Genomic DNA, 57,671 nt, shown 5'->3' with positions numbered 1-57,671 from the left:
ACCGTGGCAAATCAGAAAATAATCTGAGATGAGGGAAATCCCTTTCATATTCAATACCACAATATCTTCTGCTCGTTTATCATCGGCTGCTTTTACAGCCATATCTAATAAGGCGCGTTCACTCATTTAATCAGTCTCCTTTTTCATTACAAGATCATTATACGACAGAAAAGTCAGCGGAAACACCGGCTGATTCTTCTTCATTAAAAACGTGATAGTATTCTGCATTGCTTTTATTAAGGCTGAATCAAGATCTGTTTCAGCCAGTTTCCGGACTTCATCCACACCCGGAAAATGCCGGCCGGGTTCAATATAGTCGGCGAGATAAATGATTTTATCAAGTAAGGGCATTCGCGGCCTTCCTGACGTATGATACCGGATCGCATCCAGGATTTCAGGATCGGTCACCCCTGCCTCTGTTTCAGCAAGGTAGGCACCAGCAGGGGCATGCCAAAGCTCGCTGTTGTACATAAGGAGCTCCTCAGGCATTTTTTGCTCCATGATAATCCTCTTCATTTCATCCTTCGGGCGGAACTTGGCATAATCATGGAGAATAGCTGCCGTTTCAGCCTTCTGGATATCAGCCCCAAAGGTGCGGGCAAGGCCGATTGCCGTTTCCATCACACCGATTGTATGCTGGTAGCGGTGTTCTGTTAACTGTTTCTTTACTATTTTTAGATAAAATTCACGATCCATACAAACGATTCTCCTCAATATACTTCCTGACGCTTTCCGGAATTAGATAGCGCACGGTATCTCCCTGGCTGAGCCTTTCCCTGATCATGCTCGATGAAACATCCATCTGCGGCACATCAACCGGGACAACCGGATAGTCAGTACGGCTGCTATAGGAAGGCCTGCCGACGCCGGCAAAGACGGCAAGCTCAAGGAGGTCATTTATTTTATACCATTTCGGCAGATACTCAATCATATCAGCCCCGATGATAAAATAGAATTCGGTATCCTTATTCTGCTCTTTAAGCAGCTTCATTGTATCATAAGTGTAGGATGGCCCCCCGCGTTCCATTTCAATCGTCTGGATTTCAAAGCGCGGGTGCCCCTCAATTGCAAGCTCCAGCATTTCTACCCTTGCTTGATCAGATGCAGCTGAAGACTTCTTTTTATGCGGGGGATCCTGGTTTGGCATAAACCAGACCTTGTCCAATGAAAGGGAATGGAGCACCTCATTTGCAATCAGCAGATGGCCATGATGGGGAGGATTGAATGTACCTCCAAGAATGCCGATCCTCTTCACCTGCAGTCCTCCTTTTGCCGCCTCTTGGCTGCAAACATGCCTTCATTATGGCAGCTGGATTTGTTTGTTTTCTTTTGATTCTTTATAAAGGACGATCATATTGCCGATGATCTGCACCAGCTCTGCTTTAGTCCCTTTAACGAGCTTCTCAGCCACTTCGTCTCTATCTTCATCACAGTTCTGCAGGATGCTTACCTTCAGCAATTCCCTTGCCTCGAGCGCTTCCCCGATCTGTGATATCATATTTTCGTTCACCCCGCCTTTTCCAACCTGAAAAATCGGGTTCAAGTGATGTGCTTTTGAGCGCAATAATCTTTTTTGTTTTCCTGTTAACATGTTTGTCCTCCCAGTTGTGTAATAACGCCTGCTTCCATCCTGTCTGTATCCGGAAAGGTTCCAGTCCACCTTTCAAAGGCCAATGCCCCCTGGCAGACAAACATTTTCAGGCCATTCTGGATGGATGCACCTTTGTTTTTAGCTTCCCGCAAAAATTTGGTTTCAAGCGGGTTATATATTATATCGCTGACAAAAGCACCGGCCTTCAGATTATAAAGTCCAAAGGGCAATGCATTTACGTCGGGCAGCATGCCGATCGGTGTTGTCTGGATGATGATATCATACTCAGCCAGTTTTTCTTCTGCCTGCTGAAAGCCTAAAGCATCCGTTCTGACAGGAAAGGGGCATTTATCCGCAAGAGCCTCCGCCTTTGCCGCTGTCCGATTGCAGATATCTATTGCCTGAACGCCTTTTTGTGCGAGCGTATAATAGATTGCCTTTGCCGCTCCGCCTGCTCCGGCAATCAGGATTTTTTTCCGGCTGAAATCAGGCACCTCAGAAGCGAGGCCTCTTACATAGCCCTCCCCATCCGTGTTGTACCCAATCAATTTCCCATCTTTATTAAGGACAGTATTCACCGCCCCGATTGCCTCTGCCAGCTGATCGATTTCATCCAGGAATGGCATGATTTCTGTTTTATGGGGTACAGTGACATTAAACCCTGCAACCCCGATTGCCCGGAGCCCCTTCACTGCGTCCCCTAAATCTTCCCGTCTGACTTTTAGCGGAACATAGCAGGCATCCAGTCCATATATACCAAACAGATCATTATGCATCGCCGGCGACATTGAGTGGCCAATCGGATCGCCGATTACAGCAAAGAGCTTTTTCAAGTCCCTCTCCCCTTTCTGTTAAATCAGGGATTTCCTTACCATCGCCTGCACTCCTTTTGGTACATAAGCGGCAACCTTCGTTCCCGGCTCACTCACTGTAACCCAGCCCAAACCAGAAATCACAATATCGGTTTTCCCTTCCTTGACAGTGAATTCATGCCTGACAAGCTCAGGAAATTCATCCATCTGTTCAGGGCGGGGCGGCGTCAGCATTTCCCCTGCGTGCTTCTCATACAGTTCATCTGCATTCTCAAGCTTTGTGCGATGGATATTGATTTCGTTGGATACGTGGCAAATGAATGCCTGTCTGCTTCCGCTGATAAAATCAAAGCGCGCCAGGCCGCCAAAAAATAAGGTCTGCCCTTCATTAAGCTGATATACCTTTGGCTTGATTTCCTTCTTAGGCATAATCACCTTAAAGTCACGCTTATCGACAAAGTGGGCCATCTGATGATGGTTGATGATGCCCGGTGTATCAACAAGAGCTTTGCCGTCCTCTAAAGGTATCTCGATAATATCCAAAGTTGTCCCTGGAAAATGAGAAGTGGTGATGATATCCCCTTCTCCTGTTACCTCCTTAAGGATCCGGTTGATGAAGGTTGATTTGCCGACATTTGTACAGCCGACTACATACACGTCCTTGCCTTCCCTGTACTCATCTATCGCAGAAGCCACCTCCTGGATCGACTGCCCTTTCGCAGCACTGACAAGGAACACATCTTCCGGCCGGAGCCCCAGATTTTTCGACTCCTGCTTCATCCAGTTGATCAGTTTATTCCGCTTCACTGATTTTGGAAGCAGATCTGCTTTATTGCCGACCAAAAGAACCTTGTTGTTCCCTGTAAAACGATGCAGCCCCGGAAGCCAGCTTCCATTGAAATCAAAGATATCGACAATCTTGACGATCAGAGCATCGCTTCTTCCGATTTCATTCAGTATTTTAAGAAAATCATCATCAGTTAAGTTGACATCCTGGACCTCATTATAATGCTTGAGGCGGAAACAGCGCTGGCAGACAATCGCCTCTTTCTCTAAAGCTGATTTTGGCGCGTAGCCGAGCTCCTCGGGATTTTCTGTCTGGACCTTCACTCCGCAGCCTATACATACATATTGTTCACTCACGCATTAATCCTCCCATTGAATCTTGCCTTTTTTTCTGAACCAATTTAGAATCCGCCTTTCGACTTTGCGGTTAAATCTTGTTACAAATCCGTCCGTCTGGGCAACCGGGACGACAAGGATCGTATGGAACCCGCTCCTGTTGCCGCCTAGAACATCAGTCAGCAGCTGGTCACCTATGACAACAGTTTCTTCTTTTTTCAGGCCCATTTCACCCAAGGCCCTGTTAAATGCCCTTGTCATCGGCTTGCGCGCCTGGAAGATGAACGGAATGCCCAGGGGCTCAGAAAAGGCCTTTACACGGTTTTCTTTATTATTCGAAACAATTGTCACCTTAATATTCTGATGCTTCATTTCCTCAAACCATTTGATAAGCTTCGGGGTAGCAAGAGGCCTGTCCCACTCAACAAGCGTATTGTCCAGGTCAGTGATGATCCCCTTTACTCCCTTTGCCTTAAGGCTTTCGGGTGTTATTTCAAATATATTCTTAACATGCTGATCAGGCAAAAAATGCTTTAACATTGAAAACACCTCATTATTTTCATCCATTTTTGCAATGTATCCATCATACCCAATTTTAACCGCCAGTTCAAAATAAATCTTGCAAAGAGTGATCCATTTCTAAAAAGATGCCTAACAGGCTGCAAATAGATGCTCGTCTTTATTCCAAAGGTTATCTTAAACATTGTTGTTGATTTTGGGCTCATTTGAGCCGGATATTCAGCTGTGCTGAAATTCGTGTGAAACAGAGTTTCACAGGAATGAGGCCAAAATCAGCATGAAGCAATGACAAGGCCATTCCAAAAAACAACTAAATATTTTTCGACAAAATTCAAAGCGCTTCCAGCATGTGGATAACTTTATTCACAAAACCCACTATGTTTTATATAATATTTTCCCCTTTATAAACAAAATAATCACAGGTTATCCACCGGTCTATGTGGATAATCAGAACGGTTGTTCCTGCCGTTTATTTCTGATAGAGTAAGGGTACAACAAAACATCTTACATTATATGTATATAAATATGCTTTTTAGAACCGTTATTTTACCGGACAGGAGGTACGGATTTAAATGCGCAAGCTGTCGGACGAACTGCTGATTGAATCTTATTTTAAAGCCAGGGAGCTGAACCTCAGCCCGGACTTCATCCGCCTGATTGAAACAGAAATCCACAGGCGTTCATTGACACATAAGATAAGGGTTTCCTCTTAAACAACAATGATACATACACATTCCAGACAGCATGAAAGAACAGAGGGTGAGCCCAGGGCTCACCCTTTTGCTTTGCTCTATATATCAGGAATCACTGCTGCACAAATTCCCCTATTGCTTCCCCGACCTTGATATGCGCTGGAAGCTGAAGATTGTCCGCAGGCTTGAAGGTGCCTGCTTCAAATAGAAGGACCACGGTCGACCCAAAGGAGAAATAAGCCATTTCTTTTCCTTTTTCAAGCTGTTCTCCTCTATGTGTCGCTTCAATAGTATTGACAAACATCGCGCCAACCTTAACAATGGCCAGATGGCCAAAAGCGTGTGCTACCTCGGTAACAGTACGATAATTTTTGGATAGGGGAGCTTTACCATATTTCAGTCCATGCTTATTGACTGGATAGGATTTGCCGCCCAGGGTCCATTGCCCTTCTACAGTCCCTGTCACCGGGCTGTGAATGCGGTGATAATGGCTCGGGCTTAAGTAAAAAATCATATAATGACCATTCCTGTATTTCCCCAGGGCATCCTGATTGCCAAGCATTTCTTCAATGGAATAGACCTTTCCTTTTACGGTGATCATGTGGTCATCCTGAATGATCCCAATATCTTCGATCACTGCATCAACCGGGCTGCTTGCAGCAGCCGGACTTGCGTCCGCCGGGCGCAGCCCTCCCTTCAGCTGCCGGATGAAGAAGTCGTGAAGTGTAGGATATTCGTCGATGGACTTGTCCATTTCTTCCATATTAATATTATAGGCATTTGAAAATGGCCGAATCATGATGCGGCTCTTTTTCGAGCGTGCAAACCTGCGCAGAAGTGCAGAGGTTCCTTTGCCGTTAGTAAGTTCAATGAACATTCGATATATTGGACGAATCAAGGTTTCAGCCTCCAGTGTTTGAGAATGCTCTTTACGTACATGCATAAAAGACTTAAAATAAAATATTATTATATAACAAATCGAAAATAAGTTGTATCCTTTCCGGCTTATAAGGAGTGAAGAGATTGTTCTTATTGGAGGTTTTTGACAGCACGGTCAAAAAATTAAAGACCCAGACAGCGAATGCTTTAACACTTCTCAATCTTTCGCTCGGCGGGTTTGCCATCATTTACAGCCTTAAGGGCAGCCTGAATCTCAGCCTTTTGCTCATTTTTATCGCTGCGCTTGCCGACCGCTTTGACGGCATGGTGGCCAGAAAGCTGAATATTGAATCAGAGCTTGGCAAACAGCTGGATTCCATGAGTGATATTATATCATTTGGCGTGGCACCGGCGTTACTCATTTATCAATCTGTTCTGTTTGATTTCGGGGCTCCCGGCTCCTTTTTCACCGTCTTTTATATAGCATGCGGTGCTTTCAGGCTGGCCCGCTTCAATATTTCAGAGAATACCGGCTATTTTACCGGGCTGCCAATTACCGCGGCAGGCTGCCTGGCCACACTCAGTTTTCTTGCTGTCCCATACTTTCCGCAGCATTTTTATTTATACCTCATGATGCTCCTTTCCCTTCTGATGATCAGCCCATTCAGGCTGAGGAAAATGTAAAAGCTAAATTGTATTTAAAAAACCGCACAGAATATGTGCGGTTTTCTTTGTTATCACTTTTCAGTCAGATTCAGGAATTCTTCTACATCGTCCATACACAGCTTTACAGCTTTTTCCCAGAAATCAGGCTTAGTCAAATCTGCATTCAAATGCTTCATCGCCAGATCCTCGACTGTCATGGAAGCTGTATCTTTAAGCAGGCTGATATATTTTTCTTCATACCCTTTGCCTTCTTCCAGTGCATTAGCATAAATGCCAAGGGAGAAAAGATATCCGAATGTATAAGGGAAATTATAAAACGGAACCCCGGTAATATAGAAGTGAAGCTTAGATGACCAGAATGACGGATGATACTCATCCAGAGCATTGGCGTAGGCTTCTTTTTGGGCATTGAGCATCAGTTCATTAAGGCGCCTGCCGCTTACCATGCCATTTTTGCGCTCATTGTAAAAGCTTGTTTCGAAAAGGAAACGGGCATGGATATTCATCAGGAGTGCCACAGAACGCTGAATTTTGTCCTCCAGCAGGGCCAGCTTTTCCTCTTCTGTTGCCGCATTTTTAACCGCTGCGTCAGCCACGATCATTTCAGCAAAGGTAGAAGCCGTCTCCGCGACATTCATGCTGTAATTCCTGTTAAGCGGATGCAGATCTTTCATGGCATAAGTATGGAAGCCGTGGCCCAGTTCATGCGCAAGCGTGGACACGTTTGAAGGAGTCCCGGAATAGGTCATGAAAATTCTGGACTGGCTGCTTTCAGGGAAGAAAGTATGGAAACCTCCTGGACGCTTGCCGGGACGGTCCTCAGCCTCGATCCACTTATTTTCGAATGCCATTTTTGAGAATGAGGTCATTTCCCCGCCAAATTTAGAGAAATGATCCAGAATGAATTCCGCTCCCTCCTGATAAGGCACCTTAGTCTCTGTAGAACCAAGCGGAGCATCAAGATCATACCAGCTGAGTTTTTCAAGCCCAAGCAGGCTTGCCTTGCGGTTCAGGAATTTTACCAGCGGCTGTTTGTTTTTGGAGATAACTCCCCACATTGCATCCAGTGTTTCTTTTTTCATCCTGTTGATTTCAAGCGGCTCTTTCAGAACATCGTCCCAGCCGCGCATTTTGTAAACATTCAGCCTGAAGCCGGCAAGATGATTTAGTGTCTTTGCCAGATAATCCTGTTCTTTGTCCCAGGCATTTTCCCATTCTTTAAATACATTCTTCCGGACACTTCTTTCCGGGCTTGAAAATTTATTGGCTGCCTGGCCGACAGACAAAAGCTGTTCCTGCCCTTTATCACTGAAAGGAATCCTGATTTTTCCGACGATTACATCATACATCTGCCCCCAGCTGTGATACCCGTCGATACCGAGTGCATTGATGAGGGATTCCTCCTGCTTGGACAGCTTTTCGGCTGCCCTTTCCCGGCGCTCTGTCAGGACGAACTCGAGCTCTGACAATCCATCCGCCTGCAGGAGCTGCTTCCAGTCCTCGTCAGAAAAACCGGCCAGCTTCTCGTCAAAATCAGTCAGCGCATTTTGAAATCCTGCACTTAGTACTGTGACTGCAGCACGGAGCTCATTGGCTTTGCTGTCAGCCATATTCTGTGCTTCAAGGCAGCTTACAAAGGCTCCTGCCTGGCGCAGTTTCTTGGTGGTGCCTTCAAATTTCCCGATCAGATTCAGCAGCGTCTGCTGATCCTGCTCTGCCGATGATGGCTGCCAGCCTTCTGTCAATGCGATAAATTCATCGATCAGCTGTTTTGTCTGATCTATATGTACGGCAAAATCCCCGGAGGAGCTTCCCCCTTCGAAAAAAACATCCAAATCCCAAACTTCTGAATATAAAGCTGTTGCCATTGCAAGTCCCCCCTTATGTATTCTAGTCTATTATAGGTTTATTTTTCCGAAATTTCTATCAATATGCATGATTATAAGGGAAGGCCGGTCCACCTTCCCCATCGCTGCTAGCAGTTGCCATAATAGGTCCATCCCCCGAACACGATCAGCAGGATCAGGAGTACGACAATCAGCGCATACCATGCGCCACCTGCCCTGTAATAAGGCACTGGCGGAGGCGGCGGATAGTACGGATATGGATAATACACTGCTCCCTTACCTCCCTTCAGACTAAGCTTCCAGATGAAAATATTCAGACTTTCTGATGTATTTTATGCTGTACAAATGCCCCTGTTTGGGCAAACATGCCGGTTTCCGCTAAAAAGAGCACAAATTTGTAGCAATTCATGGCCGGGTGAATACCCTGCATTATAGCTCACTGGAACGGGGGGTATTCCATGAAGATCATTTCCATCTGCCGGAGATGCAAAGGAACAGGCCGGTCTTCAGCTTGCAGGCTGTTCAAGAAAACCTGCTCTCTTTGCGGAGGATGCGGAAAAATAAAAATCACCATCTCAGATCGGCAAAAAAGCACTGGGCACTCATAAAGTTTTTCCTTCCTATAGAAGTACAGATTTTCAAATGGACAAGCATATGGCATCTTTAGGCTCTTTTATGTCTTTTCTGATATAATATTGTCAGCGCACAGGCTTATTGGGAAGCCTGTGCGCTGACTATACATAGCTGGAGTGGATACAATGAAGCTGAGAATAGCATTAATTCTCCTGTTTTCCTTCACCATTCTCATCATGCTGACTGGATGCACCCCTGAAAAAGAGGAGCAAAACAGCAGCCAGGAGAAGGAGCAGGAAGTGACAGAGGAAGCTTATGACATTAAAAAGGCAGAAAAACAGCAAATCAGCAATATTTATGGCCTTGGCTATCCTGGTAATGATGACGCGCTTTATACAGCAGAAGAAGATGGCCTGAAGTTCTATAAAGACGGACAATGGTTTGAGCAAAATAAAAACAAGCATATGTATACGGGCTTCCAGGCAGTCGATAACGGATTTATCTCAAGCGGAAAGCCTGCAGAAGGAGCTGGACTAAGAAGCCCGCTCGGCATTATCAAGAGCGATGATAAAGGAGCTACCCTGTCACAAATCAAGTTTTACGGCAAAGACCAGTTTTACTTCGTGGCCGCAGGCTTCAGCGGAGAGACCCTGTATATCATAAGCCAGGAGCCTGAATCAGAGCTTGGTGCCGGTGTTTTCCGTTCCACTGATAAAGGAGAGAACTGGGAGCCGGTGGAATTGGAAGGAATGGAGTCTGATACTCTAGGAATGATAGCTGTCCACCCTTCAAAGGAAGGCATGATGGCCATGTCTACCCGCTCAGGGATCTTCCTGTCCAATGATTTCGGAAAGACGGTCCAAAGAGTCTCAGATCCTGTCATGACAACTGCACTGGCATTTACGGAGGACCGTCTGATCTATTCTTCAGTAGAAAATGAAAAAATCCTTTTAAAAAGCCTTGACCTTGCCAGTTTGGAAACTGAGGGGCTTGATATCCCTTTTCTGAGTTATGACAACCCGATTACTTATATTGCTGCCAATTATAAGAAAGCCGGCACCATCTCGTTTTCCACCTATTTATATGATATATACGAATCTGCTGATTCCGGAGAACATTGGAACCAGCTGCTGAAGAACGGAAGAATTAAATAAAGAAGAGCACTATCTCCAGTGCCCTTCCTGTTAAGCAGGGATTATTTATCCCCGCTTTTTCTTTTCTCTTTTTCTGCCCGGTAAAATTCGTGGAACATTTTCATGAGCGCCCGCTTCTCAATCCTGGATACATAGCTCCTCGATATCCCGAGCTCCTTGGCAATTTCCCTCTGGGTCTTTTCTTTCTTTAAATCAAGCCCGAATCTGCCGATGATGACTTCTTTCTCCCGGTCATCCAGCACATCAATATACTCCTTAACCTTCTCCAGTTCCATATTCAGCTGAATCGTGTTAATAACATCCTCGGACTCAGACTTCAGCACATCAATCAGGGAGATTTCATTTCCTTCTTTATCCTGGCCGATCGGATCATGGAGAGAAACATCCTTCTTAGTTTTCTTAAGGGCCCTGAGATGCATGAGGATTTCATTTTCGATACAGCGTGCGGCATAGGTTGCAAGCTTTGTGCCTTTCCCTTCCGAATAGCTTTCGATCGCCTTGATCAGACCGATGGTGCCTATAGAAATGAGATCTTCTGAATCCTCTCCCGTGTTTTCAAATTTTTTCACAATATGCGCCACAAGCCGCAGATTATGTTCAATCAGCATATTGCGTGCATGGGCATCGCCTTCCGCCATGAGCCGCAGATACTTCCTCTCGTCGGCAGCTGAGAGCGGCTGAGGAAAAGCATTGTTTTTTACATAAGAGACAAGGAAAACAATCTCCTTTACCAAATAGCCAAGTGCTGTTGCAATTCCTGACATAAATGCACCCCCGCTTTCTAGGACTATTGCCTATAACTAATTCCTATGAAAGCGTAAGCCATGTTTTGTCTGTCCCACATATATTTTTCCAAACAATCTTGCCGGGCAGTGCTGCCCGGCCAGCTGTACAGCATTAGACAAAACAGCTTATTCTCTATAAAATATAAAGACATGATATGAAAGAGGTTAAGTTATGTCACCGCAAAAATTAATCATTTTATTGGTTCTTATTATAGTCTTATTATCAACCGCAGCGGAGTTTATCTTTGAAGGGATTTCGGCAAGGGGGCTCTTCCTGCTGGCAGCGACTGCCGGCTTGACGTTTTATCTGTGGAAGCGTCCGGAGAGAGAGAAATAAGCTTAAGCGGGGATTTTTCCCGGATGAAGCAGAATAGTGGTCCTACCTCACTCCGCTGGAACCGCTATTTCCGGAATAAAGCAAAATTGTGATCCCGGCTCACAATTCCCAATTCGCTGCTCAAAAAAAAGCACAAGCAGGTCCCTGGGTTATCCCCCCAGTCCCGCTTGTGCTTCTTTTCTGTCACTCCGCCCCTACCTCGGCTGATATGATCAGGCCGGCTGCACAGCAGACTACCAATCCCATTACAATCATGAACATGGTCAGCACTCCCTTGGTTTGTTATTTCCTGACTTGAATTTACCATATGGAAGCATCATGACAGCGCCCTTGTTGTGAAAGTTTTGTTAACCTTGTTTTTTAGCGGCCTTTTTCCGAAAATGCAATGTCAGCAGCAATACGTTCAATAGCATCATTCATTCCTCCCAACCGAACAGTTAGGTGGAGTCCTTCTCCACCCAAAAGATTGCTTGACGGCCCTGCATTAAATAAATCATCTAAAATTCCACCTTTCGCGAAGTATTTTTTCATTAAAGATTAAAATGGACGGTACATTGAATATTGGCGGTCTTTGTTTTGGTCATGGATCTTTTTCGCTTGCTCCTGCATCATAATTTCTTCTGCAGTCATCGTTCGCTTTCTGATCGTAATGGATAAAAATAGAATATTAAGTGTCATAATGTCTCACCTCCCTTGTCATATCCTGCGGGCACGCAAAAAGGCCGCAGAGGATTATCCCCTGCGGCCTTCAAATAGACATAAAAAGCCGCAGGGCACGATTCACCCTGCGGCACGGATATGCTAATTTATGCTATGCATTGAAATTAAGCGTTCCATTCCTTTAAGGCTGAATACGTGTTAAATTTAGTTGTTTTTGACTTCATCACCATTACATTGATCATTTCGTTCAGCCTCCTTATCTAGAAATATTCGCTTACATTGGTAAGTATATCCACTTTTAATCCTTTTGTAAACCTAAAATCTGCCTTTTTTTTAATTTTTATTTTTTTCTTATCAGGCAGCTGTAAAAAAGCAAGGAGAATAGCATTGGGAAGTATCAGGATAAGCTTTATAAAAAGTAAAAGGGCTCGGAGTATATCACCCCGAACCCTGCTATCTATAAATCTTTATTTTTTCATCAGAAATTCTTCGCCTTCATCCATCTCGCTGAGCTTGCTCCGCAGCTTTCTGGAAACTGAGAAGAAATATATAGAACCAAGCAGAAACACCATTGAAGCAGCAGCCATGATATTAAGGCTGGAAGCTTCCTTCGCTTCCTGCGGAATGATCACACCCAAATAGAAAAACGCGCCGACTGCCAGTAAAGCAATTGCAAACCTCTTATAATCTACCATTTTCTGATAAAGCTGTTTTGCATGTGTCTTCAATGCGTTCACCTACTTTTCTAAGCTATGCATCTACCATAACATAATTATGGCAGCTATTCGATGTAAATATCTGTTAAATTACTTTCTGATAAAAAAGGAGAGCCCTATTCAGGCTCTCCGCTGTTTTACTTTTCCAGTGCGTTTTTCAAGTCTTCAATCAGGTCTTCACTATCTTCAAGTCCGACAGAAATACGTACAAGCCCGTCTGTTATGCCGAGTTCAGCACGGCGCTCCGCTGGGATGGATGCATGCGTCATCCTGGCCGGCACTGAGATCAGGCTTTCAACTGCTCCAAGGCTCTCTGCCAGGGTGAAGTACTTTACCTTGCTGAGGAGCCTGTCGGCATTCTCCTCGCTGCCGACATCAAATGAGACCATTCCGCCAAAGCCCTGTGCCTGTTTTTTGGCCACTTCATGGTTTGGATGCGATTCAATGCCAGGATAGTAAACCTTGCTTACAGCAGGGTGGTTCTGCAGGAATTCAACAATTGCTTTTGTGTTTTCTTCTGTTTCTTCCATGCGCACCCCAAGTGTCTTGATTCCGCGCATCAGCAGCCAGCTGTCCTGCGGGCCAAGCACCCCTCCTGTGGAGTTCTGGACAAAATGAAGATCCTCTGCCAGCTTGCTGCTGTTCACGACTACGAGGCCGGCTACTACGTCACTGTGGCCTCCGATATATTTGGTGGCGCTGTGAAGGACAATATCCGCCCCAAGACTGATCGGTGTCTGCCAGTATGGAGTTGAGAATGTATTATCGACGATAGTCAGCAGGCCATGCTTCTTTGCAGCTGCTGCAGCCCCTTCAATGTCTGTGATTTTAAGAAGAGGGTTTGTCGGCGTCTCAAGATACACAGCCTTTGTATTGGGCTTAATTTCAGCTTCAATGTTGTCAAGATTGCTTGTATCTACAAATGATGACTCTATCCCAAAACGGTTAAGTACTTTGGACATAACGCGGTAGGTGCCTCCGTATACGTCATCTGTCATGATGACATGGTCACCGCTGTCGAACAGCATCATAACGGCTGTAATGGCTGCCATGCCGGAACCGAAGGCAAATCCTGCCTCGCCTCCTTCAAGGTCCTTGATCAGCTCTTCAAGCGCATGCCTTGTCGGGTTTCCTGTCCTGGAATATTCAAAGCCCTTATGTCCCCCGACACCTTCCTGCTTATATGTGCTGACCTGATATATTGGAATATTGACGGCCCCAGTATGCGGGTCTCCTGCAATCCCGCCGTGTATGAGTTTTGTTTTTCTTTTCATATTAAATGCCTCCTTCGTAAATCTTCTTGCTCAAATAGCGTTCACTGCTGTCAGGGAATATCATGATGATATTCGTCCCCGGTGCTGCTTCCTTCGCTTCAGCCAGCGCTGCATGGAGGGCGGCGCCTGAAGAGCTCCCGACCAGGAGACCTTCTTTTTCTGCAGCCTCCTTCACAAGCCTGAACGCATCTGCATCAAGGACAGTATGGATGCTGCTGAAATAGGCTTCATCCATATAATCCGGCAAAAATTCCATGCCGATGCCCTCCGTTTTATGCGGCCCTGATTCTCCGCCATTCAAAATAGATCCCTCGGGCTCCACAATGACGGTTTTGATATCAGGATTTTGTTCCCTTAAGTATCTTGCCGTTCCCATGAAAGTTCCGCCAGTGCCTGCTCCTGCCACAAACACATCAACGTTTCCGGCCATCTGCTCCCAAATTTCGGGGCCAAGCGTCTTATAGTAGGTTTCAGGGTTGGCCGGATTGCCGAACTGCCTTGGACAGTAGGAGCCCGGAATTTCCTTCAATAGTTCATCAGCCTTTGCGATTGCGCCTTTCATTCCAAGCTCAGTCGGAGTATTGATAACCTCCGCTCCCAAAGCCCGCATCAAGTCCTGCTTTTCCAGGCTGAATTTCTCAGGTACGATTACTTTCACGCTAATGCCTTTATTCAGGGCTGCCAGAGCAAGGCCAATCCCGGTATTTCCTGCTGTAGGCTCAACTACCGTACCGCCTTTTTTCAGCTTGCCGCTTTCAAACGCTTCATTCAGAAGCTCCATCCCGAGACGGTCCTTCACACTGCCTCCGGGATTCATGAACTCCAGCTTGGCAAACAGCCTGACTCCTTCAGGCACTTCGAAATGCTGAAGCTCTATGATCGGTGTATTTCCAATAAGCTCATGGACACTTTTAAAAACTTTCAAAGAGGCTCTCTCCCTTTTTTCGCCTTCCTTATGCTTTCTCTTTAAGCGAAGAAACGATTTTCATAACGAGATTTGCTGAATGCAGGGCCGCTTTCTCCAGGAACTGGTCGAATGAAACATCAGATTCTTTCCCCGCTATATCTGATAAAGACCGGATGACCACAAATGGAGTTCCAAATTGGTATGAGACCTGTGCGATTGCTGCGGCCTCCATTTCTACAGCCTGCAGATCCGTAAATTTTGTCCTTATTGCCTCGACACGCTCATGATCACTCATGAAGGAATCGCCAGTTGCAATCAGGCCCCTTACAGTTTGTATATCGCTGATTTCCCTGGCACAGTCCTCGGCAATCCTGATAAGATCCTGATCTGCCTCGAATGCTGCAGGCAGCTGGGGCACCTGTCCGTATTCGTAGCCGAACGCCGTAACATCGACATCATGGTGGCGGACTTCCGTGGAAATGACCACATCTCCGACATTAAGATCAGGATTGAAGCCGCCGGCTGATCCTGTATTGATAATATAGTCGGGCTTGAAGCGTTCGAGAAGAATGGCACTGGACATTGCCGCATTTACTTTGCCGATCCCGGAGCGAAGGAGGATAACCTCGGCTCCATCCATTTTTCCTGAAGTGAATTCACAGCCGGCAATCGTTTCTGCTGCTGCCTCTGAAATATTTTCCCTTAATAGAGTCACTTCTTCTTCCATTGCTCCAATGATTGCTATTTTCATGATAGAACCTCTTTCTTAAATTTTTTCACCTTCCATCAGCCAGACAAAGTCATTGCAGCGGGCAAAACTTGCCTTAAAACCATTCTGTTCCAATATCCCTCTAAGGACCGGGATGGTTGTGTAATATTCACGCTGCAGATCCTCTGCAAGATTGTGGAAGCCTTGTTCTTCTGCATCTGATATCGCTTTCTTATAGGCTTCTTCAGACTCATACATTGTATCCGCAAAAACTATTTTACCACCTATCGCAAGCAGGTGGCTATATGATGCAACCGCTTCGTTCTTTTCTGCATCGGTCAAATGGTGGAAAGCATAAGTAGACACAATCGTATTGACCGGATCCTGATCAGGATAGGATAGAAAATCTCCCTCTAAGATAGACGCCTGCTCCCCAAGCTTTTCCCTCGCAATCTTCCTCATGGCAGGAGAAGGCTCAGCACCAGTTACCCGGAGCCCTTTTTCCAGGAGCTTTGCCGTCAGGTTGCCAGTCCCCGGGCCGAACTCCAGTACATGACCCGATGCGCGGCCGGCTACTGCATCCAGGATCCCTTCATAATTTCTGAAAACCTCTTTATATTCAAGATCATGTCCGGTCACACTGTCATCGTATGAATCCGCCCATTGCTCAAACAGCTCAATAAATTCTTTCCCCATTTTTTTCACTCCTGTTTTTGTATACTCATAAATCCTATAAGTATACTATGAATTAAAAAGTGACTTGTTCTCAATTTATCACAGACTATTTTTTTATTCAACAGAAATCATCCAGGAACTTTCTGCACAATCCTGTCCCAAATCTGGGCCGGCCTGTACAAAATCTGCGGAACTTCCTGTAAAATAAGGGTGACAAAGCAAGAAGGGAAGATTCTCATGAACTTTCAATTTGATATGATTGAAGATAAGGTTGAATTTTTTGAGGCGGAGAAATTAAAGGACCTGGAGAAGAAAATAAACGATCAGATTGAAGTAAACAAAGCGATCCTGCTGACTGTCCACCATGTCTCCCATCAAATGCATGTGGATGAGAACGGAAGGACTTACTTTTCTGCCGTCGTTCTCTTTAAATCTAAACATAAATAAAAACCGGCCCCCCGGCAATCTGTTTATACAGATCACCCGGCGGGCCGGTTTTTCCTTTAGGCTTTTTTCGTTAGATTGCTGCTTTCGGAAAAAGACTTTCTCTTTGTAAAGAGAGCAGCTCTTTTCTTATCATGATATTTCATGGTAAGCATTAATGGAAAACAACAAAGTTTAAGAAAAGAGCCTTACTTTATTGGATGCTGTTCAGCTCTTCCATTTTAACAGGCTTCCATCCTTGTCCGTCCACCCATTCAATATAGACACGGTATTTTTCCTGCTGGTCTTTGGTGGAGACGGTACCGACCGATTGATTGGGGCCGTTATTTCCTAAGAACCAGATGGTCATATTGCTCTCAGGTATTCCAGTGGCATAGGTGATGGCCTGGACCATCTCATTCCAGTCCACGCCTTCATAGACTGCTGTGTGCTCGCCTGTCTGGGAAGTGCCGACCGGCTGCCATGAAGGATTAACAATGGTCTTTTCGACATCAGGAGCACTGCCGCCGTCGGTGACCTCTGCATCTTCCTCAATATCCTGGTCTTCTTCCGCTTCTTCTCCATTATCCTCATCTGCATTTTCAGCATCTCCGCCATCCTGGGCGGAATCTTCAGCCTGGTCTGCTTCTTCTTCCTGGCCTGCTGTTTCATCAGATGTATTATTATCATTATTCTTATCATTATTTTCTGGATCGGCTTTTTCAGACGCCGGTGCCTGCTCGGCTGCTTCATCATCATTGCCGCCCAGGAATATCGCGGCAGATACAATAATGATCAATAAGAGCACAACCCCGATCAGCGTATTTAGAATAATATTGGTTTTTCTTCTTTTAGCCCTTTTCCCTGAGCGGGATGACCCGTTTGATTCTTCGAAATTGCCATTCACGTGTTTTTCTCCTCCCCATATATATGGTTGTCAACATTCTACCATGAGTGCCGGCAAAACATGAAGGAATTTGATGTTAGAAAAACTTGCCGGCTGCGGGCTTCTTCTATTCCATTTCTTCATCAAACCCATGGACAGCTTTAACCATATCCGCAAAAAGCGGATTGACTCCCCCTTCGTTCTCTTTGACTCCAAGATTGACTGCGACAAGGGCGTATTTGGGTTTTTCGTAAGGGAAGTATCCCGCAAACCATTTATTATGCAGCTGCTCTCCATCATCGAACTGTCCTGTCTCCGCAGTTCCTGATTTGCCGGCCACTGAATATGGAAGCTCTTTGAACCATCTTCCGGTTCCTTCTTCATTGACAACAACTTCTCTCAAAAGCTTCTGCAGTTTCATAGCCGTATAAGGGGATATTTTGCCGCCCCCTAAATCTTTGGACGGAAATTTCAGCAGCGAGGTTTCATTTTTATATTCAATTTCAGAGGCAACACGGATGCTTTCTTTTTTTCCGCCTTTGGCAATGGTGGCCATCATATTCGCCACCCCAAGCGGAGTGGCCCTCACTTCATGCTGTCCGATGCCGGTCAAGGCGACAAAATTGCTGTCCTTCTTGGCATCCTCTGAGTAAAATACCCGGCCTTCATCCTCCCGCGCGAGCTGATGGAAATCAGTGAAGTGATAGATATCCCCTTCCCAGCCTGACTTTCCTGTAAGAGACAGCTTTCCGGCATAGTCCTCCAGTATGGCAGGATCTATCTCTTTCAGTTCCTTGGCAATGGTTGCAAATGTATTATTGCAGCTCCTGGCAAAGCTGTCTGTAAAATTTAGCATTCCATGCTGGTAAATCGTGTCCGGCTGGCCATTGATTTTCCGGCTGCAGTCAAACTGCCTTTCCGGGCTGTTCAGGTTATAATCAATGGCTGCAGCTGCCACCACCGTTTTAAAAACGGATCCGATAATCTGCTGTTTGGTCATTGCATTCACCAGGCCCCCGTCTTTATAAGGGGCCGTCTTATTGATCTGCGGCCTGGACACCATGGCAAGGACTGTATTATTCTCTATATCCAACAAAACCATCCCCCCATTCCGGATTCCATGCACATCTGCCAGCCGTTCTGCTTCCTCCTGAAGGGTCGCATCCAGAGTGGTTTTGATGTTGACAGGATAAAAAGGATTTGCAGGCTCGACATATTTGACGTTTATCCCAAACAGCGGGCCTCCTGCCGCATCCACATGGTAGACAAGTTTGGATTCGCCATCGGGCATCAGAAACTCATCAAAGCTTTCTTCAAGACCGGAAACGCCGATCACGGTATCTTCAGGAAGGTTTTTGCCGGGATAGCGCTTTTGCACCGCTTCTTTATTCTGTCCGGTGATGCCGATCAGCTGTTCTGCCAGATTATTGGCTAGGCTGTATTTTTTTTCAACAGCAAATACACCAGGTATCTTAAGTGAATTGATTTGTTCAGCTTGTACATCGGTCAATTCAAGAGGCTTCGGCTTGCCATAGGCAAACGGCTCTTTTGCTCCTTTGATGCTATATAAAAGGGCAGTTTCCGATATGCCTGTGATGGAGGCTACCTTTTGCGAATCCCAATCCATATTTTTTAAAAATGGAAATAAAACCAGTACAGGTATTTCCTGATGGGTCAGGGGCTCGCCATTCCTGTCCAGGAAAGAGCCTCTCCCGCTGTCGATCACCATCTCCTGGGAACGCTGCCTGACGCTGGCATCCAGAAGATTGATATTATGAGCAGAAAAGTGTTCTGCTGAAACAAGCTGGATCTGGATGAGCCGCCCGATCAGCAGAACAATCCCCAGCATGAATATACTTATGACAATGATGGCCCTTTTTTTCCACATAAAAAACACCTCGTCAAAAGTGTTGACGAGGTGTGCCCATTTCAAACCATATTTATGAAAAAGACTGGTTCCTTATTTAATGCTTGTAATGCGGACGCTCATATCCCCGCCCGGTGTCTGAACTGTCACTTCATCCCCGACCCTTTTGCCCATCAGGCTTTTTGCGATTGGAGAATCATTGGAAATCTTTCCTTCAAACGGATCTGCCTCTGCACTTCCGACGATTGTGTAAGATTCTTCTTCTCCATCCGGAAGTTCAACAAATGTAACAGAGCGTCCTAGTGTCACTGTATCGCCGCTTGCCTCATCCTCTTCGATGATCTTTGCATTGCGGATCATATTTTCAAGGGTAGTGATGCGCCCTTCTACAAATGCCTGCTCTTCTTTCGCTGAATCATATTCAGAGTTCTCGGAAAGATCGCCGAAGCTGCGAGCGATTTTGATACGCTCTACAACATCTTTACGCTTTACTGTTTTTAAATGCTCCAGTTCCTGCTCAAGCTTTTCTTTTCCAGCCTGTGTCATTGGGAATACTTTTTCTGTAGCCAATATCCTTCACTCCTTCTAGAATCACAACCCCCATTTAGATTGTGCATTGGTAAGTATGTAAGCATCTGCTTTATTCGCAAATGCACAGGAGCGCGTCCTTTTGACAAAGGGCGCGCATGCTTTCTGTTCATTAGACTTATCTTAACATTTTTTCTATGCTATTGTTTCATAAAAATGACTTTTGTTCAAGAATTGTATGAATTTTTGTTACCATCAGGTCAATGGCCACGTGGTTATGGCCGCCCTCCGGGATGATGATATCTGCGTATCTCTTCGTCGGCTCGATGAATTGGTTGTGCATCGGGCGTACAACATTGACGTATTGCTCAATGACTGAATCCATTGATCTGCCCCGTTCCTTAATATCCCTGAAAAGGCGCCTGATGATGCGCAAATCTGCATCGGTATCCACAAAAAGCTTCATATCCATAAGGCTGCGGAGCCTTTCATCCTCCAGTACAAGTATGCCTTCTAGGATGATGACATCCTTTGGCTCCACATGGATGACGTCAGTGGACCTTGTATGCATGGCATAATCATAGACAGGCTTCTCAATGGGTTCATAGCTCTGCAGCTTTTCGATATGCTCAATCAGAAGGTCGTTATCAAATGCAAGCGGATGATCATAATTTGTTTTCAGCCTTTCTTCAAAGGGAAGATGGGTCTGATCTTTATAATAATAATCCTGCTCAAGCATTAAGATCGAATGACCCTTAAAGCTTTCATAAATCGCTTTTGTGACACTTGTCTTTCCAGAGCCGGATCCGCCGGCAACACCAATAACAACAGGTTTGCGATTCATTATGTTAAAACTCCTTCCGCATCATGTTGTTAGGGTATACCGGCTTGTCCAGTTTAAACTGGACGATTTGCAGCGGATGGCGGGCAGCGTCAAGCTCGTTGCCTTTTTCATCCCAGATTTTATCGACCACCTGTGTAAAGTTCTCGATTTCCGGGCCGAAAAATTCCACTTCCTGCCCCGGTGCAAATTTATTGCGCTGCTGAAGTGTGACGATTTGCGTTTCTTCATCATATCCAAGGACCAGGCCGGCAAAATCATTGGTCGTCTTTTTGCTATGATTTCCAAACATCTGCTCTTTATACCCTGGAACCCCTTCAAAGAAGGCAGGCGCCGTTTCCCTGTTCGCACACTTGTCCAATTCCTCCAGCCATTCCTGCCTGATCACAAAATTATCGGGATCCGCACAATAAGCATCAATGACCTTGCGATAAACACTGACAACTGTAGCCACATAATGGATCGACTTCATGCGGCCTTCAATCTTGAGGCTGTCGATGCCCAATTCAATCATGCGCGGTATCGATTCTATCAGCTTCAGATCCTTAGGGCTCATGGCAAAAGGTGCATCCTGTTCCTGGAATAACGGCACTTCCTCAGAGCCTTCCAGCTTGTATAAATCATAATCCCAGCGGCACGACTGGCAGCAGCCTCCACGGTTGGAGTCCCTTGCTGTCATGTGGTTGCTCAGCGTACAGCGGCCTGAATAGGCGATGCACATTGCGCCATGGATGAATGTTTCAATTTCAATATCCACTTTTTCCTTCATTTCACGGATTTCTTCGGCACTAGTTTCCCTTGCAAGCACAACCCGCTCAAGCCCTTCTTCCTTCCAGAACTGAACGGCCTTCCAATTTGAAAGTGACTGCTGGGTGCTCAGGTGAACCTCGATTTCAGGGGCAACCCTGCGGCAGGTTTCAATGATAAGGGGATCAGCTACGATAATTCCAGCCACTCCCGCTTCCTTGAGGCCGAGAAGATAGTCCTCAAGCCCGTCAATATTTTCGTTATGGGCAAAGATATTGGTCGTCACGTAAATTTTTGCACCATAGCTCTTTGCGAACTCTACGCCTTCCTTCATTTCCTCAAATGTAAAATTGCCGGCATTTGACCGGAGCCCATACTCCTGGCCGCCGATGAAAACGGCATCTGCGCCATAGTGGACGGCAATTTTCAGCTTTTCCAGGTTTCCGGCCGGAGCAAGAAGCTCAGGCTTTTTGACGATTACCCTTTTGCCGTCCACTATTTGCGAGATATTATCTTTAATTGCGTTCACGATAAAACCTCCTGATTATAAGTCAAAATAGGCTTAATAGTTTTGAATTAATATACGGTTTCTTTAAAGAAGAAGCCTGTATCCAGCGGCCTGCTGTCAGGCTGGATTTCTTCCGCCGCGTTCAGCAGATCATCTTTCACTTCTTCGTATTCTTCAGGACTTTCTGTGCACAAATCGATTGCTTTGCGGTAGAGCTTTGTGATTTCCAGGATATAATCTGCAGATTTTAAGATACCGTCAATCTTGAATGAATCCACACCGGCCTCGACCATTTCCTGGAGCTCATCAATAATGCAGATATCATTAGGGCTCATGATATGGGTCCCGTTTGCGTCTTCAAAAATCGGATATTTATTCTCCCGTTCTTTATCATGAAGGAACATATTCTGCTCTTTCGCCCGGTTTTCGACCTTCATCGCTTTTCCCTGGTATTCATAATAGTTCCCGAGAAGGGAGCGCTTAGATTGGAACATGGCAGTCATGCCGTGAACCTGGACCTCGATTTCAACTTCTGCGTTTTCCTTGATTTCAATAATCGAATCCATATTGATTTCACGGGCAAGCACAGAGCGCTTGGCACCTTTTCTTCCCCAGTAGTTGCATGTATACCAGTTTGTGGCTGTTGTTTCTGTATTCCAGTGCAGCTTCATGTCAGGTGCTGCCTCACGTGCTGCCATCAATACAGCCGGATCGCCGAAAATAACCGCGTCTGCCCCTGATTCCTGCACAAAACGGATATAATCGCCAAGCTCGTCCACTGTTTCATTATGGAAAATGGCGTTCATAGCCACATACACTTTTTTGCCTTTTGAATGGGCCAATGTGATTGCTTCTGCTACTTGTTCCCTGCTGAATTCGCCGGCCAGCCTCAGGCCGTATCTCTGCTCGCCAACTACAAAAGCGTCTGCCCCAGCTTCCGCAAGCGGGATGATATCTTCTGTACCTGTTGGAGTAACAAGCAATTCAGGTTTTTTCATTATGGTCACCTCTTTTTACTGATTGCAACGCCGTCGCCGACCGGAAGAATGACAGTATCATAATCCGGATGGTTCATCAGCCATGCGTTGAACTCGCTGATTTTCTTCACAAGACTGCGAATGCGCTTATTCTCGATCTCACTTTCACAGACTAGCCCTTTAAACAGGACATTGTCCGTTATGATCAAGCCGCCATCTGATAGCTGACGCGCATAGATCTCAAAGAATTTTTTATACTGGCCTTTTGCCGCATCGATGAATACCGCATCGTAAGGACCATATTTTGATGTTTCTCCCTCGAGCTCAAGGGCGTCACCCTCAAGCAGGGTGATCTGGTCTTCCCGGTCTGCAGCCCTGATATATCCGCGGGCCGATTCAATCCGCTCTTCATCCCTTTCAATTGTCACAATATGTGCATCAGGGATCGCGAACGACATCCGGAGAGCAGAGTATCCTATTGCTGCACCAACTTCAAGTATTTGCTTCGGCTTTTGAATCCTGAGCAGCTGGAGAAGCGCTTCTATCCCCGGCAGCTCCATGATGGGTACACCATTATCTTTTGCATACTCCTCCATCTCAAGGAAAAGTCCCGGCCGTTCAGGAATCAGTCCCTCTATATATCCATGTACTTTATCTGTCAGCAAGCAGTCTTCCCCTCCATCCTTTTACCGCCTGCAGCCCTCCGTTTCAGGCATGAAAAAATAGCGCACAACAGAGCGGATGTTTCGCAAAGCCTTAAGGAAGGCCGTACAGAAAAGGGCTTAAGTGAAGCCAATCCATGCTTGTCTGTGGTTCACGCTATCACACATGCGTATGAAGGATGCACAGGCTTACTGTGCAGAAAGATAATAATCGCTATATAGGCATCTGCCGGCAGTTCCGCTGCAGCGTGCCGGGCAGAAAGAATCCGCCAATTAAACAGTCTGTATAAAACACTTGAACTATTTTACCATAAACAAAAAGGGAATGCGAGTGTTTCCGCATTCCCTTTTTCTGGCCTCCCGAAACGCTTCTGAAGCAATTGCAGCACGTGCCGGGAGCCCTGAGTCATTTCTAATTATTTGTTATGTGTTCTGCTTTCTTCTCATTATGCTCATCAAGTGTGTTGGAGAATAGGACTTCTCCCTCCGGGGTGGCAAGGAAGTACAGGAAATCCGTGTCCTCCGGGTTAAGGGCCGCTTCAATTGACATGGTGCCTGCGTTGGCGATCGGACCAGGGGTCAATCCCGTGTTTTTGTACGTATTGTACGGTGAGTCCACTTCAAGGTCCTTATAAAGGACTCTCGACTTGTGTTCTCCCTTTGCATAAAGGACTGTCGGGTCAGTCTGAAGCGGCATGCCCGTTTCAATCCTGTTGTAGAATACGCTGGCAATTTTATTCCGGTCCACCTGCTGGGTAGCCTCTTCCTCGATGAGGGAAGCCATGGTCAAAAGCTGGTGCGGAGTCATATTCTGCTCTTCTGCCTGAGGGCTGTACTCTGCAAGCACCTCTCGTGTCTTATCGAGCATAACTTTCACAATCTCTTCCATAGTTGGATCTTCTTTATAAAATGGGTATGTTGCAGGGAAGAGATATCCTTCCAGCGGATATTTGATATTTTCATTCAGTATTTCTTCTGTCAGCACCTCTGGATATTGTTCCATCAATGTGCTGATGAATTCCTTATCATTAAGCTTGGCAAAAACATCCTCTTGCTTCTGCCCGGTTTTATCGGCAATAATACCGGATATCTGATCAAGCTGATTGCCTTCAGGAATAGCCAGCTTAAACACGGCTTCCTGCACGACCTTTCCAGTCTTCAAGCTTTCAATAATTTCAGGGATCGTCATTGACGGATTCAGAGGATAATCCCCTGCCATGAATCCGGATTCGTTTTTAAGCTTAACATAATACTTGAAGACGCGGGCATCCTTGATGAGCCCTTTATCCTCCAGCAGGCGTGAGATCTCGCCAACGGAAGACCCGATCGGCACTTCAACGGGAATTTTCTTCTTATTGCCCGGATCAGTTGGCTCAAGAGCCGACTTTATGTAAAAGTAGCCTCCTCCGGCAACCAGGCCGACTGTAAGCACAAGGACTGCCGCAATGATCAGCACAATCTTGCGGACTACCTTTGCCTCACTCTGACGCTCCAGCATCTTTTGCCGAATCAGGTCTTTTTTAGAATTCTTTTCTTCAGCAGACATCTAATCCCCCTCAGTGTACAGGATTCTAAGGCTGTTTGGCCTGTTCCTTTATATAATCTCGCATTATTATACTATACTTTCAAAATCAGCGTGCGAAATTTAGCGAAAAACCAAAAATTTTCCACTCTTTTCCTTGAGAAAAGCGTAAGCGCCTTGCTCACCCTTAAGGAACCCAGGCTAATAACGCCACGTCCTGTGGCAACGCCTGCATGACACCCATCCCCGGGGGCCTTAAGACCCCCCCCCGGAAAGGCGTTCTTTTTGGGAGGATTGTCTTGTGACCTCGAGGGGGCAGGCCCAGCTGCTAGACAGTGATTAAATTAGAACAGAAAAGAAAAACCGGTCCCTCTAAAGGACCGGTTCAGCTCTTATTCTTCGCCTTCTTCTTCATCAAGGAAGGTATTGAGCATTTCCTCAATCATATCCCACTCTTCATCTGTTTCAACCGGCAGCAGGTCGCCTTCTTCACTTTCCCCAGGCACATATGCAGAAGCATGGATCTCGATGTCATCCTGATCATCTTCATCTGCTCCTACAGGATAGTATAATACGTAAGACTTGCCAAATTCCTCAGAGTCGAATGTGAATAGCACCTCACATAATTGTTCGTTGCCGTCTTCATCTACGATTGTAATGTTCTTTTCTCCGTGTTCCATTATGCCACCTCATCATTTCCGGCTGTCCAGATATCCTTGAAGGATCATGCTGGCAGCCATTTTATCGATTACTTTTTTCCTTTTTTTCCTGCTTACATCAGCTTCAAGCAGAACGCGTTCTGCTGCCATTGTAGTCAGGCGTTCATCCCAAAGGACGACAGGAAGCCCGAAGAGCCTTTCTAGCTCGCCGGCAAAAAACTGGCTTGCTTCTCCCCGGGGACCAATCGTCCCGTTCATGTTCTTAGGGAGGCCTACCACAATGGTGCTGACATCGTACTCTTTAATTATTTTACCTAATTGATCAAAACCAAACTCTTTTTCTTCTTCATTAATGCGGATGGTCTCCAATCCCTGCGCAGTCCAGCCAAGCTCATCGCTCAGCGCTACGCCTACAGTCTTGGAACCCACATCCAGCCCCATGCTTCTCATAATAGTCTATCCCTCTCGCTGCTGCTTTAAATACGATTTGACCAATTCTTCAATTATCTCGTCCCGTTCAAGTTTCCGGATGATATTTCGTGCATCTTTATGGCGCGGGATGTATGCAGGATCTCCTGAAAGAAGGTACCCGACAATCTGGTTAATGGGGTTGTACCCTTTTTCTTGAAGTGCTTCATAGACTTGCAGAAGAACATCATTTACATCATGTTCAAATGGCTCCTCAGGAAAATTGAATCTCATTGTCTTATCAAATGAGCTCATCACATTACACCTCGCTTTTCTGCATTGCGGCCGGAACCGGCACAGCTCATGAAGCTTGTACCGGCTTTTCGGCCCCGCACAGCAAATGTTAATAGTTACCTACATTCTACACTACTTTCAAACGATATCAAACGGATTTTACCCATTCTTCCACAAATTGAAGCGCACTTTCCAGTTTTTCAGGATCTTTTCCGCCTGCCTGTGCCATATCCGGACGGCCGCCGCCTCCTCCGCCGCAGCGTGCTGCCACCTCTTTGATGACTTTTCCGGCATGATAGCCTTTTTCGATATAGTCCTTTGTCACAGCTGCGATGAGATTCACTTTCCCTTCATTCACACTGCCAAGCACGACAACTGCCGAACCGAGCTTCTGCTTCAGATCATCCGCCATATTGCGGAGGTTGTTCATATCTGCTGCCTGAACCTTTGCAGCCAGATAAGTGATCCCATTCTCTTCCTTGGCTTTTGAAACAAGGCTTCCAGCTTCAATATTGCCCAATTTGGCTGAAAGGGATTCATTTTCGCGCTGAAGCTGCCTCATTTCGCCGAGAAGTGCATCCACCCTGGAAGCCACATCCCGCGGGCTCGACTTCAGTGAAGCTGCGGCTTCGGTCAGGATATTGACCTGTTCCTTAAGAAGCTTGTAAGCTGCTTCGCCAGTCGCTGCTTCAATCCTTCTTGTTCCTGCGCCTATTCCGCTTTCAGAGATAATCTTGAACAAACCAATGGCCGACGTATTGCGGACATGGCAACCGCCGCAGAGCTCAAGGCTGTAATCGCCCACTTGGACCACTCTGACAACATCTCCGTATTTCTCTCCGAATAATGCCATTGCCCCCATTGCCTTCGCTTCATCGATTCCTTTGTTTTCTATGACGACATTCAGGCTGCTCCAGATCTTTTCATTGACGATTTCTTCGATTTTTTCCAGTTCATCTTCCTTCACTTGCCCGAAATGGGAGAAGTCAAAGCGAAGGCGGTCCGGACCAACAAGTGAGCCTGCCTGGTTTACATGCGTGCCAAGCACATCCTTGAGAGCCTGGTGCAATAGATGGGTAGCTGTATGGTTCTTAATCACTTTGTTCCGGGAATCCGGATCGACTTTCGCCGTGACGCCGGCTTCAGTTTCCAGAATGCCGCTTTCCACTACTGCACTATGCAGGTTCTGGCCGTTCGGCGCTTTTTGGACATCTTTAATGATGACCTTAACCCCTTCGCCCTCAAGAACGCCTTTATCGGCAATCTGCCCGCCGCTTTCTGCATAGAATGGAGTCTGGTCAAGAATCAGCTGCACTTCTTCGCCTGCCCCGGCTGCTTCGGCCACTTGCCCGTCCTTGATGATGACAGCGACGACAGATTTCGCTTCAAGTCCCTCATAGCCGACGAACCGGCTTTCAGTCTTGATGTCGCCAAGCACACCTTCCTGGACCTTCATAGAGCCGACGTCCTGGCGTGCTGTACGCGCGCGTTCACGCTGGCCTTCCATTTCAGCTTCAAAGCCGTCCTGGTCGATCTTCATGCCTTCTTCTTGGGCATATTCCTCTGTCAATTCAACAGGGAAACCGTAAGTGTCATACAGGCGGAATACGTCCGAGCCCGGAATAATATTGCTGCCCTTTTCTTTTTCCTTCTTAATGACAGATGAAAGGATGGAAAGGCCGTCATTCAAAGTCTCGTGGAAACGCTCCTCTTCATTCTTGATGACCTTTTTGATGAATTCGGCCTTTTCCGTTACCTGCGGGTAGAAATCTGCCATGATTTCCCCGACAACATCTACCAGCTCAAACATGAATGGGCGGTTAATATTGATCTGCTTTGCATAGCGGACTGCCCTGCGAAGGAGTCTGCGCAGTACATACCCTCTGCCTTCATTTGAAGGAAGGGCACCGTCCCCGATTGCGAATGCAACTGTCCTTATATGGTCAGCTATAACCTTGAACGCTGTGTCCTGTTCATTGCTTTCCCCATATTTGCTTCCTGAAATCTTCTCCACTGCATGGATGATCGGCATGAACAGGTCTGTATCAAAGTTTGTTGCCACGTTCTGGACAACAGATGCCATGCGTTCAAGACCCATGCCTGTATCAATGTTCTTCTTTGGGAGCGGTGTATAAGTGCCATCCGGGTTATGGTTGAACTCGGAGAATACCAGGTTCCAAACCTCGAGGTAACGCTCATTTTCGCCGCCTGGATAAAGCTCAGGATCATTTTGGTCATCCCCATACTCTGGTCCCCTGTCATAGAAAATCTCGGTGTTCGGTCCGCTCGGGCCTTCCCCGATATCCCAGAAGTTGCCCTCAAGGCGGATAATCCTTTCTTCAGGCACTCCGATTTTATTCGTCCAGATGCTGAAGGCTTCTTCATCTTCCGGGTGGATGGTGACTGACAGCTTTTCTTTGTCAAATCCAATCCAGCGCTCATCCGTCAGAAACTCCCATGCCCAGTCGATTGCTTCTTCCTTAAAATAGTCGCCGATCGAGAAGTTCCCCAGCATTTCAAAGAAAGTGTGGTGGCGCGCCGTTTTGCCGACATTCTCGATATCATTTGTGCGGATTGATTTTTGGGCGTTGGTAATCCTTGGGTTTTCCGGTATCACCCTGCCATCAAAATACTTCTTCAATGTTGCCACACCGCTGTTGATCCATAGCAATGAAGGATCATCGTTGGGCACAAGTGGCGCACTCGGTTCTACAGAATGGCCTTTTTCCTTGAAAAATTCTAAAAACAGCCGGCGTATTTCTGAACCTGTAAGATTTCTCATTAGAATTTCCTCCTGATCTTATTTTGCCGCCATTGCTTCAAGTGCAGGGCAGCGAAGAATTCTTTAAAAACAACACAAAAAGCCCTCATCCCTGGACAGGGACGAGAGCTTGCTCGCGGTACCACCCTGATTACGAAAGTAAACTTTCGTCTCTCAAGCTCCTTAACGCGGAGAACGGCAGGGATTAGCTGCACTCAGGATTAGCGTTCTGTTATTCTTCATCCGGAATCCTTTCAGCCGCGGAATTCCTCTCTGGTGCACCACTTATAAAAGAGATGCCAGGATGGTCTATAACATACTCGATCCTTCTTCATGTTGTTCTTATCTTCAATTATCGTATAGTCGCATTATACTGATATGAAAATTGATTTGTCAATCTGTTCTTTTCAGGCGGTTTCATTTTTACTCCTGACATCCGCTATTCGGCTGCCGGTTTTGCTGTAAAGTGCCTTCTCGCATGGATGGCGCCTACTTTAAGGACGGCCAGCACTGGAACTGCCAATATAAGGCCGGCAACACCGGCGATTTCCCCGCCTGCCAGCAGGGAAAACATAATAAGGAGCGGATGCATATGCAGGCTCTTGCCTACAATCAGCGGAGACAGGATGTTTCCTTCCAGGAATTGAAGAACCATGACGATGACTGCCGCAAAAATGATCATTTTCACTGACATGGTAGAAGCAATCAGTACAGCCGGCACCGCCCCGATGATCGGGCCAAAATAAGGTATAACATTCGTTGCCCCGATGATTGCCCCTAAAAGAAGCGGATACTTTATGCCAGCAATCCAGAAGAACAGGGAACTCAACGCACCGATGACTGCACATACAAGCAGCTGCCCCCGTATATAGCTTCCCAATGATTTATCAGCATCCCGAAGGAACAGGCTTCCGCTTTCCCTCCATTTTTTTGGCGTGAGATACCAGACTGCTTTTTTCATCAGCAGGAAGTCCTTCAGCATATAAAAGGATATAAACGGAATAATGATCAGAATCAAAGCAAAGTTCAGAATAGCCCCTGCAAATGCCATCGCCCTTGAGAGAAGCCTGTCAAGAGAGGCTTCTAGCGACTGGATTCCTTCATCGATCCTGAGCTGGACAGGCTCAGGCCATTGGGACGTCTTCGACTGGAGAAGAAGAAGCCACTCCCGGTACTGGTCGGCCAGCTGCGGAGCGTGCTCAGCCAGGTCCCTGATCTGGACTATAATGGCCGGAAGCCCCTTGTAAAGCGCATAGCCTGCTCCCCCAAAGAAAAGGGTATAGATGATGATGACGGCCAGGCCGCGATGGAGGCCTGCTTCATGGAGACGCTCAACTACCGGATGAAGAAGATATGTAATAAACGCTGCAGCTGCAAATGGAAAGATAATAATAAAAAGCGTCCTGATGACCGGGAGCCACAACGGCTGAAGCTTTAAAAATGTAAATAAGACAATGAAAAGCAGCAGAAGGAAACCAAGCCTGTAAAACCATTTCAACCGGATATCCATTTTTCCCACCTCATTTGTAGTGTGAAGCAGGAAGCTTAAAATATGCAAAAATCCCCCGGAATGGGGGATAGAATCATGAAAATGAACGAACAATCCTGTTTTGAAGTTTCTTCATCTGCCTTGAAGACATGATGTCATTTTTTTGTATATAATTTTGGGCTGCCATGCCGGCGCCGATGAGAAGAGCTGTTGTCATTAGTCTGTTCATGCTGTCACCTCTTCTATTCATAGTATATAGCGGCGGTCATCTTCATCAAACAGGTCATCCAGGGAGCTCAGGGTCCCGTCTTCCTCTACCTGATGGGTGCTGATGACTCCTTTTGACAAGGACAGCTCAATGAAGCAGCTCCAGCAATAATATTGGTTTATCCCGATTTTTCCAATATCTTTGCTTTGGCAGTTAGGGCATTTTAACATATGGTGGACACCTCGCATTGTTTGGCAAGCCAGCCTGTTCAGAAAGAGCAAACGGCTAATTCTTAGCGTTAACAATGATGGCATCTTTTCCAAATGCAGGCGGTTCATCTGAATTGACTACCTTTTTTCCTTCGGTTATATCCGAAAAGAAGCCATCTGATAACTCATACCCTACAATCGTGCCCAATTCTTCCAGAAAATATACATCCTCCAGAAGGCCGAGCTGCTCCCCCTCACGGGAAATCAGCATCTTACCGCAGATCCGATGCTGATTTTCAAAGGTATAGCCGGAAAGACGTTTTACCGGAGAAAGCCCGGAAGCTGTTTTAATCATCACTCCGCCGCTGCCAAAGCTTGCAATGGATGCAAAGGGAATCAGAAAATTTTTCTTCAGAAATGCGCCTTTGCGGAGGAGAAGACCGGTGATGCTTCCTTCCTCTGAAATGCATATATCATGCACTTCACCGACTGAAGTCCCGTTCTCCATGTCAAAGACAGGCATCCCTTTCAGCAAGGAAAAAGTCCGCAAAGATCGTCCCACCTTCCCGAACATTATTATTGTCTGCCCCCGCCCTTGAATTATGAGGCTAAAAATTTACCTTAACTAACAGGAACAAAAGCGTAAGCGCCTTGATCACCTTAAGGAACGCAGACTAAGAACGCCACGTCCTGTGGCAACGTCTGCATGACCAGCTTCCTGGGGGCCTCAAGGCAAACCTCCCGGAAAGGCGTTCTTTGCCTTTTTGGGAGGTTTGCCTTGTGACCTCGGCGCAGCTGCTTGACGTGGATCAAGAGTTGGAAATTTTCCACAAGTCTTTCAAATTGTAAAATCTTTAACAGAAAAAACCTGCCAGGCGACTGCGCCGGACAGGTTCATTCTCATTCTTTTTCAGCTCTTTCAATGATTTCATTTCTTTCTCCGCCATCTGAAAGCTCTTCAGAAAATTGGAGTTCTTCTCCGTTTCCGATCAGCTCTGATGATTTAATTTCTGCTGCGGGGAGATTATTGTTCGGAGCGCTTTCCTGATTCCATTTTCTCATTTGCCAGCACCTCTATGACTGAAATAGTGATATTCTTCAGTCTGTTCAGGAATCTGCCTGATTATGCTTTCTCTTCCAAAAAGTCATAAGGAGTGATGGATCCCATGCCTATCATGGGATCTGCATTCATGAGCTTTACTTCGTATGGAACCTCTTCGGCTTCTTCGCCTGCTTCTTCCTGGCCTGTCTGCTCTGGAGCTTCCCCAAGAGCATCCTGAAGCCGTTTTGTCAGGGAAGTCAGCCTTGCCTGCTCATCCGCCCTCTGCACCCCGGATCTCAGCGCTGATTCTTCACCGCAAAGGATGAGAAACTGTCTGCTTCTCGTAATGGCTGTATAAATCAGGTTCCTTCTGAGCATGCGGTAATAGCTCCGGACGATCGGCATAATGACAATCGGAAACTCGCTTCCCTGTGATTTATGGACAGAGCAGCAGTAGGCAAGCGTGATCTGGCTGAGGTCCTGCCTTGTATAGGTTGCTTCGTTACCATCAAAAGAAACAACGATCATATCCTGCTTTTCGGTATTTTCCTTTGCATAGAAGACAGATACAATTTCGCCCATATCGCCGTTAAATACGTTATTTTCCGGCTGGTTGACCAGCTGAAGGACCTTATCGCCCACCCTGTATTTCACATCACCGAAAGATAGCTCCTTCCTGGTGCCATCAGGATTGGGGTTTAAAATTTCCTGAAGGATCTTATTCAGATTATCAATTCCTGCCGGCCCCCTGTACATGGGAGCGAGAACCTGAATATCCCTGGACCTGTAGCCTTTTTTCCTGGCATTCAGGACTACCTTTTCAACCACATCGGCAATCTGGGCAGGGCTGCACTTAAGGAATGATCTGTCGGCCTGCTGGACCGCGATATCATCAGGAAGACCGCCTTTTTTGATTTCGTGCGCCAGCTCAATGATGGATGAGCCTTCTGCCTGCCGGTAAATATCTGTCAGCCTGACAGTGGGCACTTTTTCTGAAAGAAGCAGATCCTTCAGCACCTGGCCGGGTCCGACTGAAGGCAACTGGTCTTCATCTCCTACCAGGATGACCTGGATGTTTTCCGGCAAAGCCTTGAACAGCTTGTTCGCCAGCCAGATGTCTACCATGGAGGTTTCATCGACTATCAGGATTTTCCCTTCCAGCGGATTGTCTTCATGGTGGTCAAAGCCTTCCGTTCCATTCCAGCCGAGCAGCCTGTGGATCGTTACAGCAGGAAGGCCGGTCGATTCGGACATCCGCTTGGCGGCCCTTCCTGTCGGGGCGGCCAGGAGGAACGGGAAAGGCTCTTCCTTTTTATAATCCTTCGGTTCCAGTGAGCAGCCATGCAGCTCAGCGTACAGTTCGACTATACCTTTGATGACTGTTGTCTTTCCCGTTCCCGGTCCCCCCGTCAGGATAAGCATGGGACTCATCAGAGCGGTCTGGATTGCTTCTTTTTGCGAAGGGGCGTACTGCACACCTATCCTTTCCTCAAGGCTGCCAAGGGCAAGCAGGAACTCCGACTCAGGGAATTGTTCATCATACTCGGTCTGCTGCAGCAGCCGCTTGATGCTCGTTACAAGCCCCTTCTCAGCAAAATAAAGTGAGGGCAGATAAATCCGCTTATCTTCTGCCATGATCTTGCCTTCTTCTTCGAGCTTGATAACTTCCTGGGAGATGGAGCTGTATTCTATCTGATCTCTTTTATTTTCCTCAAGAAGCGACCTGGCTTTTTCCAGGAGGGTGCGGGCATGCACATAAACATTTCCGTTCTGCATGCTTTCTGTTTCCAGGATATACAGGCATGCCGCCTTGATGCGGTCAGGATGGCTTCCTGAAATGCCAAGCTGGTAGCCAAGCTCATCCGCCCTGCCGAAGCCGATGCCTTCAATATCCTCAACCAGCTTGTATGGATTGGTCTGGAGAAGCTGGACCGTCTCATCCTTGTACATCTGATAAATCTTCATGCTCAGCTGGGGGCCGAAGCCATACTGATTCAGTGCAATCATTGCCTGTTCCAGACCCTGATGCTCCATAAGTGTGTCGTAAAGGAGCTTTGCTTTTTCAGAAGGAAGTTTCGGGATCTCGTCCAGGAGGGAGGGCTGGTTGAGGATTCTGGAAATCGCATTCTCCCCAAGTTTATCTACGATAGATTCTGCCGTCTTTTTCCCGATGCCTTTAAAAAGCTCGCCGGAAAGATAGCCTACTACGCCCTGCTTGGTCTGGGGGATATCCTTTCGGAAATGATTCGCCAGGAATTGAAGGCCGAATTTCGGGTGCTCCTTGAATTCCCCATAGAAAATATACGATTCATGGTCATGCACCTTCGGGAAATAGCCTGTGATGACAGCTTCCTTGTCGTCATATTCATGATTCGTCTCTTCCACCCGGATCCGGAGCACTGTATATAGATTTGATTCATTATGAAAAATAGTCACAAGATGCTTCCCTTTGATGAATTTGCCCTGTTCGGCAAAAAGATCCAGAGAATCCTGCTTCTCCATCATTATTCCCCCTTCCTAAAAGCAGGCTGATTTTTTGGTTTGTCAGCTTTTTTCAATCAATTTCTTGCCATATCCAGCAAGCATGTGATCCGGCTGGATTTCCAGTGCTTTATCGAACATTGCAAGCGCCTTTTCAGCTTCTTCCTTGAATCCATATGCTACACCAAGATTGTAGTAGCCATCGGCATGATCAGGGTCAATTTCCACACAGCGGCTGAACTGGACGATTGCTTCGTCAATCAATTCCTGCTGGGCAAGGCAGAGTCCGTACTGGAAATGGGCTTCAGCATCCTCCCCATTCAGTTCAGTGCTTCGCTGCAGGTAAGGCAGAGCCAGCCTGGCCTGATCCAGCTGCATCAGTGTGAGTCCGAGCATGAAATAATTATCGGCTGATTCGAGCCCCTTTCTCATTGCCTGTTCAAACATATTTTTGGCCGAATCCAGCTGGTCTGCTTCGAAATAAAGATTGCCTGCACTGTAATAGGCAGCAGCGGCATTTTCATCAATTTCAATGGCCTTTTGATAAAATTTAAGGGCTTGTTCGTTTTCCCCAGCCGCGGCAAGAACATTGCCCAAATTTATATATGAAACAGGGTCAGTGCCATTTTCACTGATGGCCTCCATGAAGACCTTGGCAGCTTCCTCCCATTTCCCTTCTCTCATAAGCTCAATTCCATGCTGGTTTTTATCCATATAAACCACTCTCCATCTATGTAATGCAAGGAAGCACGCGCAGATGCGTCCCACCCTGTTTCCTTAAAAAGCAATATTGCACCATAAGGGCGTCTGCAGAAATTATATCATAAAGACGCGGCCGATTTCTGCTTGGCGTAAGCCGATACTTCATTCCAGAAAAAAGCCCCGATTCCTGCTGGACCGGGGCTTTGCTCAGCCGACATATGTCAGCATTTGTTCATTGTTGAATACGCGGTCGATTGTTCCGCCTCCAAGGCAGACTTCGCCATCATAAAACACGACAGCCTGGCCAGGTGTAACAGCTCTGATAGGCGAATGGAAGGTTACCTTTGCCTGTCCATTCTCAAGCAGTGTGACTGTTACTGAATTATCCGGCTGGCGGTATCTGAATTTTGCTGTGCACTCGAAAGTTTCGCCTGGCGCTTTTGAAACCCAGCTGACCTTGTCAGCAATGATGGAATCAGAATAGAGCTTTTCATTGTCGAAGCCCTGGCCAACGTATAAAACATTGCGCTTCAGGTCCTTCCCGATGACAAACCAGGGATCGCCTGCACCGCCGATGCCAAGTCCATGGCGCTGGCCGATTGTATAGTACATCAAGCCGTCATGTCTCCCTACCGTTTCGCCTTCCATTGTTTCCATGCTGCCGGGCTGTGCAGGCAGATAGTTGCCAAGGAACTCTTTGAAATTGCGTTCGCCAATAAAGCAGATTCCTGTACTGTCCTTTTTCGCAGCTGTGGCAAGACCGGCCTTCTTGGCAATTTCCCTTACCTCGGATTTCTCTATGCTGCCGATCGGGAACATGACCTTGGAAAGCTGCTCTTCAGTGAGCTGGTTCAAGAAGTAAGTCTGGTCTTTATTTTCATCAAGTCCGCGCAGCATCTTCACGCCATTTTCCCCATGCTCCACTCTCGCATAATGCCCTGTCGCGAGGTAATCTGCACCAAGGCTCATCGCGTGCTCAAGAAACGCTTTGAATTTAATTTCCTTATTGCACATCACATCAGGATTTGGCGTGCGGCCTGCTTTATATTCATCAAGAAAATACGTAAATACTTTATCCCAATACTGTTTTTCAAAATTAACAGCATAATAAGGGATGCCAATCTGGTTGCAGACCCTGATGACATCTTCATAGTCTTCTGTTGCGGTACAGACGCCGTTCTCGTCTGTATCGTCCCAGTTTTTCATAAAAATGCCGATAACATCATAGCCCTGCTCTTTAAGAAGCAGTGCGGCCACAGATGAATCGACACCTCCTGACATTCCGACGACCACCCGGGTATCTTTAGGGGATTTTGCCATCTTCCTCACCTCTCTTGTGTTTCGGCTTTTATCGTAAAGGGCAGAAATGTTTCCTTCTCCCCTTTGGCTGCTGCCAATATGACAGAGAGCTTATTTCCTAAGCCTCTGGATGATTTTTGCCGTTTCTTCCCCGGCTATTGCAATCTGCTCCACGGAATTTGTAAATCCGAAGCTGAAGCGGATCGAATTGGCCAGCCGTCCGGAATTCTTTCCAAACATGGCGACTAGGACATGCGACGGATCGATCGATCCTGCTGTGCAGGCAGAGCCGCTTGATGCGGCAATCCCTGCCAGATCGAGATTGACGAGCATGCTTTCGACGTTAGTTCCGGGAAAGCTTAAGTTTAAAACATGGGGGAGCGTGTTATCAAGTAATCCGTTCGGGCAGAATTCCACACCGGCTTCCTCAAGCTTTGACATGAAGACCCGCTTGAATTCACGGTATTTCCGGACGCTTTCCTCCCTGTTTTCGGAGGCAATGCTGACAGCTACCTGAAAACCGGCTATAGAAGCAACATTTTCCGTGCCTGCACGGCGCTTCCTTTCCTGTTCCCCGCCATACATCCTCGGGGAAAACAGCTTTGCAGCCTTGTTTTTATACAGGAAGCCGATCCCTTTTGGCCCATTGATTTTGTGGGCCGATACTGAAAGGAAATCCACATTCAGTTCATTCACATCCAGTTTTTCCAGCCCGTATGCCTGGACAGCATCAGTATGGAAATAGGCAGGATGATCCTTCATGATTGCACCAATTTCCCTGATCGGCTGGATGGTCCCGACCTCGTTATTGCCGTACATGATTGTCACGAGAATCGTGTCATCCCTCAGCGCTTTCCGGACATCTTCCACTTTTACAATCCCGGATTCATCTACAGGGAGATAAGTGACTTCAAAGCCCTGCTGTTCAAGCTGCCTGCAGGTATGGAGGACCGCATGGTGTTCAATCTCAGTTGTTATGATATGCCCTCCGTCCGGGCGGCCTGCAGCTGTTCCTAGGATCGCCAGGTTATCAGCCTCTGTGCCCCCGCTCGTGAAGATGATATCAGTTGCATGCGCACCGATGCTCCTGGCAAGGGATTCCCTTGCTTCATCGACAATATTCCGTGCACTTCTTCCATAAAAATGGATGCTCGACGGGTTCCCGAAATCTGACTGCATTACTTCAAGCATCCGCTCAATGACGCGGGGATGCATGGGGGAGGTTGCAGCATGATCAATATAAATTCTATCCAATCCATTCACCTTCTAATTGAATTCCTTTTATACAGCTATGCCCAGCTGTGTGTTTTTTAAAATCCAGCCCGTTCGCAAAAAGCCGGTGCCGGGACTAAATATAAAACATATAAGCATCAGATTCGCCGCTGTCTGTATGGTTTGCCAGATCCTCCAGCGTCGTGCTGTCCAGCACTTCCTTGACAGCATCCCTGATCCTCATCCAAAGCTCTCTTTTCGCAGGCTCTTCGTCTTCAATGCCTTCGACAGGGCTGATCGGCCCTTCAAGCACCCTGATGATATCGCCTGAAGTGATATCGGCAGGCTCATGGCCAAGCACATATCCGCCATAGGCACCGCGAATGCTTCTGACAAGTCCGGCGTTGCGGAGCGGAGCAATCAGCTGCTCGAGATAGTGCTCGGAAAGATCATTTGTCTGGGCGATAGATTTCAAGGAGATCGGCCCTTCTCCATGTTTTTTAGCCAATTCAATCATAATAGTCAAGCCATAGCGGCCTTTAGTGGAAATCTTCATGAACTTGCACCTCGATCTTGTTCTTTTAATGAAGGAGCACTTATGCCTCCCTTTTTGCTGCGCAGCTTTTCAAGCCATTTATCTGTCAATGTCTGGCATTGCGGCAGGGCAAGCCCCACCAGCGGCCCGATGACAAGCGTATAAAGAATTGTCGCCCAGAAAATCGGTCCGCCGAGCAGCCAGCCTGCAGCCAGGACCAGCAGCTCCATAGCACCGCGGACATCGCGGATCTTCCGGCCTGTCTTGGCTGCCAGGGCAATCATCAAACTGTCACGGGGCCCTGCCCCGAATTGGGCGGAGATATAAAGCCCCATTCCATAAGCATTAATAATGATGCCAGCGACAAGCATAATTATTTTTCCACCCAGACTGCCTGGAGTCTGCATGAAAGGCAGCATCATGTAAAAATCAATGAACACTCCGATTAAAAGCATATTCAGAAATGCCCCGACTTGGGGGATCTCCCCTGAAAGCAAGGCAGCGGCCGTCAGAATGACGAGCCCTACAATGATTGACCAGCTTCCGATCGTCAGGCCTGCCTGATAAAAAAGGCCGACATGGAGGACATCCCAGGGTGTTGCCCCAAGCTCGGCCTTTATAAGGAGCACGATGCCAAGGGCCATAATGAGAAGGCCTGAAAAAAACACTGCAAAACGGGGCCCTGTCTGCCCCTTTCTTTTTCTTATCATTGGTTTCTTCTGCTCCCTGTGCCAGAATGGCTTTTATATTAAATTTTACCAAAATGCTTAGTAATTATATAGACTTTTGACATTATAGCATATTTTCGTGTCTTTATGCAGAAGGCCCCCGCCCTTCTGCTGCCGGCAGGAGCCTTCCTTTTTCCTTTAGAAACCCATTTGCGGTACACTAATGATAAGAATCGGATCGGGAAACCGCTCATCCGCTATCAACTACATTGGCTGGAGAGATGCATAATGAATACCAAGCCGCTTGCCTTCCGCATGAGGCCTAAATCAATTGAAGATATCATCGGCCAGGAACATCTGGTCGGCGAAGGGAAAATCATATACAGAATGGTGAAGGCAAGGCAGCTTTCTTCCATGATCCTTTACGGGCCGCCGGGGATCGGAAAGACTTCGATAGCCAGCGCCATTGCCGGCAGCACACAATTTGCCTTCCGGACATTGAATGCTGTTACAAATAATAAGAAGGATATGGAAGTTGTGGCTGCTGAAGCCAAGATGTCCGGAAAAGTCATACTCCTCCTTGATGAGGTTCACCGCCTGGATAAGGCCAAGCAGGATTTTCTCCTTCCTTACCTGGAGAATGGGATGATCGTGCTGATCGGCGCCACAACAAGCAATCCCTACCATGCAATCAATCCCGCAATACGGAGCCGCTGCCAAATCTTTGAGCTTAAGCCGCTTTCTGAAGAGGATATAAAGAAAAGCCTGCTCAGAGCCCTGCAGGACAAAGAAAACGGCTTTGGGAATGAAAAAGTTGAAATAGATGAGGATGCACTGTCCCATTTGGCTTCTTCCTCCAACGGGGATGTGCGCAGCTCCCTTAATGCCCTTGAGCTGGCAGTCCTCTCAACAGAAAAAGATGAAAATGGAGTGATCAGCATTTCTCTCGGTACTGCCGAAGAATGCCTGCAGCGAAAAAGCTTTGTCCATGATAAGGACGGTGATGCACACTATGATGTACTGTCTGGATTCCAGAAAAGCATCCGCGGCAGCGATGTAAACGCCGCCCTTCATTATCTGGGAAGACTGATAGAAGCCGGAGATCTTGTGAGCATCAGCAGGAGACTGCTTGTCATTGCTTACGAAGATATCGGGCTTGCAAGCCCGCAGGCTGGTGCCCGCACCCTCGCAGCCATTGAAACCGCTGAAAGAATCGGGTTTCCGGAGGCTCGCATCCCGCTGGCAAATGCAGTGATTGAATTATGCTTATCTCCCAAATCAAACTCAGCTTATTCTGCCCTTGATGCAGCAATCGCCGATATCCGGGCCGGCAAAAGCGGCGAAGTGCCCCAGCACCTGAAGGACGCCCATTACAAAGGCGCCAAGGAGCTTGGCAGAGGGATTGATTATAAATATCCCCATGATTTTCCCGGAGGCTGGGTGAAGCAGCAGTACCTGCCTGATAAAATAAAGAACAAAATCTATTATGAGCCTAAAACAACCGGTAAATTCGAACAGGCCCTCGCCGCTATATATGAAAAACTTAACAAAAGCAGATGAAGAATCTCAACTTACAAAGGGGCTGTCCACACACAGGGACAGCCCCTTTTGTTGAATAAGATCATTTGTGCAGGTGACGATAAGAAATAAAGGAAAAGGAGGGCGGAGCATGACAGCCAAAAATAAAAAATGGACTGCCGAAGAGGACCGGCTCCTCATGGAAGCAATCGAAGAAGGAACAAACCAGGGACGCACGAAACAGGCCTGCTATGAAGATGCCGCCCAAAAGCTTTCAAGAACGGCTACTGCCTGCAGGGCAAGGTATAACAGTCTGCTGAAATATCAGGACGCTCCTTCTGTGAAGCAGGATGATTGTGAAGATCCTGCTCCTGGAGATATCCTGGACCTCAGCAATGGATTAGCATTCCTTCAAAAGCTGCAGTCCTTAATTCCGCTCGTAAATGAACAACAAGCACTGCAGGAGGAGTCGGCCAAACTCGCAGAAAGAAACAAGCTCCTGGAAAAGGAATTAGAAGACAAACATTCAAAACTTCAGGAATACCTTCAGAAATATGAGGAAATGTTCGGGATACTGAAAGAAGCGGGGATCATGGCCGAGGAAGCTGGAATTGGGGTTAAAGTGGTTCATTAAAATATTGTCTAATTTATAGTAACCAATTGGAATAGATTGCAGATCTTTTCATTACCGAATAAAGTTATCAAACCCTGTTGATTGGAGTGCAAGGCACGAAGACTCCTGCGGGAGATAGCGGAAGAGTTGAGATCCCGCAGGAGCTTGCTCCGAGGAGGCTCAACTCCGCCCCGCGGAAAGCGAAATGCCTGGAACGCAAATCAACAGCCCCCCTCTAAAAAGGAGAATTTATTCTCAAATGCTCTCTCAACATTATACTTCATTTGCTAATGCCTCCAACCGAAGAACCAAAAGACTGAGATCATGCCTTATTTGTAAGCACTAAAAGATTTTAATTTAGGATCTTAGCACTGCCGAATAAAGTTAAAAACCCTGTTGATTGGAGTGCAAGGCACGTAGACTCCTGCGGGAAATAGCGGAAGAGTTGAGACCCCACAGGAGCTTGCTCCGAGGAGGCTCAACTCCGCCCCGCGGAAAGCGAAGTGCCTGGAACGCAAATCAACAGCCCCCTTCCAAGTGGAAAATTTCGTCTTGAACTCATATAAAAGAGCACCACAGTAACTGCAGTGCTCTTCAACAAGGCTTCCTTATTTATCATTAACCCTAACAATCTTAATATCCTTCAGCAGATCCCTCACCACATAGCTTGCCATGACCAGTCCGGCTACAGAAGGAACAAATGCGTTCGAAGAAGGAGGCATTTTCGCTTTGCGGATTTTGGCATCGTCCTTGCCTACTTCCTTCCTTACCTCCTCACGGATCACAATCGGGCTTTCATCTGAAAACACAACCGGAATCCCCTTGCGGATTCCTTCTTTGCGCAGACGGGTGCGGATCACCTTGGCAATCGGATCGGTATGCGTCTTAAAAATATCAGCAATCTGGAACCTGGTCGGATCCATTTTATTGGCTGCGCCCATGCTCGAAATCATCGGGATGTCCCTCTTCAGGCACTCCTTGATCAGGTGAATTTTATAAGAAATCGTATCACTGGCATCTACTACATAATCCAGCCCGTAAGCAAAAATCTCCTCATATGTTTCTTCTGTATAAAACATTTTTAAAGCAATCACTTCACAGTCAGGATTGATGTCCTTGATGCGTTCCTTCATTAAATCTGCCTTCGGTTTCCCGACAGTCGAAACCAAAGCAATGATCTGGCGGTTGACATTGGTAATATCAACATCATCCTTATCAATTAAAATGAGCTTCCCGACTCCTGAACGCGCCAATGCTTCTGCAGCAAATGAGCCCACTCCTCCAATTCCAAGGACTGCCACTGTACTGTTTTTCATTGTTTCAAGGCCTTCCTGGCCTATCGCAAGTTCGTTTCGTGAAAATTGGTGCAGCATATATCTCAACTCCATTATCATTTTTTGAATAAATATGCCTGTATCAGGGGCATTTTTGCTCATACGGCCCCTTTATCTCTTATGTATCTATTACCCGATAATGAATATATCATACTTCATTATAAAAACAAGTATTTCTATGGGAATTAAGGGCAGTGAACAATAAAAAAACCACGCCTGTAAGCATGGTTTAGCATTCGTATGTAAGAAGAGTCCCAATTGTGCCGTCGCCTTGGATGCCTTCGTTTTGAACCCGCACTCAGCAGGTGGGTGCCCTATTCCCGCTTTTGTAAGTCCCCTAGCCAGAGGCGTTTACGCCGCAAGGAAATCCGGGCTCCCGAAGGAATAATGTTAGGTCAAAATGTCAGGTGAAACAACGAACACATTAGGACTCTTCTGTTATTGATAGTATAGTATCATATCCCGCCTGCCAGTATCAAGGAATAAGGGATAGGTAATTACTCACTTTTTTTCAGGTTAAGCTGCAGGTGAAGGTCGTTCAGCTGTGCCTCGCTTACTTCGCCGGGTGCATTGGTCAGGAGACAGCTTGCACTTGCCGTTTTCGGGAAAGCGATCGTATCCCTCAGGTTCGAGCTTCCGGCCAGCAGCATCACAAGGCGATCAAGGCCAAGCGCAATGCCGCCGTGCGGAGGAGTACCGTATTCAAACGCTTCGAGCAGGAATCCGAATTGCTCCCTTGCCTCCTCCTTGCTGAAGCCAAGAACAGAGAACATTTTTTCCTGGATCTCGCGTTCAAAGATACGCAGTGAGCCTCCGCCGAGCTCATATCCATTCAGCACAAGGTCATAAGCCTGGGCCTTTACCTTTGAAGGATCAGTATCAAGGTATTCCAGGTCTTCGCGGTTTGGCATTGTAAATGGATGGTGGGCAGCATAGTAGCGGCCTTCTTCTTCATCAAATTCAAGCAGCGGCCATTCTGTCACCCAAAGGAAATTGAAGAGGGACTGGTCGATAAGTCCAAGCTCTTTGCCAAGCTTCAGGCGCAGGGCCCCAAGTGCGTCAGCGACGACGCTTTTCTTATCGGCCACAAATAGGAGCAGGTCTCCTGTCTCGACTCCCAGCAGTTCTTTAATAGCTGCCTGCTCTTCCTCTGCAACAAATTTTGCAATCGGCCCTTTTAAGCCTTCTTCTTCTGCTTTCAGCCAAGCCAGACCCTTAGCACCATATCTTGAAGCAAATTCTGTCAGCGCATCAATGTCCTTGCGGCTGTATTTGGAGGCAGCGTCTTTCACATTGATTGCCTTGACTTCCCCGCCGGAAGAAATCGCACCTGCAAATACTTTGAAGCCTGAATTGCTCAGTGTTTCAGAGAGGTTGACCAGCTCCATTGCAAAACGGGTGTCCGGCTTATCAGAGCCGTAGCGGTCCATCGCTTCCTGATAGGTCATGCGCTGGATGGGCAGTGTGATATCAATGCCCTTAACCTCTTTCATCACCTTCGTCATCATCTGCTCTGTCATAGAAATGATGTCTTCCTGGCTCATAAAGCTTGTTTCAATATCGATTTGCGTGAATTCCGGCTGTCGGTCTGCACGGAGATCCTCATCACGGAAACAGCGGGCAATCTGATAGTATCTTTCAATTCCGCCCACCATTAAAAGCTGCTTAAAGATTTGAGGAGACTGCGGCAAAGCATAAAACTCGCCAGGATGGACCCTGCTTGGAACGAGATAATCGCGGGCTCCTTCAGGTGTACTCTTCGTCAGGATAGGCGTTTCAATATCAAGGAAGCCCTCGCTGTCCAGGTAATCCCGGATTGACTTTGTCACCTGGTGGCGCATCTTGAAGGTTTCGAACATAACGGGGCGCCTGAAGTCAAGATAGCGGTATTTCAGTCGCACATCTTCCGATACATCTGTCTGGTCAGCGATCACGAACGGCGGTGTCTTCGCTTCATTGATGATTGTTACTGCTTCTGCACTGACTTCAATCTTGCCTGTAGGCAGGTTTTCGTTAATTGTGCCAGGTTCCCTTGCAACAACCTTTCCTTCCACACTCAGTACATATTCATTCCTGATTTTTTCAGCTGCAGCGAGAGCCTCAGGGGAAGTTTCAGGATTGAACACTACCTGTACCAGTCCCGTGCGGTCCCTTAAATCAATGAAAATCAATCCGCCCAAATCACGGCGTTTCTGAACCCAGCCTTTGAGTGTAACTTTTTCACCTATGCTTTTTTCTGTTACTTCTCCGCAGAAATATGTTCTCCCAAACATACATTAACCCCCTATAAGCTCTTTTAATTGGTCTATGAATGAATCCAGGCTGACTTCGGTCTGATCACCGGTTTCCATGGACTTCACATTGATCTTGCCTGCTTTCAATTCATCTTCCCCAAGGACGGCTACATATTTTGCGTTCATGCGGTCAGCTGCCTTGAATTGTGTTTTGATCTTTCTGTCCAGATAATCTCTTTCTGCGGAAATACCTGCCATGCGCAGCTTATGCAGGAGGCCGACAGAATAATCCTTCGCCTCTTCCCCAAGAGCCACGAGATAGCAGTCAATTCCTTCATTAACAGGAAGCTTGATACCTTCTGCCTCCAAAGCTGACAGAAAGCGTTCAATGCTGAATGCAAAGCCGATGCCCGGTGCTTCCGGTCCGCCGATTTCCTCAGTCAGGCCATTATAGCGCCCTCCGCCGCAAAGAGTCGTGATCGCTCCGAAGCCTTCAGCATCACTCATAATTTCGAAGGCAGTATGGTTATAATAATCCAGGCCGCGCACGAGATTTGGATCGACCGTAAAGTCGATGGATACATCCGCCAGGTACTGCTGCACTTTCTCAAAGTACTTCTTTGAATCTTCATTGAGAAAATCGAGAATGGAAGGGGCAGTCTGCATCAATTCGTGCTCTCTGTCCTTTTTGCAGTCCAGAATCCTCATCGGATTTTTTTCCAGCCTGTTTTGACAGTCAGAACAGAACTCTCCGATCCTCGGCTTGAAATGGGCAATCAGCGCCTCGCGGTGGCTGTTCCTGCTTTCTTTATCGCCCAGGCTGTTGATGACCAGCTTGAGCTTCTTCAGTCCCAGTTCTGTGTAGATGCTCATAGCCAGGGCAATCACTTCTGCGTCAATGGCTGGATCCGAGCTCCCCAACGCCTCTACCCCGAATTGTACAAATTGCCTGAAGCGGCCTGCCTGAGGGCGTTCATAACGGAACATCGGGCCTGTGTAATAAAGCTTTACAGGCTGATTGGCATTGCCATGCATCTTATTTTCGACAAATGACCGTACAGTCGGTGCAGTGCCTTCAGGCCTCAGTGTCAGGCTGCGCCCGCCGCGGTCCTCGAAGGTATACATTTCTTTTTGGACGATGTCCGTTGTATCTCCGACCCCTCTCAGGAAGAGTTCGGTATGCTCGAAAATTGGCGTCCGGATTTCCTGGTACTGAAACCTGCTGCACAGCTCTCTCGCTTTTCCTTCAATATACTGCCACTTTTCCGATTCTCCAGGAAGGATATCCTGGGTACCCCTCGGTATATTCATTGCCATTTCCTGTTTCCTCCTAGCATTCCTATGTATACTAACAGGGCACACCGGGGACATGCTGCGCTTTTTAAATGCAAAAAACTCCCGTCCCTTGTATTCCCATACAAGGGACGGGAGTTAGATCCCGTGGTGCCACCCTAATTGAAGGCATAACCATCATGCACTTCCACTTTTACAGTTAACGCCTGTCAACGTTCAGCCCCTACTAAAACGGTCCGCTTTTTCAGGGAGAATCCTACGGAGTGTTCATTCATCAAGCTGCCATGCAGAAATGCTTTCAGCCCAGGGCATTTCCTCTCTTTTCACACATTTCTCAACTACTGTTCTCCATCATCAGTGTTCAATATGAATAGTGATTTTATTTATCTAATCATAAAGACCATTTCAGCCATTGTCAAGGGGTAAAAGAGACGGTGACAGTATTTCCGGAAGGCTCTTTCCCCTGTGCGGCTGCACCTCTCTAGGAACGCTCAAGCTTCCTCTTCAGCTTCCTGACATCCCCGATGCTGAGGCCGAATTCCGAAGCAAGTTCGTACATGCCGGAACCCTGCTCCTTCTGGATGAAATCGTGGAAGTCCACTCCAAACAGCTGATTTCCGTTCTCATGGGCATGCATGCCCTTTTCTCCAAATCTCATCAGACCACCCTACCCGAAAAGTTTTTTATTCTTTCAGTATGTCTTGAAAGCCTCTTAAACATTCCCTTGGCAGCCAATTAAATTGCCTTTTCAGCTAATGGCTAAAATTGGACAGCAAAATTCCGATATTAACAGCAGGGGTTTTATGTTCTAAAATAGAACTTATATTTATACACTCCATGATTTTGCAAAAGGAGGGGACTTTTTGTTAAAAAGCAGCAACATATTACTATTTCTATGCTTCATCCTTTTAGCAGGGGGAGTATGGAGGCCATCCGAAAGCACTGCCGCATCCGGCGGAACAGCACTGATCGCAGACAGCGGAGTGAATATCCGCGGCGGCCCGGGGCTCAGCTATTCGATTGTCAAACAGGCAGCCAAAGGGGACCGGTATCCGATCCTGAAGGAAAGCGGGGACTGGCTGCAGCTCAACCTTGGCGGCGGATCGACAGGATGGGTTGCGGGCTGGCTGGCAGTGAAGGAAGCTGGAAAGAAAGAATCCGCCTCTGTATCTTCAGGCGGGACTGTCACAGCTGATGGATTGCGGGTCAGGTCAAATCCCGGTACAGATGCCTCGGTCATAGCTGTCCTGAATAAAGGGCAAAAGGCCGGCATTATTGAAAAAGAGGGAAATTGGGTCAGGATTACCGGCTCATTCGGAAATGGCTGGGTCTCCGCAGATTTTATCACAGAGGGAAGCAGCAAAGCCGAAGCAGCTTCGGCTGCTGAAGGAACAGTCACAGGTGATTCATTGAACGTCAGGAGCGCTCCCGGAACACAGGGCACGGTCCTCGGGAAGCTTCAAAGCGGTGACAGGGTCAGCATTGTATCCGATAACGGGAGCTGGACAGAAATTATCTTCCGCGGCAATCATGCATGGGTGAGCAGCGAGTTCATTTCTTCTTCCAAAAGCTTAAGCCAGAACCCAAGTGCCGGCAGCAGCGCGAAGCCATCAGGAAGACTGACGGGAACAGTTACTGCCCAGACCTTAAATCTCAGGGATACAAGCTCCTTGAATGGGAAAGTTCTCGGATCGGTTTCAAAAGGCGAAACCTATTCAATTATTGAAGAAAAGAACAATTGGGCAAAAATTGAGTACAAGCCCGGTTCATATGGCTGGATAGCAGCATGGTATCTCGATAAGTCAGAGGTTTCCCCTGCAAACGGCAGCAAACCGGCAAAAGGCAGCACCATCACCATACTACATAACGGAACAAATATCAGGAAAGATGCCAGCACAGGAAGCTCTGTGCTGCAATTGGCCAACTCAGGGGAATCGTTCGAGGTGCTGGGCCGTGAGAAAGACTGGTACAAAATCAGCTTGGACGGGAAGGCAGGCTATGTAGCCGGATGGATCGTTTCCTTGAGCGGAAGCTCGCCCCAGATCGAAAAGCCGGGCGCAGAGCTTCACCTGCAGGGGAAAACCATCGTCCTTGATCCCGGCCACGGCGGCCGCGACAATGGCACAACCGGAGCGCGGGGAACCCAGGAGAAAACTGTTACCATTCAAACAGCCCAGCTTCTGTACAGCAAGCTGAAAGCTGCGGGCGCCAATGTAATCTTAACAAGATCCACTGACACCTATATCCCGCTCAGCTCGAGGGTCGGCTCCGCATCATACCATAATGCCGATGCTTTCATCAGCCTGCATTATGACAGCATAAATGACAAAAGTGTCCGCGGCATGACGGTTTACTATTATCATGGATTCCAAAAGCCTCTCGCCGAGAGCGTCCACAGCTCCCTGGCCGCCCAGACGAAGCTGAAGGACCGCGGTGTGCGGGCCGGCGATTATTTTGTCATCAGAGAAAATAATAAAAATGCCATTCTCCTTGAATTAGGCTATCTGAGCAACCCGGCAGAAGAAATGCTCGTTACCTCCCCTCAGTATCAGGAGGCAGCTGCAGCCGGCATTTATCAGGGCCTTGCCCGGTATTTTAAAAGATATTAATGCGATAGAGAGATCCTTCAAATTGAAGGTCTCTCTATTTTTTCAAAAAAAAAAAACAGCCTTCTCAGACTGTCATTTGCTTTCTATTATCAGTGTGACCGGTCCGTCATTCACCAGGCTGACGTCCATCATGCTGCCAAACTGCCCTGTTTCTGTTTTAATGCCCTTTTCCCGGAGAAGCCCATTGAACGCCTCATAGATTTGAAGGGCATGGTCAGGCCTGGCCGCTTCCATGAAGTTTGGCCTTCTTCCTTTACGGCAGTCGCCGTATAGAGTGAACTGGGACACAGAAAGAATTTCTCCCCCAACATCCAGCAAAGATCTGTTCATCTTGCCCTCTTCATCTTCAAATACGCGGAGATTGGCAATTTTATCAGCCAGATATTCAGCATCTTTCACCCCATCCTCATGGGTGACGCCCACTAGCAAAACAAATCCGCGGGAAATGCTGCCTACAGCCTTTCCTTCTACAGTCACACTCGCTTCTTTGCTTCGCTGAACAACTACTCGCATTTTGTATACCCCTTAGTTCATGATACGTCTGACAGAATAGATGTCAGGAATCTGCTTGATGCGGTCCACAACTTTCTGCAGATGGCTTACATTTGTGATGCTGATCGACATATTGATGGTAGCCATTTTATTGCGGTCCGATTTGCCAGACACTGCAGATATATTTGTTTTGGTTTCATTGACGGCCTGCAGCACTTCGTTCAGAAGGCCGCGGCGGTCATAGCCGTTGATTTCAATCTCGACATTATATTCTTTTTTATCATTGAGGCCTGTTTCCCATTCAACCGGGATGAGCCTTGCTTTGGCATCGGCAGTATCAATATTGGTACAGTCTGAACGGTGGACAGACACCCCCCTGCCTTTAGTGATAAAGCCGACAATTTCATCTCCCGGCACTGGATTGCAGCAGCGGGAAAGTCGGATCAGGAGATTATCAATCCCTGAAACCCTTACGCCAGATTCCCTTTTCTTGACAGAAGGGAAGGATTTCAATTCCGAAACGGCATTGGAGATATCGGTAACCTGCTCCATATCACGCTTTTTCCGCCATTTTTCGGTCAGACGGTTTGCGACCTGCAGAGCCGTGACGCCATTATAGCCGACGGCGGCATACATATCCTCTTCACTGGCAAAATTGAATTTTTCAGACACTCTCCGGACATTCTCGGCAGTCAGGATTTCTTTGATGTCAAAATCCATATTGCGGATTTCTTTTTCAACCATCTCTTTGCCTTTTTCGAAGTTTTCGTCCTTCTGCTGCTTTTTGAAAAATTGGCGGATTTTATTTTTCGCCTGAGTCGTCTGGGCAAGCTTCAGCCAATCCTTGCTCGGCCCATAGGAATGTTTGGACGTGAGAATCTCAAGGATATCACCGGTCTTCAATTTATAATCCAGAGTGACCATTTTTCCGTTAACCTTTGCACCAATTGTTTTATTGCCGATTTCGGAGTGAATCCGATAGGCAAAATCAATCGGGACAGACCCTGAAGGCAGCTCGATGACATCTCCCTTTGGCGTAAATACAAACACCATATCAGAAAAAAGGTCAATTTTCAGCGATTCCATGAATTCTTCTGCATTCACGCTATCATCCTGAAACTCGAGGATTTCCCTGAACCATGTCAGCTTTTCTTCGAAAGAAGAGCCTTCATTGACAGTTTTGCCTTCTTTATATGCCCAGTGGGCCGCAATCCCGAACTCTGCGATTTGATGCATTTCGGTTGTGCGGATCTGCACCTCAAGCGGGTCGCCCTTTGGGCCGATGACCGTTGTATGCAGAGACTGGTACATATTCGCCTTCGGCATGGCGATATAATCCTTGAACCGCCCGGGCATAGGCTTCCAGCATGTATGGATGATGCCCAGGACAGCATAGCAGTCTTTAATGCTGTTGACCACAATGCGGACCGCAAGCAGATCATAGATTTCATTGAACTGCTTATTCTGAAGCGCCATTTTCCTGTAGATGCTGTATATATGCTTCGGCCGGCCGGAAAGATCGGCTCTGATGGACACTTCATCCATCTTGCCTTTCATTTCGCCGATGACTTCCTCCAGATAGAGCTCGCGCTCGGCACGCTTTTTCTTCATCAAGTTGACAATCCGGTAATACTGCTGCGGATTGAGATAGCGGAGCGCCGTATCCTCAAGCTCCCACTTGATTTTCGAGATACCTAGGCGGTGGGCAAGCGGCGCAAAGATTTCAAGCGTCTCATTCGATATCCTGCGCTGCTTTTCAGCAGGAAGATGCTTAAGCGTCCTCATATTATGGAGCCTGTCTGCAAGCTTAATCAGGATGACCCTAATATCCTGGGCCATGGCAACAAACATTTTCCGATGGTTTTCGGCCTGCTGCTCTTCCTGTGATTTGTATTTGATTTTCCCCAGTTTTGTCACGCCATCGACTAGCATCGCAACTTCCGGATTGAATGCCTCTGAGATATCAGCCAATGTGACTTCCGTATCCTCTACAACATCATGAAGAAAACCGGCAGCAACTGTCGATGGATCCATTTCAAGATCGGCCAGGATCCCTGCCACCTGGATTGGATGGATGATGTATGGCTCCCCGGATTTCCTATATTGTTCACGATGGGCATGTTTCGCAAATTCATAGGCCTTCCGTACGACTCCGGCATGCTCCTCATTTAAATATTCTTTTGTCCTCTCGATGACTTGATCGGCGGTCAAAACCTGGTCGTTCGCCATAGAATCACCTTTATCTATATAAAGTTTAATAAGAATCCAAGCTTGCCCGGATTCTCCCTAAAATCTCCGTTTACAACCATTCAATTAATGATAGAACTGAAAAAAGAATGATTGTTACTATTATCGAAAAAAAAACCGTGGATGTAAAGGGATTGGAAGTTATTTTTATATGGAATTGAAGATTTTTGTCGAAAAAGCTCTTTTTTTGCCGGATTCTTCTTATGTTTTATTGTAAACTTTGCAGAAAAGGAAAAGCGGCGCACTATGTTGATAGTGCCCCGCTTTTTTTAAACAATTTTTTCAAAGACTATGCCTCAGTAGTTCATTAATGTAAGGATGTCATATCCGTCAAGCTTGCTACGGCCGTCAAGGTAGGTTAATTCGATCAGGAAAGCAATCCCGGCGACAACGCCTCCAAGCTCTTCGACAAGCTTGATTGTTGCGTCACTAGTGCCTCCTGTTGCCAGCAGGTCATCTGTGATCAGGACGCGCTGTCCTGGTTTGATGGCATCTTTATGGATCGTCAGTACATCTTTTCCATATTCCAGGCCATAATTGACTTTGACCGTCTCGCGCGGAAGCTTCCCTTCTTTCCTGACAGGTGCAAAGCCTACGCCAAGTGAATAAGCAACAGGGCAGCCGATGATAAAGCCGCGTGCTTCAGGCCCGACTACAAGGTCAATTTGCTTTTCTTTCGCATATTCAACGATCTGGTCAGTCGCATATTTATAAGCATCGCCATTATCCATAAGCGTTGTGATATCTTTGAATCTAATCCCGGGCTTCGGCCAGTCTTCCACTATTGTTATATATTGTTTCAAATCCATTCTTCCATTGCCTCCTCAGTATGAACCGCCCCTTGAAGGACTGCATCGAACCAGCTTTTCAGCTCCTGGTATGAAGAATACAGCAAATCGTTTTCAAGGGTGTATTGTGCATGCTTCCTTTGATATGTCGGGGATTCTGTCAGGTCCCGCTTGTTTGCCTCTTTATTAAGGGCCAAGAGCCCATTTTCCATTTTAGCAAAGTCCAGCTCAAAAAACACCTTTGACATAAAATCAATTGTTTCCCTGCTCCATCCTTTATGCTTGGCAAGCTGGTCCCCGAATTTTCTTATGTCGAATTGGCCTCTTTTGGCCAGGAATGAATAAAACCACTTAAAATGGTCCCTGTTTGGGATCGTGCTGAAATACTCGCTTTCTTCCTTATAGAAGTGGGCATAGATCCTGGCAGGGGCTTTGCCCTGAAGGAGCTTTTCCAGCATCTGTTTTGAAGGAGGCAGATCTGCCAGAACTATATGCTCTTCTTCAATCACCAGAGCTTCCGCTTCCGTTTCAGAGCTTATGAAGAAAGTTGCATCTTCCGGCAATGAAGGAATCTTTTCCCGGCTTTGGCTGTCAAAGCATATCCACTTGGTACTTGATTCAGGAAGGAGTTCCTTTAGCTGTTCAAATCTCTTGATTCCTCTCAGATCAAAAAGCTGCCATTCGGCGACAGATAAATCGTGCAGAAAAATTTGCGGTTTTCTTATATTATTCCATTCATTTATAGATAATTCACCAATTACGGATATCCGGGAATCTGCCGAGATATGATGGAACAGCTCCCCAAGGCCGAATCCGATTCCGTCCAATGCGGATGAACCCTCGCCAAGTGCCATTTTAAGATGATTCTGGCCGGAGCCTATCTTTCGCATGCTGGCAATGGGGGCATCCTTGATCAGGACGCGCGGTTTAGGATTGTCCATTCCAAAGGGGGAAAGAAGCTGCATTTGTTCTATCGCAGGCAGGCTGACATCTTCAAGGCTTACCTCGGCATCGAGGCTTGCGACCGGTATGAAATCCTCGTCACTGAGCTGCTCTTTCGCGAGGCCGTTGAGCCTTTCCCGCAGCTCCCCCACGTCGCCAAGCCCAAGCGTCATCCCAGCAGCCATCGGATGGCCACCAAAATGGGGCAGGATGTCCCTGCAGGCTGACAGATTTTTATACAAATCAAATCCGGCAATGCTTCTGGCAGACCCTTTTGCCGTCCCCTTTTCTTTATCAAAGCTGAGGACGATGGCCGGCCTGTAGAATTTATCGACAAGCCTTGACGCTACAATGCCGATCACACCGGCATTCCAGCCTTCCTTCCCGATAACGAGAACAGCATTTTCCCCTGCCGGGTACTTTTCCTCGACTTCTTTGATTGCCTCTTCGGCAATCTGGCTGACAATGGACTGCCTCTCTTTGTTCATGCTGTCAATTTCTTCAGCAATCATAGCTGCTTCTTCCCGGTCATCTGTCAGCAGCAGATGGACGGCCGGATCTGCGCTGTCCAGCCTGCCGGCAGCATTCAACCTTGGAGCAAGCATGAACCCTATGGTTTCTTCATCTACTGCAGCCTGCTCCACATTTGCCAGCTTGAACAGCGCGAGCAGGCCGGCCCTTTTAGTCACCTTCAGCTTCTTGATCCCTCTCTGGACAAGGAGCCTGTTCTCTCCCTTCAGAGATACCAGGTCGGCCACGGTTCCTATAGCAGCAATTTCCAGAAGCTCCTCGGGGATATTTCCCAATAGGGCGTGAGCTACCTTAAAGGCCACGCCCACTCCGGCAAGCTCACGGAAAGGATAAAGGCTTCCCTCAAGCTTGGGATGGATGATAGCCAGGGCCTCCGGGAGAACCGGACCGGGTTCATGGTGGTCCGTAATGATCAGGTCCATGCCCAGCTCTTTGGCAATTGACGCCTCATGGACTGCTGATATGCCGGTATCCACCGTAATGAGCAGCTTGGTGCCAATTTCGGCCGCATGCCTGAATGCTCCCTCATTCGGGCCGTATCCCTCCGTAAACCGGTTAGGTATGTAGAAATCTACATTGGCACCCAGGCTGCGGAGCGTTATCATCATAACAGAGGTGCTTGTGACTCCGTCTGCATCATAATCCCCATATATTAAAATCGGTTCATTTTCGTTTATCGCTTTATTTATTCGTGAGACTGCAGCATCCATCCCGGCCAGGAGAAAAGGGTCGTGGAACTCCCCATTATTTCCGTACAGGAAATCCTGTGCCGATTCAGGAGTATCGAGCCCCCGATTCACTAATAATGATGCCACAATTGGACTGATTTTCAATTCGCTGATCAGTGTGTCAGCTTTATCTTTATCCGATTGACGAACAATCCATCTTGTTTTTGACTTTAACATACGTTCACCCCTCAGCTTTTCTATTATACAAGAGGGCGTACCGGGATTCAATGAATTCCTGGGGTGTACAATCAGCAGAAAATAAAGGAAGCAGCAAGGCTGCTTCCTTCTAATGAATATCCCTTTTTAAATAATCTTCGTCACTGTCTGCTGCAGCTTCGGCGCTTTCCTTATCGGCGCCAGCCTTAAGAGCGGCGTTCTCTTTCTCAAGGGATCTGACCTTCCGCTGAAGGGCAAATACCCTGAATACACCTACTAGCCCGACGATGAGGCCGCCCATCAGCACTGAACCGAGGATGACCAGTATAAGCGGCCATTCACTTTCCCCAAAAACATAGTTGACTGTAACAGGATCCACATTAATAACAGCAAATACCGCGACAATAAGTGCAAATAGAATCCCGAATATCAAGGCCCACTGAACTTTCACTCCACATCTCTCCCATCTTTAATCTGGATTGCCGGGATTGTAAGGGTTGATATGCACAAAGACATTATGCACATTTTTCTCCTGCATCAGCTTCTCTTTTACTTCCTTTCCTACCCGGTGCCCCTCTTCGACTGTCATATGGGGGTCTACGGCAATCTTCAGGTCTATGATGACATAATGGCCATGCTCCCTTGCATGAAGCTGGTTGATCTCTTTCACTGCCGGAACAGACAGAACTGCTTTCCGCAGCTCTTCCGTATCCTCATCATGAAGCACATGGTCCAAAGTATTATGAATCGATTCTTTGCCGAGTGACCATGCCATTTTTATGACAAGCAGCGAGACCAGCAGCCCTGCAACAGGATCTCCGTATTCCAGCCATCCGATCCCGGCTTTTCCCCCGATGACAGCTGCCCCTATCCCCGCCAGGGCGGCAATGGAGGAATAAACATCAGAACGATGCTCATATGCATTGATGATTAATGCATCGCTATTAAGCTTTTTTCCCAATTTATACTTATAACGAAACATTGCCTCTTTTACAACAATGGAAATAAGGACCGCGGCAATAGCAATAGCCTTGGGCGGCTCGATTGGATGGAAAAAAGCCTCAAAGGAAGATTTGCCGATTTCAAACCCCACAAGCATCAGCAGGACAGCAACGATGATGGCTGCAATCGATTCAGCTTTTCCATGTCCATAAGGATGGTCTTCATCAGGCGGCTGCTTGGCAGCCCTGAGCCCAATATAAACGGCAAATGACCCCGCAATGTCTGAAGCAGAATGGACCGCATCCGCGATCAGTGCACGGCTGTTGGCATAAACCCCCACTCCATACTTGAGGATTGCCAGCACAATATTTCCCACAATCCCGATCATAGCCGCAAATTCAGCCTGTTTAAAACGATCTTTGTTAGTATCCAAGTCTCAACTTCCTTCCCCGCATTTTTATACTTATAGTGTATCCGAAAATCGGCAATCAAAAAGCACTTAAGGGCTAAAACAGGAAAAAACACAGGAAAGGTTTTCCTGTGTTTTTTCTTAAGCGGATCAGACCTGCGGCTCGTCTGATGCTTTGCGTTTTACTTTTTCTGTTTTGATTACGCCTTTTTTCTTCAGCTCTTTATTTTTCCATACCAGCCATAGCTGGGATGCAATGAAGAGTGAGGAATATGTTCCGGCTACAAGGCCGATAAGCAGGGCGAATGAAAAGCTGCGGATCGATTCGCTGCCGAAGATGAGCAGACCGACAACCGCGATGACAACCGTAATGACGGTGCTAACTGATCGTCCGAGTGTTTGCCTTAAGCTCTGGTTGACAACATCAGCGATATCATCGAAGGTTTTAAGCCTCTTCTTCTTCTGCATGTTTTCGCGCATTCTATCGAACGTTACGATCGTATCATTGATTGAGTAACCCACAATTGTCAGGATTGCCGCAATGAATGTTATGTCCACTTCAAAGCGGATGATGCTGAACAGGGCGATGATGAAGAATGCATCATGGAGCAGAGCTATGACAGCTGCAAGCGCCATGTAAATCTCAAACCTGATTGTTACATAAATGATGATGCCGACAGACGCAATCAGCAAAGCTTTGAAAGCATTCTTCGCAAGCTCTTTACCAACGGTAGGAGAGACGGTGCTGACATTCGGCTCCTGGCCGTACACATCATTCATATGAGTCTTCAGCTCAGCAATCTTATCCTTGCCCAGCGGATCGGTGAATCGCGCTACGCCTATATTCTGGTCATCTCCTGAAATGATGATATCATCTGTTTCAAGTCCGACTTTACTGAGTTCTTCCTGAATTTCACTCTTATTCACTGATTGCCCCGCTGTGATTTCAACCCGCGTACCCGCTACGAAATCGATGCCGAGATTAAGCCTGAATACGGATAAGGCGATGATGCCGGCAACAGCCATGGCAATCGAGAAAATAAAGAACTTCCTGCGATGCTTTACAAAATCGAAACGGTCATATTTTGTAGGCAGGTCAAGCGTATCATAGTTTTCAGCAATATCTTTGATTTCACTCTTTTTGACTCCAAACCAAGTAGGCTTTTTCGTAAAGATCCTGCTGTTTACCCATAAGCCAAGCAGCAGACGTGAACCATAGACAGCTGTGATGAAACTGGCCAGAATGCTCAGGATGAGCATGGTCGCAAATCCTTTAACCGAGCTTGTCCCATAGAGGAAAAGCACGACAGCGGCAAGAATGGTTGTGATGTTGGCATCAAGGATTGTGGACAGGGAGTTTTTGTTTCCTGCCTGGAAGGCGGACTTGACTGACTTACCAACCTTCAGCTCTTCCTTGATCCTCTCATAGGTGATGATATTGGCATCAACGGCCATTCCGACCCCAAGAATCAGTGCTGCAATTCCCGGGAGAGTCAGTACACCATTCATCCAATCAAAGACAAGCAGAATCAGATAGATGTAAATTGACAATGTTATAGTTGCAATAAAACCTGGGAATCGGTAAAACGCAATCATGAACAGGAAGATGACCAAAATGCCGATGATACCGCCTGTAATGGTCTTCTGCATGGCATCTTCACCGAACTTGGCACCGACACTGGTGGAATATTCCTCCGTCAGCTCAACTGGAAGCGCCCCCGCCTTCAGCAGGGAAGAGAGTGTTTTTGCTTCTTCAAGAGAAAAATTTCCGACGATTGAAACTGTATCCTGGTTGAATACCTGGCTGACCTGTGGTGCAGAAAGGTATTTTGGATCTTCTTTCTGTGACTCTTCTTTGAAAGAATCGCCTTCTTCATAGTCGAGCCAGATGACCAGCAGGTTATTTGGCGCTCCCATATTGACAATTTCCTGTGTGACTTCCTTGAACTTCTCGGCACTCTTCAGCGTCAAGGAAACGCTTGGCTTGCC

Annotated in this window: 59 protein-coding genes, 1 other RNA gene and 1 other annotated feature (2 of these 61 running past the window's edge); of the genes, 8 read left to right on the top strand and 52 right to left on the bottom strand. The window is 47.0% G+C overall.

The window, feature by feature from the left end; translation table 11 throughout:
- The 7 genes in view from rsfS to Q9R36_RS16105 are tightly spaced (at most 45 nt apart) and all read right to left on the bottom strand, a layout consistent with a single transcriptional unit that may run on beyond the window.
- Positions 1-126, bottom strand: the beginning of a protein-coding gene (gene rsfS, locus Q9R36_RS16135; protein WP_009796232.1) for a ribosome silencing factor. The gene continues 231 nt to the left of window position 1, outside the view; only the first 126 of its 357 coding nucleotides appear in the window; the start codon lies at positions 124-126; the stop codon falls past the left edge of the window.
- Positions 127-696, bottom strand: coding sequence for a bis(5'-nucleosyl)-tetraphosphatase (symmetrical) YqeK (gene yqeK / locus Q9R36_RS16130; RefSeq protein WP_129612078.1), 570 nt, complete (start codon positions 694-696; stop codon positions 127-129).
- Positions 686-1,255 carry a nicotinate-nucleotide adenylyltransferase gene (locus Q9R36_RS16125; RefSeq protein WP_101550360.1) on the bottom strand — a complete coding sequence of 190 codons (570 nt, stop codon included), beginning with the start codon at positions 1,253-1,255 and terminating at the stop codon, positions 686-688. The genes yqeK and Q9R36_RS16125 overlap by 11 nt, the downstream gene beginning before the upstream one ends.
- Positions 1,256-1,300: 45 nt before the next feature.
- Positions 1,301-1,591: a ribosome assembly RNA-binding protein YhbY gene (gene yhbY / locus Q9R36_RS16120; protein WP_009796235.1), complete on the bottom strand. Its 291-nt coding sequence runs from the start codon at positions 1,589-1,591 to the stop codon at positions 1,301-1,303.
- Positions 1,585-2,424: a shikimate dehydrogenase gene (aroE, locus tag Q9R36_RS16115; RefSeq protein ID WP_009796236.1), complete on the bottom strand. Its 840-nt coding sequence runs from the start codon at positions 2,422-2,424 to the stop codon at positions 1,585-1,587. Before aroE ends, yhbY begins: the two co-directional genes overlap by 7 nt.
- Before the next feature lie 18 nt (positions 2,425-2,442).
- Complete coding sequence (yqeH, locus tag Q9R36_RS16110) at positions 2,443-3,546, bottom strand: ribosome biogenesis GTPase YqeH (RefSeq protein ID WP_311225519.1); 1,104 nt, start codon at positions 3,544-3,546, stop codon at positions 2,443-2,445.
- A 3-nt stretch (positions 3,547-3,549) separates the two neighbouring features.
- Complete coding sequence (locus Q9R36_RS16105; protein WP_101550594.1) at positions 3,550-4,065, bottom strand: YqeG family HAD IIIA-type phosphatase; 516 nt, start codon at positions 4,063-4,065, stop codon at positions 3,550-3,552.
- A 551-nt stretch (positions 4,066-4,616) separates the two neighbouring features.
- Here Q9R36_RS16105 and Q9R36_RS16100 point away from each other — a divergent pair.
- The gene (locus Q9R36_RS16100) at positions 4,617-4,757 is read left to right on the top strand and encodes a sporulation histidine kinase inhibitor Sda (RefSeq protein WP_009796240.1); all 141 of its coding nucleotides are present in this window, start codon (positions 4,617-4,619) and stop codon (positions 4,755-4,757) included.
- 91 nt (positions 4,758-4,848) lie between these two features.
- Here Q9R36_RS16100 and Q9R36_RS16095 read toward each other — a convergent pair whose 3' ends face one another.
- A complete protein-coding gene (locus tag Q9R36_RS16095; RefSeq protein WP_311225518.1) occupies positions 4,849-5,634 on the bottom strand; it encodes a phosphatidylserine decarboxylase in 786 nt (261 codons plus the stop codon).
- 125 nt (positions 5,635-5,759) lie between these two features.
- Here Q9R36_RS16095 and pssA point away from each other — a divergent pair, with 125 nt between their 5' ends.
- Positions 5,760-6,299, top strand: a complete 540-nt coding sequence (gene pssA / locus Q9R36_RS16090) for a CDP-diacylglycerol--serine O-phosphatidyltransferase (RefSeq protein ID WP_148949007.1) — start codon at positions 5,760-5,762, stop codon at positions 6,297-6,299.
- A 53-nt stretch (positions 6,300-6,352) separates the two neighbouring features.
- Here the strand turns inward: pssA and Q9R36_RS16085 are convergent, their stop codons facing one another.
- Both Q9R36_RS16085 and Q9R36_RS16080 read right to left on the bottom strand, forming a co-directional pair.
- On the bottom strand, positions 6,353-8,149 hold the full coding sequence (locus Q9R36_RS16085; protein WP_311225517.1) for a M3 family oligoendopeptidase: 1,797 nt from the start codon (positions 8,147-8,149) through the stop codon (positions 6,353-6,355).
- A gap of 107 nt (positions 8,150-8,256) precedes the next feature.
- Positions 8,257-8,397 (bottom strand): hypothetical protein, encoded by a 141-nt coding sequence (locus Q9R36_RS16080; protein ID WP_009796244.1) that lies wholly within the window; start codon positions 8,395-8,397, stop codon positions 8,257-8,259.
- Between the two features lie 489 nt (positions 8,398-8,886).
- On the opposite strand from Q9R36_RS16080, the gene Q9R36_RS16075 reads away from it, so the two are divergent.
- Positions 8,887-9,855 carry a F510_1955 family glycosylhydrolase gene (locus Q9R36_RS16075; protein ID WP_311225516.1) on the top strand — a complete coding sequence of 323 codons (969 nt, stop codon included), beginning with the start codon at positions 8,887-8,889 and terminating at the stop codon, positions 9,853-9,855.
- Between the two features lie 41 nt (positions 9,856-9,896).
- Here the strand turns inward: Q9R36_RS16075 and sigK are convergent, their stop codons facing one another.
- On the bottom strand, positions 9,897-10,619 hold the full coding sequence (sigK, locus tag Q9R36_RS16070) for an RNA polymerase sporulation sigma factor SigK (RefSeq protein WP_009796248.1): 723 nt from the start codon (positions 10,617-10,619) through the stop codon (positions 9,897-9,899).
- A gap of 193 nt (positions 10,620-10,812) precedes the next feature.
- Between sigK and Q9R36_RS16065 the strand changes: the two genes are divergently transcribed.
- Positions 10,813-10,977 (top strand): hypothetical protein, encoded by a 165-nt coding sequence (locus tag Q9R36_RS16065; protein ID WP_009796249.1) that lies wholly within the window; start codon positions 10,813-10,815, stop codon positions 10,975-10,977.
- 537 nt (positions 10,978-11,514) lie between these two features.
- On the opposite strand, the gene Q9R36_RS16060 is transcribed toward Q9R36_RS16065, so the two are convergent.
- The 6 genes from Q9R36_RS16060 to Q9R36_RS16035 all read right to left on the bottom strand — a co-directional run bounded on the left by Q9R36_RS16060 (position 11,515) and on the right by Q9R36_RS16035 (position 15,939).
- Complete coding sequence (locus Q9R36_RS16060) at positions 11,515-11,655, bottom strand: YrzI family small protein (RefSeq protein ID WP_009796252.1); 141 nt, start codon at positions 11,653-11,655, stop codon at positions 11,515-11,517.
- Positions 11,656-12,104: 449 nt separating this feature from the next.
- Positions 12,105-12,374: a YrhC family protein gene (locus tag Q9R36_RS16055; RefSeq protein WP_262382929.1), complete on the bottom strand. Its 270-nt coding sequence runs from the start codon at positions 12,372-12,374 to the stop codon at positions 12,105-12,107.
- Positions 12,375-12,490: 116 nt separating this feature from the next.
- Positions 12,491-13,627 (bottom strand): bifunctional cystathionine gamma-lyase/homocysteine desulfhydrase, encoded by a 1,137-nt coding sequence (locus tag Q9R36_RS16050; protein ID WP_009796254.1) that lies wholly within the window; start codon positions 13,625-13,627, stop codon positions 12,491-12,493.
- Position 13,628: 1 nt separating this feature from the next.
- The gene (locus Q9R36_RS16045; RefSeq protein ID WP_101550375.1) at positions 13,629-14,552 is read right to left on the bottom strand and encodes a PLP-dependent cysteine synthase family protein; all 924 of its coding nucleotides are present in this window, start codon (positions 14,550-14,552) and stop codon (positions 13,629-13,631) included.
- A 28-nt stretch (positions 14,553-14,580) separates the two neighbouring features.
- Entirely contained in the window at positions 14,581-15,285 is a 705-nt protein-coding gene (mtnN, locus tag Q9R36_RS16040) for a 5'-methylthioadenosine/S-adenosylhomocysteine nucleosidase (protein WP_311225515.1), read from the bottom strand.
- Positions 15,286-15,300: 15 nt separating this feature from the next.
- On the bottom strand, positions 15,301-15,939 hold the full coding sequence (locus Q9R36_RS16035) for a class I SAM-dependent methyltransferase (RefSeq protein WP_311225514.1): 639 nt from the start codon (positions 15,937-15,939) through the stop codon (positions 15,301-15,303).
- Between the two features lie 216 nt (positions 15,940-16,155).
- On the opposite strand from Q9R36_RS16035, the gene Q9R36_RS16030 reads away from it, so the two are divergent.
- Positions 16,156-16,365 carry a YrzA family protein gene (locus tag Q9R36_RS16030; protein ID WP_009796258.1) on the top strand — a complete coding sequence of 70 codons (210 nt, stop codon included), beginning with the start codon at positions 16,156-16,158 and terminating at the stop codon, positions 16,363-16,365.
- Between the two features lie 190 nt (positions 16,366-16,555).
- Here the strand turns inward: Q9R36_RS16030 and Q9R36_RS16025 are convergent, their stop codons facing one another.
- The 23 genes from Q9R36_RS16025 to Q9R36_RS15915 all read right to left on the bottom strand — a co-directional run bounded on the left by Q9R36_RS16025 (position 16,556) and on the right by Q9R36_RS15915 (position 38,888).
- Complete coding sequence (locus Q9R36_RS16025; RefSeq protein WP_311225513.1) at positions 16,556-17,248, bottom strand: DUF1510 family protein; 693 nt, start codon at positions 17,246-17,248, stop codon at positions 16,556-16,558.
- 106 nt (positions 17,249-17,354) lie between these two features.
- A complete protein-coding gene (locus Q9R36_RS16020) occupies positions 17,355-19,115 on the bottom strand; it encodes a peptidoglycan D,D-transpeptidase FtsI family protein (RefSeq protein ID WP_311225512.1) in 1,761 nt (586 codons plus the stop codon).
- Between the two features lie 72 nt (positions 19,116-19,187).
- A complete protein-coding gene (greA, locus tag Q9R36_RS16015; protein ID WP_009791707.1) occupies positions 19,188-19,664 on the bottom strand; it encodes a transcription elongation factor GreA in 477 nt (158 codons plus the stop codon).
- Between the two features lie 166 nt (positions 19,665-19,830).
- Positions 19,831-20,466 carry a uridine kinase gene (gene udk, locus Q9R36_RS16010; RefSeq protein ID WP_009791706.1) on the bottom strand — a complete coding sequence of 212 codons (636 nt, stop codon included), beginning with the start codon at positions 20,464-20,466 and terminating at the stop codon, positions 19,831-19,833.
- 4 nt (positions 20,467-20,470) lie between these two features.
- Complete coding sequence (locus tag Q9R36_RS16005; RefSeq protein WP_101550382.1) at positions 20,471-21,739, bottom strand: peptidase U32 family protein; 1,269 nt, start codon at positions 21,737-21,739, stop codon at positions 20,471-20,473.
- A gap of 47 nt (positions 21,740-21,786) precedes the next feature.
- Positions 21,787-22,716 (bottom strand): peptidase U32 family protein, encoded by a 930-nt coding sequence (locus Q9R36_RS16000; protein WP_148949000.1) that lies wholly within the window; start codon positions 22,714-22,716, stop codon positions 21,787-21,789.
- Positions 22,717-22,721: 5 nt separating this feature from the next.
- The gene (locus tag Q9R36_RS15995) at positions 22,722-23,360 is read right to left on the bottom strand and encodes an O-methyltransferase (protein WP_311225511.1); all 639 of its coding nucleotides are present in this window, start codon (positions 23,358-23,360) and stop codon (positions 22,722-22,724) included.
- Between the two features lie 409 nt (positions 23,361-23,769).
- Positions 23,770-24,903 carry an endolytic transglycosylase MltG gene (gene mltG / locus Q9R36_RS15990; RefSeq protein ID WP_101550386.1) on the bottom strand — a complete coding sequence of 378 codons (1,134 nt, stop codon included), beginning with the start codon at positions 24,901-24,903 and terminating at the stop codon, positions 23,770-23,772.
- 368 nt (positions 24,904-25,271) lie between these two features.
- Complete coding sequence (locus Q9R36_RS15985; RefSeq protein WP_009791701.1) at positions 25,272-25,559, bottom strand: DUF1292 domain-containing protein; 288 nt, start codon at positions 25,557-25,559, stop codon at positions 25,272-25,274.
- 12 nt (positions 25,560-25,571) lie between these two features.
- On the bottom strand, positions 25,572-25,988 hold the full coding sequence (gene ruvX, locus Q9R36_RS15980) for a Holliday junction resolvase RuvX (RefSeq protein ID WP_094766997.1): 417 nt from the start codon (positions 25,986-25,988) through the stop codon (positions 25,572-25,574).
- Positions 25,989-25,994: 6 nt separating this feature from the next.
- Positions 25,995-26,261, bottom strand: a complete 267-nt coding sequence (locus Q9R36_RS15975) for an IreB family regulatory phosphoprotein (RefSeq protein WP_009796225.1) — start codon at positions 26,259-26,261, stop codon at positions 25,995-25,997.
- Between the two features lie 127 nt (positions 26,262-26,388).
- Positions 26,389-29,022, bottom strand: coding sequence for an alanine--tRNA ligase (gene alaS, locus Q9R36_RS15970; RefSeq protein WP_311225510.1), 2,634 nt, complete (start codon positions 29,020-29,022; stop codon positions 26,389-26,391).
- A gap of 418 nt (positions 29,023-29,440) precedes the next feature.
- Positions 29,441-30,511: an AI-2E family transporter gene (locus tag Q9R36_RS15965; RefSeq protein ID WP_094766995.1), complete on the bottom strand. Its 1,071-nt coding sequence runs from the start codon at positions 30,509-30,511 to the stop codon at positions 29,441-29,443.
- Positions 30,512-30,584: 73 nt separating this feature from the next.
- Positions 30,585-30,719 carry a YrzQ family protein gene (locus tag Q9R36_RS15960; RefSeq protein WP_022544219.1) on the bottom strand — a complete coding sequence of 45 codons (135 nt, stop codon included), beginning with the start codon at positions 30,717-30,719 and terminating at the stop codon, positions 30,585-30,587.
- A 17-nt stretch (positions 30,720-30,736) separates the two neighbouring features.
- Positions 30,737-30,928, bottom strand: coding sequence for a hypothetical protein (locus tag Q9R36_RS15955; RefSeq protein ID WP_009796221.1), 192 nt, complete (start codon positions 30,926-30,928; stop codon positions 30,737-30,739).
- A 55-nt stretch (positions 30,929-30,983) separates the two neighbouring features.
- Entirely contained in the window at positions 30,984-31,457 is a 474-nt protein-coding gene (locus tag Q9R36_RS15950) for a PRC-barrel domain-containing protein (protein ID WP_022544220.1), read from the bottom strand.
- Positions 31,458-31,807: 350 nt separating this feature from the next.
- Positions 31,808-31,969, bottom strand: a complete 162-nt coding sequence (locus Q9R36_RS15945; RefSeq protein WP_009796218.1) for a hypothetical protein — start codon at positions 31,967-31,969, stop codon at positions 31,808-31,810.
- Between the two features lie 61 nt (positions 31,970-32,030).
- Positions 32,031-34,451: an SF1B family DNA helicase RecD2 gene (gene recD2, locus Q9R36_RS15940; RefSeq protein ID WP_224951684.1), complete on the bottom strand. Its 2,421-nt coding sequence runs from the start codon at positions 34,449-34,451 to the stop codon at positions 32,031-32,033.
- Positions 34,452-34,493: 42 nt separating this feature from the next.
- Positions 34,494-35,144, bottom strand: coding sequence for a tetratricopeptide repeat protein (locus tag Q9R36_RS15935; RefSeq protein ID WP_224951558.1), 651 nt, complete (start codon positions 35,142-35,144; stop codon positions 34,494-34,496).
- 195 nt (positions 35,145-35,339) lie between these two features.
- Positions 35,340-36,452, bottom strand: coding sequence for a tRNA 2-thiouridine(34) synthase MnmA (gene mnmA / locus Q9R36_RS15930; RefSeq protein ID WP_094766992.1), 1,113 nt, complete (start codon positions 36,450-36,452; stop codon positions 35,340-35,342).
- Positions 36,453-36,542: 90 nt separating this feature from the next.
- Complete coding sequence (locus Q9R36_RS15925) at positions 36,543-37,685, bottom strand: cysteine desulfurase family protein (protein ID WP_224951560.1); 1,143 nt, start codon at positions 37,683-37,685, stop codon at positions 36,543-36,545.
- A gap of 94 nt (positions 37,686-37,779) precedes the next feature.
- Positions 37,780-38,199, bottom strand: coding sequence for a cysteine metabolism transcriptional regulator CymR (gene cymR, locus Q9R36_RS15920; RefSeq protein WP_009796213.1), 420 nt, complete (start codon positions 38,197-38,199; stop codon positions 37,780-37,782).
- Positions 38,196-38,888, bottom strand: a complete 693-nt coding sequence (locus tag Q9R36_RS15915; RefSeq protein WP_009796212.1) for a YczE/YyaS/YitT family protein — start codon at positions 38,886-38,888, stop codon at positions 38,196-38,198. The genes cymR and Q9R36_RS15915 overlap by 4 nt, the downstream gene beginning before the upstream one ends.
- Positions 38,889-39,134: 246 nt before the next feature.
- Between Q9R36_RS15915 and Q9R36_RS15910 the strand changes: the two genes are divergently transcribed.
- Complete coding sequence (locus Q9R36_RS15910) at positions 39,135-40,406, top strand: replication-associated recombination protein A (protein ID WP_009796211.1); 1,272 nt, start codon at positions 39,135-39,137, stop codon at positions 40,404-40,406.
- 109 nt (positions 40,407-40,515) lie between these two features.
- Complete coding sequence (locus Q9R36_RS15905) at positions 40,516-40,998, top strand: Myb-like DNA-binding domain-containing protein (RefSeq protein ID WP_224951564.1); 483 nt, start codon at positions 40,516-40,518, stop codon at positions 40,996-40,998.
- A 587-nt stretch (positions 40,999-41,585) separates the two neighbouring features.
- Here Q9R36_RS15905 and Q9R36_RS15900 read toward each other — a convergent pair.
- From Q9R36_RS15900 to Q9R36_RS15880, 5 genes are all read right to left on the bottom strand, one after another.
- Positions 41,586-42,350, bottom strand: a complete 765-nt coding sequence (locus Q9R36_RS15900) for a tRNA threonylcarbamoyladenosine dehydratase (protein ID WP_009796209.1) — start codon at positions 42,348-42,350, stop codon at positions 41,586-41,588.
- A gap of 208 nt (positions 42,351-42,558) precedes the next feature.
- A non-coding RNA gene (gene ssrS / locus Q9R36_RS15895) (6S RNA) lies at positions 42,559-42,745 on the bottom strand.
- A gap of 63 nt (positions 42,746-42,808) precedes the next feature.
- Complete coding sequence (aspS, locus tag Q9R36_RS15890; RefSeq protein ID WP_009796208.1) at positions 42,809-44,584, bottom strand: aspartate--tRNA ligase; 1,776 nt, start codon at positions 44,582-44,584, stop codon at positions 42,809-42,811.
- Positions 44,585-44,587: 3 nt separating this feature from the next.
- Positions 44,588-45,862, bottom strand: coding sequence for a histidine--tRNA ligase (hisS, locus tag Q9R36_RS15885; RefSeq protein ID WP_009796207.1), 1,275 nt, complete (start codon positions 45,860-45,862; stop codon positions 44,588-44,590).
- Between the two features lie 100 nt (positions 45,863-45,962).
- Positions 45,963-46,202 (bottom strand) — a binding site (T-box leader).
- Between the two features lie 117 nt (positions 46,203-46,319).
- Positions 46,320-46,496 (bottom strand): hypothetical protein, encoded by a 177-nt coding sequence (locus tag Q9R36_RS15880; protein ID WP_165352527.1) that lies wholly within the window; start codon positions 46,494-46,496, stop codon positions 46,320-46,322.
- A 205-nt stretch (positions 46,497-46,701) separates the two neighbouring features.
- On the opposite strand from Q9R36_RS15880, the gene Q9R36_RS15875 reads away from it, so the two are divergent.
- On the top strand, positions 46,702-48,447 hold the full coding sequence (locus Q9R36_RS15875) for an N-acetylmuramoyl-L-alanine amidase family protein (RefSeq protein WP_009796204.1): 1,746 nt from the start codon (positions 46,702-46,704) through the stop codon (positions 48,445-48,447).
- 72 nt (positions 48,448-48,519) lie between these two features.
- On the opposite strand, the gene dtd is transcribed toward Q9R36_RS15875, so the two are convergent.
- The 7 genes from dtd to secDF all read right to left on the bottom strand — a co-directional run.
- Positions 48,520-48,960 (bottom strand): D-aminoacyl-tRNA deacylase, encoded by a 441-nt coding sequence (dtd, locus tag Q9R36_RS15870; protein ID WP_009796203.1) that lies wholly within the window; start codon positions 48,958-48,960, stop codon positions 48,520-48,522.
- Positions 48,961-48,972: 12 nt separating this feature from the next.
- Positions 48,973-51,168 (bottom strand): RelA/SpoT family protein, encoded by a 2,196-nt coding sequence (locus tag Q9R36_RS15865; protein WP_009796202.1) that lies wholly within the window; start codon positions 51,166-51,168, stop codon positions 48,973-48,975.
- 314 nt (positions 51,169-51,482) lie between these two features.
- Entirely contained in the window at positions 51,483-51,995 is a 513-nt protein-coding gene (locus Q9R36_RS15860) for an adenine phosphoribosyltransferase (protein ID WP_311225509.1), read from the bottom strand.
- Positions 51,986-54,352 carry a single-stranded-DNA-specific exonuclease RecJ gene (gene recJ / locus Q9R36_RS15855; protein WP_101550404.1) on the bottom strand — a complete coding sequence of 789 codons (2,367 nt, stop codon included), beginning with the start codon at positions 54,350-54,352 and terminating at the stop codon, positions 51,986-51,988. Before recJ ends, Q9R36_RS15860 begins: the two co-directional genes overlap by 10 nt.
- Before the next feature lie 109 nt (positions 54,353-54,461).
- Positions 54,462-54,782 (bottom strand): LapA family protein, encoded by a 321-nt coding sequence (locus Q9R36_RS15850; protein WP_009796198.1) that lies wholly within the window; start codon positions 54,780-54,782, stop codon positions 54,462-54,464.
- 18 nt (positions 54,783-54,800) lie between these two features.
- Entirely contained in the window at positions 54,801-55,661 is an 861-nt protein-coding gene (locus Q9R36_RS15845; RefSeq protein WP_050767321.1) for a cation diffusion facilitator family transporter, read from the bottom strand.
- A 171-nt stretch (positions 55,662-55,832) separates the two neighbouring features.
- Positions 55,833-57,671, bottom strand: the 3' portion of a protein-coding gene (gene secDF / locus Q9R36_RS15840) for a protein translocase subunit SecDF (protein ID WP_009796196.1). 423 nt of this gene lie beyond the right edge of the window; the window shows 1,839 of its 2,262 coding nt (coding positions 424-2,262); the start codon falls outside the window, past its right edge; the stop codon is at positions 55,833-55,835.

It is taken from the genome of Bacillus sp. AG4(2022) (assembly GCF_031844465.1).
Taxonomy (GTDB): Bacteria; Bacillota; Bacilli; order Bacillales; family Cytobacillaceae; genus Bacillus_AB; species Bacillus_AB infantis.
The sequence above is the reverse complement of the archived record's forward strand: the minus strand, read 5'-3'. Positions and strand labels throughout refer to the sequence as shown.

Excerpts from the sequence above, each read along its gene's own strand:
- Q9R36_RS15915 (WP_009796212.1), bottom strand. The coding sequence starts at position 38,888 with ATGATAAGAAAAAGAAAGGGGCAGACAGGGCCCCGTTTTGCAGTGTTT.
- cymR (WP_009796213.1), bottom strand. The coding sequence starts at position 38,199 with ATGAAGATTTCCACTAAAGGCCGCTATGGCTTGACTATTATGATTGAA.
- Q9R36_RS16085 (WP_311225517.1), bottom strand. The coding sequence starts at position 8,149 with ATGGCAACAGCTTTATATTCAGAAGTTTGGGATTTGGATGTTTTTTTC.
- Q9R36_RS15845 (WP_050767321.1), bottom strand. The coding sequence starts at position 55,661 with ATGATCGGGATTGTGGGAAATATTGTGCTGGCAATCCTCAAGTATGGA.
- Q9R36_RS16050 (WP_009796254.1), bottom strand. The coding sequence starts at position 13,627 with ATGAAAAGAAAAACAAAACTCATACACGGCGGGATTGCAGGAGACCCG.
- Q9R36_RS15975 (WP_009796225.1), bottom strand. The coding sequence starts at position 26,261 with ATGAGCTCATTTGATAAGACAATGAGATTCAATTTTCCTGAGGAGCCA.
- Q9R36_RS16105 (WP_101550594.1), bottom strand. The coding sequence starts at position 4,065 with ATGTTAAAGCATTTTTTGCCTGATCAGCATGTTAAGAATATATTTGAA.
- hisS (WP_009796207.1), bottom strand. The coding sequence starts at position 45,862 with ATGGCAATGAATATACCGAGGGGTACCCAGGATATCCTTCCTGGAGAA.
- Q9R36_RS15960 (WP_022544219.1), bottom strand. The coding sequence starts at position 30,719 with ATGAACAGACTAATGACAACAGCTCTTCTCATCGGCGCCGGCATGGCA.
- udk (WP_009791706.1), bottom strand. The coding sequence starts at position 20,466 with ATGAATCGCAAACCTGTTGTTATTGGTGTTGCCGGCGGATCCGGCTCT.
- Q9R36_RS16075 (WP_311225516.1), top strand. The coding sequence starts at position 8,887 with ATGAAGCTGAGAATAGCATTAATTCTCCTGTTTTCCTTCACCATTCTC.
- Q9R36_RS15865 (WP_009796202.1), bottom strand. The coding sequence starts at position 51,168 with ATGGCGAACGACCAGGTTTTGACCGCCGATCAAGTCATCGAGAGGACA.
- Q9R36_RS15905 (WP_224951564.1), top strand. The coding sequence starts at position 40,516 with ATGACAGCCAAAAATAAAAAATGGACTGCCGAAGAGGACCGGCTCCTC.
- yhbY (WP_009796235.1), bottom strand. The coding sequence starts at position 1,591 with ATGTTAACAGGAAAACAAAAAAGATTATTGCGCTCAAAAGCACATCAC.
- Q9R36_RS15860 (WP_311225509.1), bottom strand. The coding sequence starts at position 51,995 with ATGGATTTGAAACAATATATAACAATAGTGGAAGACTGGCCGAAGCCC.
- mltG (WP_101550386.1), bottom strand. The coding sequence starts at position 24,903 with ATGTCTGCTGAAGAAAAGAATTCTAAAAAAGACCTGATTCGGCAAAAG.
- Q9R36_RS15900 (WP_009796209.1), bottom strand. The coding sequence starts at position 42,350 with ATGCTGCACCAATTTTCACGAAACGAACTTGCGATAGGCCAGGAAGGC.
- mtnN (WP_311225515.1), bottom strand. The coding sequence starts at position 15,285 with ATGAAAATAGCAATCATTGGAGCAATGGAAGAAGAAGTGACTCTATTA.
- Q9R36_RS16030 (WP_009796258.1), top strand. The coding sequence starts at position 16,156 with ATGAACTTTCAATTTGATATGATTGAAGATAAGGTTGAATTTTTTGAG.
- alaS (WP_311225510.1), bottom strand. The coding sequence starts at position 29,022 with ATGAGAAATCTTACAGGTTCAGAAATACGCCGGCTGTTTTTAGAATTT.
- Q9R36_RS16060 (WP_009796252.1), bottom strand. The coding sequence starts at position 11,655 with ATGACACTTAATATTCTATTTTTATCCATTACGATCAGAAAGCGAACG.
- Q9R36_RS15945 (WP_009796218.1), bottom strand. The coding sequence starts at position 31,969 with ATGAGAAAATGGAATCAGGAAAGCGCTCCGAACAATAATCTCCCCGCA.
- Q9R36_RS15880 (WP_165352527.1), bottom strand. The coding sequence starts at position 46,496 with ATGAGATTTGGAGAAAAGGGCATGCATGCCCATGAGAACGGAAATCAG.
- Q9R36_RS16065 (WP_009796249.1), top strand. The coding sequence starts at position 10,813 with ATGTCACCGCAAAAATTAATCATTTTATTGGTTCTTATTATAGTCTTA.
- Q9R36_RS16035 (WP_311225514.1), bottom strand. The coding sequence starts at position 15,939 with ATGGGGAAAGAATTTATTGAGCTGTTTGAGCAATGGGCGGATTCATAC.
- yqeK (WP_129612078.1), bottom strand. The coding sequence starts at position 696 with ATGGATCGTGAATTTTATCTAAAAATAGTAAAGAAACAGTTAACAGAA.
- recD2 (WP_224951684.1), bottom strand. The coding sequence starts at position 34,451 with ATGGAGAAGCAGGATTCTCTGGATCTTTTTGCCGAACAGGGCAAATTC.
- mnmA (WP_094766992.1), bottom strand. The coding sequence starts at position 36,452 with ATGGCAAAATCCCCTAAAGATACCCGGGTGGTCGTCGGAATGTCAGGA.
- Q9R36_RS15935 (WP_224951558.1), bottom strand. The coding sequence starts at position 35,144 with ATGGATAAAAACCAGCATGGAATTGAGCTTATGAGAGAAGGGAAATGG.
- dtd (WP_009796203.1), bottom strand. The coding sequence starts at position 48,960 with ATGCGAGTAGTTGTTCAGCGAAGCAAAGAAGCGAGTGTGACTGTAGAA.
- Q9R36_RS15965 (WP_094766995.1), bottom strand. The coding sequence starts at position 30,511 with ATGGATATCCGGTTGAAATGGTTTTACAGGCTTGGTTTCCTTCTGCTG.
- Q9R36_RS15985 (WP_009791701.1), bottom strand. The coding sequence starts at position 25,559 with ATGGAACACGGAGAAAAGAACATTACAATCGTAGATGAAGACGGCAAC.
- recJ (WP_101550404.1), bottom strand. The coding sequence starts at position 54,352 with ATGTTAAAGTCAAAAACAAGATGGATTGTTCGTCAATCGGATAAAGAT.
- Q9R36_RS16100 (WP_009796240.1), top strand. The coding sequence starts at position 4,617 with ATGCGCAAGCTGTCGGACGAACTGCTGATTGAATCTTATTTTAAAGCC.
- ruvX (WP_094766997.1), bottom strand. The coding sequence starts at position 25,988 with ATGAGAAGCATGGGGCTGGATGTGGGTTCCAAGACTGTAGGCGTAGCG.
- sigK (WP_009796248.1), bottom strand. The coding sequence starts at position 10,619 with ATGTCAGGAATTGCAACAGCACTTGGCTATTTGGTAAAGGAGATTGTT.
- Q9R36_RS15910 (WP_009796211.1), top strand. The coding sequence starts at position 39,135 with ATGAATACCAAGCCGCTTGCCTTCCGCATGAGGCCTAAATCAATTGAA.
- aspS (WP_009796208.1), bottom strand. The coding sequence starts at position 44,584 with ATGTTTGGGAGAACATATTTCTGCGGAGAAGTAACAGAAAAAAGCATA.
- Q9R36_RS16000 (WP_148949000.1), bottom strand. The coding sequence starts at position 22,716 with ATGAAAAAACCTGAATTGCTTGTTACTCCAACAGGTACAGAAGATATC.
- Q9R36_RS15955 (WP_009796221.1), bottom strand. The coding sequence starts at position 30,928 with ATGTTAAAATGCCCTAACTGCCAAAGCAAAGATATTGGAAAAATCGGG.
- Q9R36_RS16020 (WP_311225512.1), bottom strand. The coding sequence starts at position 19,115 with ATGTGGAAAAAAAGGGCCATCATTGTCATAAGTATATTCATGCTGGGG.